Source organism: Janthinobacterium sp. KBS0711 (assembly GCF_000988085.1).
GTDB classification, from domain to species: Bacteria; Pseudomonadota; Gammaproteobacteria; order Burkholderiales; family Burkholderiaceae_D; genus Janthinobacterium; species Janthinobacterium lividum_E.
In genome coordinates this window covers 425,963-473,464 of sequence record NZ_LBCO01000024.1, presented here as the reverse complement: position 1 = coordinate 473,464, position 47,502 = coordinate 425,963, and the positions used below count along the sequence as shown (strand labels likewise).

General features: G+C 63.0%; 45 protein-coding genes, 2 tRNA genes and 2 pseudogenes. 15 read left to right on the top strand and 34 right to left on the bottom strand.

The window, feature by feature from the left end; translation table 11 throughout:
* From VM94_RS14760 to VM94_RS14740, 5 genes and pseudogenes are all read right to left on the bottom strand, one after another.
* Window positions 1–661 (bottom strand): annotated as a pseudogene (locus tag VM94_RS14760) (pirin family protein); the annotation flags it as partial.
* A gap of 62 nt (window positions 662–723) precedes the next feature.
* Window positions 724–1,122 carry an OsmC family protein gene (locus tag VM94_RS14755; protein WP_046684109.1) on the bottom strand — a complete coding sequence of 133 codons (399 nt, stop codon included), beginning with the start codon at window positions 1,120–1,122 and terminating at the stop codon, window positions 724–726.
* 78 nt (window positions 1,123–1,200) lie between these two features.
* Window positions 1,201–1,920, bottom strand: a complete 720-nt coding sequence (locus VM94_RS14750) for an SIMPL domain-containing protein (RefSeq protein ID WP_052755772.1) — start codon at window positions 1,918–1,920, stop codon at window positions 1,201–1,203.
* Between the two features lie 62 nt (window positions 1,921–1,982).
* Window positions 1,983–4,298: an SUMF1/EgtB/PvdO family nonheme iron enzyme gene (locus VM94_RS14745; RefSeq protein ID WP_046684107.1), complete on the bottom strand. Its 2,316-nt coding sequence runs from the start codon at window positions 4,296–4,298 to the stop codon at window positions 1,983–1,985.
* Window positions 4,299–4,317: 19 nt separating this feature from the next.
* The gene (locus VM94_RS14740; protein WP_046684106.1) at window positions 4,318–6,633 is read right to left on the bottom strand and encodes a hypothetical protein; all 2,316 of its coding nucleotides are present in this window, start codon (window positions 6,631–6,633) and stop codon (window positions 4,318–4,320) included.
* Between the two features lie 332 nt (window positions 6,634–6,965).
* On the opposite strand from VM94_RS14740, the gene VM94_RS14735 reads away from it, so the two are divergent.
* The 3 genes from VM94_RS14735 to VM94_RS14720 all read left to right on the top strand — a co-directional run bounded on the left by VM94_RS14735 (window position 6,966) and on the right by VM94_RS14720 (window position 9,225).
* On the top strand, window positions 6,966–7,202 hold the full coding sequence (locus VM94_RS14735) for a hypothetical protein (RefSeq protein WP_046684105.1): 237 nt from the start codon (window positions 6,966–6,968) through the stop codon (window positions 7,200–7,202).
* A gap of 188 nt (window positions 7,203–7,390) precedes the next feature.
* On the top strand, window positions 7,391–8,089 hold the full coding sequence (locus VM94_RS29400; protein ID WP_082127774.1) for a YXWGXW repeat-containing protein: 699 nt from the start codon (window positions 7,391–7,393) through the stop codon (window positions 8,087–8,089).
* A gap of 107 nt (window positions 8,090–8,196) precedes the next feature.
* On the top strand, window positions 8,197–9,225 hold the full coding sequence (locus tag VM94_RS14720) for a transporter (protein WP_185982122.1): 1,029 nt from the start codon (window positions 8,197–8,199) through the stop codon (window positions 9,223–9,225).
* 64 nt (window positions 9,226–9,289) lie between these two features.
* On the opposite strand, the gene rnk is transcribed toward VM94_RS14720, so the two are convergent.
* Window positions 9,290–9,697 (bottom strand): nucleoside diphosphate kinase regulator, encoded by a 408-nt coding sequence (rnk, locus tag VM94_RS14715; RefSeq protein WP_162835757.1) that lies wholly within the window; start codon window positions 9,695–9,697, stop codon window positions 9,290–9,292.
* Window positions 9,698–9,881: 184 nt separating this feature from the next.
* Here rnk and VM94_RS29330 point away from each other — a divergent pair, with 184 nt between their 5' ends.
* Both VM94_RS29330 and VM94_RS14710 read left to right on the top strand, forming a co-directional pair.
* Window positions 9,882–10,010 carry a hypothetical protein gene (locus VM94_RS29330; RefSeq protein WP_260687188.1) on the top strand — a complete coding sequence of 43 codons (129 nt, stop codon included), beginning with the start codon at window positions 9,882–9,884 and terminating at the stop codon, window positions 10,008–10,010.
* Window positions 10,011–10,276: 266 nt separating this feature from the next.
* Window positions 10,277–12,169, top strand: a complete 1,893-nt coding sequence (locus tag VM94_RS14710; RefSeq protein ID WP_046684104.1) for a putative bifunctional diguanylate cyclase/phosphodiesterase — start codon at window positions 10,277–10,279, stop codon at window positions 12,167–12,169.
* A 121-nt stretch (window positions 12,170–12,290) separates the two neighbouring features.
* On the opposite strand, the gene VM94_RS14705 is transcribed toward VM94_RS14710, so the two are convergent.
* The gene (locus VM94_RS14705) at window positions 12,291–13,967 is read right to left on the bottom strand and encodes a peptide chain release factor 3 (protein ID WP_046684614.1); all 1,677 of its coding nucleotides are present in this window, start codon (window positions 13,965–13,967) and stop codon (window positions 12,291–12,293) included.
* 174 nt (window positions 13,968–14,141) lie between these two features.
* On the opposite strand from VM94_RS14705, the gene VM94_RS14700 reads away from it, so the two are divergent.
* The gene (locus tag VM94_RS14700) at window positions 14,142–16,199 is read left to right on the top strand and encodes a methyl-accepting chemotaxis protein (protein ID WP_046684103.1); all 2,058 of its coding nucleotides are present in this window, start codon (window positions 14,142–14,144) and stop codon (window positions 16,197–16,199) included.
* Between the two features lie 226 nt (window positions 16,200–16,425).
* Window positions 16,426–17,235, top strand: a complete 810-nt coding sequence (locus tag VM94_RS14695; protein WP_046684102.1) for a Crp/Fnr family transcriptional regulator — start codon at window positions 16,426–16,428, stop codon at window positions 17,233–17,235.
* Window positions 17,236–17,310: 75 nt separating this feature from the next.
* On the opposite strand, the gene VM94_RS14690 is transcribed toward VM94_RS14695, so the two are convergent.
* The 12 genes from VM94_RS14690 to VM94_RS14635 form a co-directional block, all read right to left on the bottom strand.
* Window positions 17,311–18,726: a sensor histidine kinase gene (locus tag VM94_RS14690; RefSeq protein ID WP_046684101.1), complete on the bottom strand. Its 1,416-nt coding sequence runs from the start codon at window positions 18,724–18,726 to the stop codon at window positions 17,311–17,313.
* 144 nt (window positions 18,727–18,870) lie between these two features.
* On the bottom strand, window positions 18,871–19,503 hold the full coding sequence (locus tag VM94_RS14685; RefSeq protein WP_034783185.1) for a response regulator: 633 nt from the start codon (window positions 19,501–19,503) through the stop codon (window positions 18,871–18,873).
* A 208-nt stretch (window positions 19,504–19,711) separates the two neighbouring features.
* On the bottom strand, window positions 19,712–20,116 hold the full coding sequence (locus VM94_RS14680) for a MerR family transcriptional regulator (protein WP_046684100.1): 405 nt from the start codon (window positions 20,114–20,116) through the stop codon (window positions 19,712–19,714).
* 10 nt (window positions 20,117–20,126) lie between these two features.
* Window positions 20,127–20,474: an integration host factor subunit alpha gene (locus VM94_RS14675; protein WP_010399205.1), complete on the bottom strand. Its 348-nt coding sequence runs from the start codon at window positions 20,472–20,474 to the stop codon at window positions 20,127–20,129.
* A 170-nt stretch (window positions 20,475–20,644) separates the two neighbouring features.
* Entirely contained in the window at window positions 20,645–23,071 is a 2,427-nt protein-coding gene (pheT, locus tag VM94_RS14670; protein WP_046684099.1) for a phenylalanine--tRNA ligase subunit beta, read from the bottom strand.
* Window positions 23,072–23,149: 78 nt separating this feature from the next.
* A complete protein-coding gene (gene pheS / locus VM94_RS14665) occupies window positions 23,150–24,166 on the bottom strand; it encodes a phenylalanine--tRNA ligase subunit alpha (protein ID WP_046684098.1) in 1,017 nt (338 codons plus the stop codon).
* A 145-nt stretch (window positions 24,167–24,311) separates the two neighbouring features.
* Complete coding sequence (gene rplT, locus VM94_RS14660) at window positions 24,312–24,671, bottom strand: 50S ribosomal protein L20 (protein ID WP_010399214.1); 360 nt, start codon at window positions 24,669–24,671, stop codon at window positions 24,312–24,314.
* Window positions 24,672–24,697: 26 nt separating this feature from the next.
* The gene (gene rpmI / locus VM94_RS14655; protein ID WP_038493025.1) at window positions 24,698–24,895 is read right to left on the bottom strand and encodes a 50S ribosomal protein L35; all 198 of its coding nucleotides are present in this window, start codon (window positions 24,893–24,895) and stop codon (window positions 24,698–24,700) included.
* A 227-nt stretch (window positions 24,896–25,122) separates the two neighbouring features.
* Window positions 25,123–25,683: a translation initiation factor IF-3 gene (infC, locus tag VM94_RS14650; RefSeq protein WP_205711303.1), complete on the bottom strand. Its 561-nt coding sequence runs from the start codon at window positions 25,681–25,683 to the stop codon at window positions 25,123–25,125.
* A 12-nt stretch (window positions 25,684–25,695) separates the two neighbouring features.
* Window positions 25,696–27,603, bottom strand: a complete 1,908-nt coding sequence (thrS, locus tag VM94_RS14645) for a threonine--tRNA ligase (RefSeq protein WP_046684613.1) — start codon at window positions 27,601–27,603, stop codon at window positions 25,696–25,698.
* 211 nt (window positions 27,604–27,814) lie between these two features.
* Window positions 27,815–27,891, bottom strand: a tRNA-Val gene (locus VM94_RS14640).
* A 63-nt stretch (window positions 27,892–27,954) separates the two neighbouring features.
* Window positions 27,955–28,031 (bottom strand) — tRNA-Val (locus tag VM94_RS14635).
* Between the two features lie 137 nt (window positions 28,032–28,168).
* Between VM94_RS14635 and VM94_RS14630 the strand changes: the two genes are divergently transcribed.
* A complete protein-coding gene (locus VM94_RS14630) occupies window positions 28,169–28,633 on the top strand; it encodes a hypothetical protein (protein WP_046684097.1) in 465 nt (154 codons plus the stop codon).
* Window position 28,634: 1 nt separating this feature from the next.
* Here the strand turns inward: VM94_RS14630 and VM94_RS14625 are convergent, their stop codons facing one another.
* Window positions 28,635–29,747 carry an acyltransferase family protein gene (locus VM94_RS14625; RefSeq protein ID WP_046684612.1) on the bottom strand — a complete coding sequence of 371 codons (1,113 nt, stop codon included), beginning with the start codon at window positions 29,745–29,747 and terminating at the stop codon, window positions 28,635–28,637.
* Between the two features lie 138 nt (window positions 29,748–29,885).
* Between VM94_RS14625 and VM94_RS14620 the strand changes: the two genes are divergently transcribed.
* On the top strand, window positions 29,886–30,848 hold the full coding sequence (locus VM94_RS14620) for a succinylglutamate desuccinylase/aspartoacylase domain-containing protein (RefSeq protein WP_082127719.1): 963 nt from the start codon (window positions 29,886–29,888) through the stop codon (window positions 30,846–30,848).
* On the opposite strand, the gene VM94_RS14615 is transcribed toward VM94_RS14620, so the two are convergent.
* Entirely contained in the window at window positions 30,849–31,178 is a 330-nt protein-coding gene (locus tag VM94_RS14615; protein ID WP_092714736.1) for an SMR family transporter, read from the bottom strand. It abuts the gene before it with no gap.
* 23 nt (window positions 31,179–31,201) lie between these two features.
* Window positions 31,202–31,522 (bottom strand): quaternary ammonium compound efflux SMR transporter SugE, encoded by a 321-nt coding sequence (sugE, locus tag VM94_RS14610; RefSeq protein ID WP_046684095.1) that lies wholly within the window; start codon window positions 31,520–31,522, stop codon window positions 31,202–31,204.
* Between the two features lie 213 nt (window positions 31,523–31,735).
* Here sugE and VM94_RS14605 point away from each other — a divergent pair, with 213 nt between their 5' ends.
* From VM94_RS14605 to VM94_RS14585, 5 genes are all read left to right on the top strand, one after another.
* On the top strand, window positions 31,736–32,095 hold the full coding sequence (locus tag VM94_RS14605) for a DUF1304 domain-containing protein (RefSeq protein ID WP_034751924.1): 360 nt from the start codon (window positions 31,736–31,738) through the stop codon (window positions 32,093–32,095).
* A 164-nt stretch (window positions 32,096–32,259) separates the two neighbouring features.
* Complete coding sequence (locus tag VM94_RS14600) at window positions 32,260–32,841, top strand: hypothetical protein (protein WP_138829141.1); 582 nt, start codon at window positions 32,260–32,262, stop codon at window positions 32,839–32,841.
* Window positions 32,842–32,915: 74 nt separating this feature from the next.
* Window positions 32,916–34,088 (top strand): helix-turn-helix transcriptional regulator, encoded by a 1,173-nt coding sequence (locus tag VM94_RS14595; protein ID WP_046684093.1) that lies wholly within the window; start codon window positions 32,916–32,918, stop codon window positions 34,086–34,088.
* Between the two features lie 141 nt (window positions 34,089–34,229).
* Window positions 34,230–34,526 carry an ArsR/SmtB family transcription factor gene (locus tag VM94_RS14590; protein ID WP_046684092.1) on the top strand — a complete coding sequence of 99 codons (297 nt, stop codon included), beginning with the start codon at window positions 34,230–34,232 and terminating at the stop codon, window positions 34,524–34,526.
* Between the two features lie 56 nt (window positions 34,527–34,582).
* Complete coding sequence (locus VM94_RS14585) at window positions 34,583–35,647, top strand: alkene reductase (protein ID WP_046684091.1); 1,065 nt, start codon at window positions 34,583–34,585, stop codon at window positions 35,645–35,647.
* A 108-nt stretch (window positions 35,648–35,755) separates the two neighbouring features.
* Here the strand turns inward: VM94_RS14585 and VM94_RS14580 are convergent, their stop codons facing one another.
* Window positions 35,756–35,977 (bottom strand): hypothetical protein, encoded by a 222-nt coding sequence (locus VM94_RS14580; protein ID WP_046684090.1) that lies wholly within the window; start codon window positions 35,975–35,977, stop codon window positions 35,756–35,758.
* 250 nt (window positions 35,978–36,227) lie between these two features.
* Here VM94_RS14580 and VM94_RS14575 point away from each other — a divergent pair, with 250 nt between their 5' ends.
* Window positions 36,228–36,839 (top strand): 1-acyl-sn-glycerol-3-phosphate acyltransferase, encoded by a 612-nt coding sequence (locus VM94_RS14575; protein ID WP_034751930.1) that lies wholly within the window; start codon window positions 36,228–36,230, stop codon window positions 36,837–36,839.
* Here VM94_RS14575 and VM94_RS14570 read toward each other — a convergent pair.
* The 11 genes and pseudogenes from VM94_RS14570 to VM94_RS28535 all read right to left on the bottom strand — a co-directional run.
* Entirely contained in the window at window positions 36,836–37,381 is a 546-nt protein-coding gene (locus tag VM94_RS14570) for a HupE/UreJ family protein (protein ID WP_046684089.1), read from the bottom strand. The genes VM94_RS14575 and VM94_RS14570 overlap by 4 nt on opposite strands.
* 11 nt (window positions 37,382–37,392) lie before the next feature.
* Window positions 37,393–38,031 (bottom strand): urease accessory protein UreG, encoded by a 639-nt coding sequence (gene ureG, locus VM94_RS14565; RefSeq protein ID WP_034783159.1) that lies wholly within the window; start codon window positions 38,029–38,031, stop codon window positions 37,393–37,395.
* Window positions 38,032–38,053: 22 nt separating this feature from the next.
* A complete protein-coding gene (locus VM94_RS14560; RefSeq protein WP_046684088.1) occupies window positions 38,054–38,734 on the bottom strand; it encodes an urease accessory protein UreF in 681 nt (226 codons plus the stop codon).
* Window positions 38,734–39,258: an urease accessory protein UreE gene (gene ureE, locus VM94_RS14555; RefSeq protein ID WP_046684087.1), complete on the bottom strand. Its 525-nt coding sequence runs from the start codon at window positions 39,256–39,258 to the stop codon at window positions 38,734–38,736. The genes VM94_RS14560 and ureE overlap by 1 nt, the downstream gene beginning before the upstream one ends.
* 13 nt (window positions 39,259–39,271) lie before the next feature.
* Window positions 39,272–40,972 (bottom strand): urease subunit alpha, encoded by a 1,701-nt coding sequence (gene ureC, locus VM94_RS14550; RefSeq protein ID WP_046684086.1) that lies wholly within the window; start codon window positions 40,970–40,972, stop codon window positions 39,272–39,274.
* 1 nt (window position 40,973) lies between these two features.
* Window positions 40,974–41,303, bottom strand: a complete 330-nt coding sequence (locus VM94_RS14545) for an urease subunit beta (protein WP_034751935.1) — start codon at window positions 41,301–41,303, stop codon at window positions 40,974–40,976.
* A gap of 23 nt (window positions 41,304–41,326) precedes the next feature.
* A complete protein-coding gene (locus VM94_RS14540; protein ID WP_034751936.1) occupies window positions 41,327–41,629 on the bottom strand; it encodes an urease subunit gamma in 303 nt (100 codons plus the stop codon).
* A gap of 25 nt (window positions 41,630–41,654) precedes the next feature.
* Entirely contained in the window at window positions 41,655–42,521 is an 867-nt protein-coding gene (locus VM94_RS14535; RefSeq protein WP_046684085.1) for an urease accessory protein UreD, read from the bottom strand.
* Window positions 42,522–42,658: 137 nt separating this feature from the next.
* Entirely contained in the window at window positions 42,659–44,863 is a 2,205-nt protein-coding gene (locus tag VM94_RS14530) for a two-component system response regulator (protein WP_046684084.1), read from the bottom strand.
* Window positions 44,864–45,037: 174 nt separating this feature from the next.
* Complete coding sequence (locus VM94_RS14525; protein ID WP_046684083.1) at window positions 45,038–47,203, bottom strand: sensor histidine kinase; 2,166 nt, start codon at window positions 47,201–47,203, stop codon at window positions 45,038–45,040.
* Window positions 47,200–47,502 (bottom strand): annotated as a pseudogene (locus VM94_RS28535) (hypothetical protein); the annotation flags it as partial. The gene VM94_RS14525 and the pseudogene VM94_RS28535, both read right to left, overlap by 4 nt.

The following is a 47,502-nucleotide window of genomic DNA, read 5'->3' as shown; positions in this document are numbered from 1 at the left end:
GCTCGCCGCCGATGACGACAAACTGCACCGGGCCACTGCCTGCCGTTACGACAGGCACCGTGCCTGCTTCCAGCAAGGCCATGGTGTGCGGCACGAGCGCCACGCCATCGACCAGCACGTCCCCGCTGATCGGATAGATCGCCGCTTCCGGCGGCAAGCCTTCCAGGCGCAACTCGCGCCCCGCCTGCAGCGCCACGTCCAGGTACACCGTCTGCATATACGTGCGCACGGGCGAGGTCTGACCAAAGGCTGTGCCGATCAACACCTTCACCACCGCGCCATCGAGCGGCACGACGGGAATGTCGGCTTGCGGCGTGTGCGTGAAACTCGGTTCGTCTTCCTCGTGCGCCTTGGGCAGCGCGGCCCACAGCTGCAAGCCGTGCGTGCGGTGCGGCTGGCCGGCCAGGTCGTGCGGCGTGCGTTCCGAATGCACGATGCCGCGCCCGGCCGTCATCCAGTTGATGGCGCCCGGTTCGATGCGCTGGTACGAGCCGATGCTGTCGCGGTGGTCGATCGCTCCCTCGAACAGATAGGTGACGGTGGCCAAGCCGATGTGCGGATGGGGGCGCACGTCGTGGTTGGCGTCGGGCGCCACGTCGATGGGGCCGAAATGGTCGAAGAAGATGAAGGGGCCGACGGCCTGTTTTGCAGCGGAAGGCAGCAAGCGCCGCACGACGAAGCCGCCGCCCAGGTCCTTTTCGTGGCTTTTCAGGATGGCCGCGCTCATGCCAGCACCGTCGTGATTTCCGTGGTGACGGCCGTCATCAGCTTGTGGATCGGGCATTTGCCGGCCACTGCCAGCAATTCCTGGCGCTGCGCATCCGTCAGCTCGCCCGTCAGGTGCAGGGTGGCGGCCAGGCGGTACACGCCCTTGCGCTCTTCGCTGGCATCGCGCTCGGTCGACACTTCCACGTGTTCCAGCGGGATGCCCTTGTGCCGGGCGTACCAGACGACGGTGAGCGCCTTGCAGGCCGACAGGGCCGCGTCGTACAGGTCGTGCGGCGAAGGGCCGGCGTCGCCGCCGCCCTCCTCCACCGAGGCGTCGGCGGAAATGATGTGATCGCGCACGTGCACGATGTGGCGCATGGGTTGCGACTGGTCGCGGATGGCTTTGATGGTCATGGCGTTCCTTGGTGCGTTTGCAAAGCCACAATTTACACCGTTTGGCCGCTTGGCGCAGCCCGCTGCCCTGCTACCTGGTCATTTGATACGGAACACGGCATCGACCGTCTGCCCCATCTTGAGGACGGTGACCATCAGCATGTCGTCGGGATTTTGCCGCTGGCGGCTGTTGGCGCGCTGGTAGCGGTCGGACGGCACCAGGCCCACCGCATTGCCCAGGTTTTTCAGCTGGTCCGACGAGATGCCAGCCACTGCGCCCACGCGCTTGCCCAAGCCGCGCGCCATGGCGTCGGCCTTGCGCTGCGCATCCTTGACGGCCTCGCCCACCAGCTCCTCTTCCAGGCGGATGCGCTGCGTGGCGCCGAAGGTGACGGCAAACGCATCGAGGTTGGGCATGGCCAGCAGCGGGCCCATGACGGCGGGCCATTTCGACAAATCGGCCACGTTGATATGCACGCTGGCCTTGATCTGGTACTGCGGATTGGCCGTGTCCTGCTCCGCGCCCTTGCGGATTTCCTTGCGCACGTCGCGCACCTCGATGCCGGCCGCCGCTTCCGGCAAACCCTGCTCCACCAGCAGCGCCTTGATTTCCGTGATGCGCGTCTTCACCAGCGCGGTGGCCACGTCAGGCGCCGGGTCGAAGGCGCTGACATCGAAGTCGATCTCGCCCAGGTCCGGCGTGACGAAGCTGTAGGCCGTGCCCGTCGCGTGGATGAAGGGATAGGAAGGCAAATCGCCGGCCAGGGCGGAGATGGGCAGGCAGGCGAACACGAGGGACAGCAGGCGGCGTTTGAACACGGACACTCCAGCACGGTTAAGGTGCATGAAGTATCCGTCAAGATGGCCAATATGACAATGGATTAGTCGAGCGTGCGCGCCACGCGGAAGCCCACGATATCGTTCGACAGCACGGTGGAAAAGCCGTTGCGCAGGGCCGAGCGCAGGTAGCGCGGATGATACAGCCAGGAGCCGCCGCGCAGGATGCGCCGGCTGCTGTCGCTGCCCTCTTCCCAGGCGCTGCCATCGACGGGCGCGCCTTCGTAATTGTCGTGCACCACGTCCTGCACCCATTCCCACACATTGCCATGCATGTCGAACAGGCCCCAGGAATTCGGCGCGAAAGTGCCCAGCGGCGTGGTGCCGCCCCGGTACACGCCGCGCGGGCCGCCGTTGTAGACGTACAGGCCGTCGTAGTTGGCTTGCTCGGTGCTGATCGTGTCGCCCACGTTGAAGGCCGTGCGCGTGCCGGCGCGGCAGGCGTATTCCCACTCCGCTTCGCTGGGCAGGCGGTAGTGCCGGCCCGTGCGCTCGCTCATCCACGCCAGGTACAGCTGCGCGTCATTCCAGCTCACGCCCACCACCGGGTGCTGGTCGTTCTGCACGAAGCCGGGATTGTCCCAGTCCGTTTCCGAGCCGCCCGCCCAGCCGGTCGCCTTGACGAAGGCGCGCCATTCGCCCACGCTGACGGGGTGGCGCGCCAGCGCGAACGGGCGCTCGATGCCAACCCAGTGCTGCGGCGTTTCACGTTCCAGCCACGTCTGCTGCGAGCCGGCCTGGATGGCGGCCTTGTGTTCCGTCTCGTGCGCGCCCATCTGGAAGCGGCCGCTGGGAATGAGCACCAGTTCCGGCCCCTGGCCCGAACCATCGAGAAAATCGTCGCGCAAGACGCCTTCCGCATTGGGCACCGGTTCCACGTGCTCCGGTTCCGGCGCCGCCGCGGATGCCGGCGCAGGGACGGCTGCTGCTGCGGCGGCGCGGCTGGCCTGCTCCTTGCGCGCGCGTTCCTGCTCGGCGCGGTAGGCCGCTTCCGCCTTGGCGACGATGGCCTTGCGCTGCAATTCCTGGTGTTCCTGCAAGGCGGTGGCCGCATCGGCTTCGCGGCGCGCGCGCAGCTGGCCGCGCAGCGCTTCCTTGCGCAGCTTGCGCGCCTCTTCCGCTTCGAAATGCCGCTGCGCCTCCTGTTCCCGGCGCAGTTTGTCTTGCCGCTGCTTTTCCAGCGCGGCCGCCTGGATCTCGGCCTTGCGGCGCTGGTCCAGTTCTTCCTGGCGCGCCCGCGCCTCCTTGACCGCCGCCTCGCGGGCCTGTTCGGCCGCCAGCGCCGCTTCCTTTTGTTGCTGCGCCGCGCGCGCCTGCTGCTGGCGCGCCTGTTCCGCCAGTTCTTCAGGCGACGGCCCGGCCGCGCGCTCCAGGTTTTCCAGCAAGGCTTGCACGGATTGGGGCCGCAGTTCCGGCGTCAGCGAAAAACCGTTCTGCAGCACTTGCCACTGCTGCGCATTGAGCGCTTGCGGCGCGGACGGCAAATGGCTGGCGCTGCGCGCGTCGTCGAACGGCATGCGCCCTTCGAGCATCTGATAGATCATCACGGCCACAGCGTACACGTCCAGGCGCGGGCTGGGCTGGCGCTGGTTGACGCCGGCCTCGGGCGCCCGGTAGCCATGCGTGCCCGCATTCGGCATGTCCAGCGCCAGGCTGCTGTCCGCATTGCGCACGCGCGAAGCGATGCCGTAATCGAGCAGCTTGACGTCGCCCTTGGCCGTCAGGAAGACATTGCCCGGCTTGATGTCGCGGTGCACCAGCTTGTGCTTTTCCCACGCATACGACAGGGCTTCGGCCACCGGCTGCAGCAGTTCCTGCACCGTGGACAGGGGCAGCGCGCCCTCGCGCGCCAGATAGTGCTCGAGGTCTTCGCCATCGAGGCATTCCATGATGATGAAATAGCTGGCCGTGGCCGGGTCCTGCGCCCACTCGTAGACGCGCACGATGTTTTCATGCGCGAGCTTCCTCGCCTGCGTCGCCTCCTCGATCAGCAGCTTGGCGTGCGTGGCGCTTTGCGTCAGCTGCGGCGGCAAGATCTTCAGCGCCACCATTTCGCTGCTGCCCAGCTCCGCGTGCGTGGCCAGGTCGGTCGCTTGCCACACCTGCCCCATGCCGCCCGTGCCGATCAGCCGTTCAAGCCGGTAGCGGCGGTTTTGCGGGCCGATTTCCTGGCCCGTCATGAAGCCCAGCTCCGTGCCCTGGCGTACGGGCAGCGGCGCCGGCACAGGCGCAGCGCCGGGCGGCGCGTACTCGGCGTCGAGGATGGCGTTCTTGCGGCGTTCAAATTCCTGCTCGCTGAGCAGCCCGTCGTCGTGGAGGGCGCGCAGTTCCCGCAGTTTGTCTCGTGCTTTTTGCATCATCTGGGGTAAAACGCTTCCATCAAGGCTGCAAGGCGACGCCGCAGGCGGCGCAGAATTTATCTTCCGGATGGCCCGCGCGCTGCGCGTGACCGTTCTTGCAGCGGGCCGGCGCTGCGGTAGCGGCGCCCGGCTGCAGCGCCTGCGCCACGGCCACGCCCAGCTGCGCCTGCGCCGACAGGCCATGCGCGTGCGCCGCGTTCTGCAGGTTGATCAGGTCGAGCTGCTGGCGCCGTTCGCGTTCCGCCTGGCCTTCCAGGTAGTTGCGCTCCTGCGCCACGCTGTCCTGCGCCATGCGCATGGCGTCCAGCGGCGCGATGCTGTTCTCGGCCGCCGCCAGCGCCGCCAGCGCGTGGATTTGCTCGGCGCTCATGCCCGCCTGCAGCTGCGTTTTCAGCACTTGCGCCAGCACGGCCGCATTCTGCCCGGCGGCCATGGCCACCTTGCCCGTGTCGCTCAGCGAGCCGATTTTCTCGATGCGATCGATATCGATGCGCGCCAGTTCGGCCGCATGCGCCTGCTGCGCCAGCAAGGCCTCATACTCCCCCTTCCAGCGCGCGTAATCGCTTTCGCGCTGCTGCGCCATGGCCAGCAAGTCGCGCTGCCATTGCGCTTCCTGTTCCAGCTGGCGCAGCTGCTGGCGCTGTTCCTCGATGGCCAGCGCGTCGAGCTGCGCCAGCTGCGTTTGCTGCTGCAGCTGGCGCGCGTGCACGCCGTCGGCCTCGATGGTACGCAGCAGTTTTTCCTGCTGCGCGACGGCGTCTTCGCGCGCGCCGCCGCGCCGCAGCGCCGCCACCTTTTCCGCGATTTCCGCCGCCTGCACCTGGGCCGCTTCATCCTTGTGCGCCTCGGCGCGCAGCAATTCGCGCTGGCGCGCCAGCTGCATCTGGTCTTCCCACTCCTGCACGCGCTCGGCTTCGCGCTTGCGCGCCGCATTCGCCAGCATCAGCCCCTGCCAGGCGGCCTGGTGCTGCTCCGCCTCCAGTTGCGCCTCGCGCTGGGCCGCGTCCGCTTCCGCCTGGCGCAGGCGCGCCAGCTGGGTGCGGCGGCCCGTCTCGTCGTCGATCAGCAGCGCGCTTTCCACCTGCTGCGCGATCGATTGCAAATGGACCTGATGCGTAAAGCGCTGCTGCGCCAGCTGGATCTGTTCGCGACCGTGCAGCTGCGACAGTTCCAGCTCGCTGCGCATCTTGATGGCGGCCAGCGCCCGCACGTGTTCCCAGTTGGCCGCTTCATCGGCGCGCTGCGCGCCCTTTTGCGCCAGCTCCTGTTCCAGCTCGCCCAGCGCCAGCGCGGCGCCATGGTCGAGCGCCTGGCGCCGCGATTTCGCTTCCAGGATGCGGCCGTACAGGTCGATCTGGCGCCCGCGCAGCGCTTGCAGGCGCTCCGCTTCCTGGTGATTCAGCTCCGCCTTTTCCACCACCGCATCCTGCCGCAGTTCGGCGCGGCGGTGCGCGTGGCGCGCCGCCAGTTCCTCGCGGCGGATGCGCTGCCACTCTTCGTCGTCATACAGCTGGTCGAGCTGCTTCATGCGTTCCAGGCTGTGCTGCTCCAGTTCCTGCGCCGGCAAGCCGCCCAGCCACAGGGTGCCGATGGCCGCATCGCCGTCGCCCGCGCGCTTGTCGTGCCGCAGGCTGAGCGTTTCCACGCGGGCCACGGCCAGGCCGCTGGGCGCCAGGCGCTGCGTCAGGGCCGATTGCAGGCGTTCGTTCAATTCGGGCCGCAAGTCGGCATTCGCGTCCATCTCGCGCAGCGCGCGGCTGCCGATGAATTCCAGCGCAATCTGGCGCACGGATGGCAGCAGCAAGGCGTGCAGGTGGGCGCGCGTGACGGCGCCCGGCGCGCGCATGAACTGGCGCGCGAACGCATCGGGCTGGCCCAGCGCGATGTCTACGCGCAGCGATGCGGCCACGTTCAGCAGTTCCGTGCTGGCCAGGGCCGGCAGGTCGAATTCCAGGCTGACGGCGTCGGCGCGCGCGATCAGCACTTCGGCCGGACGCGCCGGCAGCAGCGCGGGCAGGCGCGCAAAGAAGGCGGCGCTGTCGTAGTCGCCAGCCGGTATCAAGGTGAAAGCGTCCGATTGCACGATCCAGGCGCGCGACTCGGCCGGCACCTGCAGGCGCCGCGCGGCGCTGCCGAACAGCGAGGACAGTTCGCGCACGCCAAAGAACAGGGCCAGTTGCCCGTCAGCAAGATGCCATTCATTGGCATGCAGCACCGCATCGCTGTCGGGAGTCCCCAGCGACAAGCCGCATTGCGCGCAATAGCCGGCGGCGGCGCCGTTCTTGTGCTCGCAGCGCGGGCAGCGGGCGCCGCCAAAACCAAACAATTGGAACATGTGTGACTCCTGATGAGAATAATGGTGTGCGCAACACGGCTGCCATGCCGATTCTAGCAGGATAGCCGGGCCTTACTCGCCGCGCACGGCATGGGCATGGCACTGCGCAGCATCAGATAATGCCATAGGGCAATTGCATTCATATCCGCGGATACAGGGCTAATTAGGCCTCAATTCAAGCCGTCGCCCGCCAACGCCGTGCGCAGGCATTTCAGCGCCGTTTTTTTGCAGGCCATCCCGCCAAAACCACGGCTGGTCGCATGCGCATGGCGCGCCGGCCCGCGCCTGGCTACAGTGCATGCATACCCACCCGCCACCCGAAAGGAACGATCATGAAAACCCTGAAAAACATGGAAGCCATTTTTACCGTCGCCGTCGCCATCGCCTGCGGCGCCAGCTATGCCAGCTTCAGCCAGCCATCGGCAGCCAGGACAGCCGATGTGGCACAGGCGAACGCCATCCCCGTCGTGGTGGTCAGCGCAAAGCGCCTGACGGAACAGGAAAAGAAAATCTCGCTGATCGAGGAGCGGCAAGCCTTGCTGGGCAACGCCACCGCCAGCACCCTGTGAGCCACCGATGCTGACACCACGCCGCCTGGCGCCCGATTGAATACCGCCGCGCCAGGCCGCCATTTGTATCCGCCACAGATACACGGACACACAGCATTGTGTCAATTGTAATAAGTTGAATCAAAGGCGAAAAACCGCCAGCAAGCGCCTATAGTCCATTTCACGCAATCACCGAAATGGAGCACATCATGAAACCCATCACACTCTACGCGGCAGCCATGCTTGCTATCAGCACCGCGGCCTTCCTGCCTGCGCAAGCGATGGCACAGAATCAGCTCGGCGTCAGCATTGTCATCGGCGACGCCCCGCCTCCGCCACGGTTTGAAAGCGCCCCGGCACCGCGTGCCGGCTATGTCTGGGCGCCCGGCTACTGGAACTGGGATGGCCAGCGCCATGTCTGGACCAACGGCGAATGGCTGCGCGAACGGGGCGGCAACCAGTACCGCCGCGCCGCCTGGATACAAGAGAACAACCGCTGGCGCCTGGACCGTGGCGGCTGGGTCGCCGCGCAAGTGCAGCCCGTGCGCTATGACGAGATCCGCATCGCCCCGCCGCCACCGCGCCGCGAAGCCATCCCGCGCGCCCGCCATGGCTACACCTGGGCGCCCGGCCACTGGGAATGGCGCGGCCAGCGCTACGCGTGGACGCCAGGCGTATGGATCGCCGAGCGCCCCGGCTATGTGTATGCGCCGCCCGCCTGGAACCAGCGCGATGGCCGCTGGCAGATGGAGCAAGGCCGCTGGTCGCCACGCGGCCCGAACGGCGACCGCGACCGCGACGGCATCCCCAACCGCTATGACCGCGACAATGGCAACCGCCACGACCGCGATGGCGACGGGGTTCCGAACCGCGACGACCGCCGCCCCGATAATCCGCATCGCAACTAAATAGCGAACACCAAGGCCACCCCTCGCGGTGGCCTTGTCATTTTCCCGACACATCCGTGTATTAACATCGCGCGACGATCAATCACACTGCGCGAGAAAGATTCACGATGGCGATGGAAACTGCCGGTTTTACCTACGGCTCGGACACCTCGGGCCTGGTCTGGGGCTTCCTGTTTGGCCGCGATGGGCAGCCGCTGGCGCTCGACTCGACGGCGGCGCTGGCCTGGCTGGCCGATGGCGCGGCGCGCCCGGCGCAGGAATTCGTCTGGCTGCATTTCAATTTGTCGCATGCGGCCAGCGAAAAATGGCTGATGACGCACACGCAGCTGGCCGACGAATTCTATGAAACCCTGCACCAGGGTTCCCGCTCGACGCGCATCGAACAGGCGGAAAACACCCTGATCGCCGTGGTCAACGATGTGGTGCACAACTTCTCGTTCGAAGCGTCCGACATTTCCACCATGTGGGCCAGCGTGGCGCAAAACCTCGTCATCACGGCGCGCCGCGCGCCGCTGCAGTCGATCGAGCGCCTGCGCCAGGCAGTCATCAAGAACCACGAGCCGATACGCTCGTCGGTGGAACTGCTGATCCATCTGCTGCGCGACCAGGCCGACGTGCTCGTCAACATCGTGCGCGACGCCGTGGCGCGGGTCGACGATATCGAGGATCACTTGCTGGCCGGGCGCCTGGTGCCGAAACGCGAAGACCTGGGCGCCATGCGGCGCGTGCTGGTGCGGCTGCAGCGCCTGCTGGCGCCGGAGCCGGCCGCCCTGTTCCGCCTGCTGCAACGCCCGCCTGCATGGGTGTCGGAGCTGGACAGCCTGGAACTGCGCCAGTCGACGGAGGAATTTTCCGTCGTGCTCAGCGATATGTCTTCGCTACAGGAACGCATCAAGCTGCTGCAGGAAGAAATCGCCGCCAGCGTCAACGAGGAAAACAGCCGCAGCCTGTTCGTACTGACCATCGTCACCGTGCTGGCCTTGCCGATCAATATCATCGCCGGCATGCTGGGCATGAACGTGGGGGGCATTCCGCTGGCCCAGCATCCGCAGGGCTTCTGGATCATCGTCGCCATCATCGTCACGTTTACGGTCGTGGCGGGATGGCTGGTGGTGCGCGTGCAACGCAATAGTTAACTATCGGAAAGCACGGCCTTGCAGGCGAACGGCAGGCGCCGCCCGCCGTCACTGCTTGCCGCGCTTAGCGGTGGTATTCGCCAGCCCGTTCAGGCTGGTAGACGATTTCCTCGATCTTCACCTTCACCACGCCGCCCGGCATGGGCCAGGCGATGCTGTCGCCCACGGACAGGCCCAGCAGCGCGCTGCCGACGGGTGCCAGCACGGAAATGCGGTCGGCCTGGCCTTCCACATCCTTCGGATACACGAGCGTCAGGCAGAATTCCTCCTTGTTTTCCACCGTGAAGCGCACGGTGGAATTCATCGTCACGACGGTCGGGGGAATCTCTTGCGGCTCGAGCACCTCGGCGCGGCCCAGCTCATCGAGCAAGGCGGCCTTGTCCGGCGACAGATTATTACCCAAGGCATACAACAACGCTTCCAGTCGTTCCAGGTCTTGTGACGACAAAATAATTTTTGGTTTTTTTTCCAAGATATCCTCACTATTGATCATTAGGGCGACGTCCGGTTTTACTGGCGGCAGCTGACTTGGCCGCGGCAGACAAAACAAACAGCATCAGAACGTCCATCATCAGCGGATTATGGACGAACTCGCGGAGCAAGGCCATAGCGTTCTCGCATTCTTCATTAAAATTTATTAAAATCAATGACTTGCAATGGCTGATGCAGTCAAAAAGTTAATCCGTGCCGGGATGACTGCAAGCATGGAAGTTATTCTTGGTAGTATTTTGTTTACCATCAGCATGTTTTTAGAGAAAAAAAACGGCGGGCAAAAAAAGGATTAAAATTCAGCATGAATTATTATTAGAAAGACACGTCCTCCTTTTCCGCCTGTCTTGTCGCCTTGCCTGCCGCCACCGGTGTACGGCATGGGCACTAAATTGCCGCGCACCCTGTACTTTCACGCTGCAAAATGACAATATGTCGGCCTTAGCAACACGTTGAGAGTTCCGGCTCACTTCGGTTTTCATCAGACTGGAACGTAAAGTATGGCAGGGCGAGGCGCGATCACACGGGGCGGCGGCAAGCGGGGCCGGCAGGAGGAAGCGTCATGATGGCGCCATTGATGCTGCCGTCGTCGCAATTGCGCGGCGACCGCATAGCCCGGCTGAACTTGCTGGCCGCGGCAGCCATGCTGGCCATGGCCAGCCTGTTGCTGATCCTCTTCCAATTGTTTTCACTTCAAGCATCCTTGCAGCGCAACCTGCACATCCAGGCCGACATGCTGGCCCCCGCCGCCGCGCAAGCCATGCGCCAGGACAATCGCCTTGCGGCCCAACAACTCCTCGCTCCCCTCGCCGCCGCGCCGCATGTCCGGCAAGCCCTGCTCTACAGTCCCTATGGCACGCCGTTTGCCCGCTACGCGCGCAGCAGCAACGATGCCGTGCCGGCGGCGCCGCGCAACGGCATGCACATCGATTACCTGGACGGCAGCGCCGCGATATTGAAGGCCTTGCCCGGCGGCGGCGCGCTGTACCTGCGCGCCAGCCTGGCGCCGCTGTACGCCAGCCTGGCGCAATTTGCCGCCTTCACCCTGCTCGTCTGCCTGTGCGCGTTCGGCCTGACGTTCCTGATGGTGCGCCGCACGCGCACCGCCGCCCAGCATGCGGAAAACCATTTGCACTACCTGGCCCACGTCGACTCCGTCACGCAGCTGCCGAACCGCCATGAATTCAACGATGCCCTGGCCTACGCGCTGGCGCGCGCCGACCGCCAGGACAGCAGCGTGGGCCTGCTGCTGCTGGACCTGGACAACTTCAAGGTGGTCAACGATACGCTGGGCCACCACTGCGGCGACCAGCTGCTCAAGCTCGTCGCCGAGCGACTGGTGGCCATCCTGCGCGGCACCGACATCATCTGCCGCATCGGCGGCGACGAATTCGTCGTCATCGTCGAACCGGCCGACGACGCCTCGGAAATGGCCAGCGTGGCGCGCAAGATCCTCGCCGTGCTGGCCCCGCCGTTCGACCTCGAAGGCCACCAGCTGTATGTCAGCGCCAGCATCGGCGTGAGCCTGTATCCGTTCGACGCGCAGGACGTGGCCACGCTGACGCGCAATGCCGATACGGCCATGTACCACGCCAAGCACCAGGGCAAGAACCGCTACGCCGTGTTCAAGGCTGAAATGGAACTGCGCGCCCAGCGCCGCCTGCGCATGGAAGCGAACCTGCGCCGCGCGCTGCAAAACGAGGAACTGTATCTGCACTACCAGCCGCAGATCGACTTGCGCAGCGGGCGCATCGTCGGCGTGGAAGCACTGGTCCGCTGGAATTGCCGCGAGATGGGCCAGCTGAGCCCCGCCGAATTTATCCCCGTGGCCGAGGAAAGCGGCATCATCGTCGACCTGGGACGCTGGGTGCTGCAAAGCGCCTGCCGCCAGGCGGCCCTCTGGTGCAAGGCGGGCCTGCTCGATTCGCTCGAGCACGTGGCCGTCAACCTGTCGGCCTGCCAGGCGCGCGATCCAGGCCTGATGGACGACATCCGCGCCATCCTGCACGAAACGCAGCTGCCGCATGGCTTGCTGGAGCTGGAAATCACGGAAGGGGTCCTGATGGACAATATCCACGCCAACGTGGAATTGATGCGGCGCCTGCAGGAGACGGGCATCCACCTGTCGATCGACGATTTCGGCACCGGTTATTCCTCGATGTCCTACCTGAAGCGCCTGCCGATCGACCAGCTGAAAATCGACCGCAGCTTCGTGCACGACCTGCCCGGCGAAGGCGAAGCCATCGTCACGGCCATCATCGCCATGGCGCACAGCCTGCATCTGAAAGTGGTGGCCGAAGGGGTGGAAACCTTGCGGCAGGTGGAGTTTTTGCGAACAGCCGGCTGCGACAACGTGCAGGGCTTCTTCTTCGCGCGCCCGATGACGGCGGCGCAGCTGACGGCATTGCTGCTGGAACGGCGCGACTGGAGTACGCGCACGATCTTGCCGGCTTGAGTGACCGCCAACGATGGTTGTCGGATGAGGCCGTTGGCCTAATCCGACCTGCGCCATGAACAGGTAGGTCGGCGTAGGTCGGGTTAGCGCAAAGCGCGTAACCCGACACCACTACGCTACATCAAGCCAATTTGGCCGAATGCTCGCGGGTCGCATGGAACGTCAGCTTCGGCCAGCGCTCTTCCGTCAAACGCAGGTTGACGCCCGACGTGGCCAGGTAGGCCATGTTGCCGGCCGCATCGTAGGCCACGTTGTGGCCGAGCGCGTTTTCAAAGTCCTGCAGGATGCGCTTGTCGTCGCAGCTGACCCAGCGCGCGCTGCTGATGCTCGTGCCTTCGAACACGGCATCGACGCCATACTCGTTGAGCAGACGGCTGGCCACCACTTCGAACTGCAGCACGCCGACGGCGCCCAGTACCAGTTCGCCGCCCTGCACCGGTTTGAAGACCTGTACCGCACCCTCTTCGCCCAGCTGCTGCAAGCCCTTGTGCAGCTGCTTGATCTTCAGCGGATTACGGATGCGCACGGAGCGGAAAAAGTCCGGCGCAAAATACGGGATACCCGTAAAGGTCAGCATCTCGCCTTCGGAAAAACTGTCGCCGATCTGCATGTTGCCGTGGTTCGGCAAGCCGATGATGTCGCCCGCGTACGCCTCTTCCACCTGTTCGCGCGAGGATGCCATGAAGGTCACCACGTTCGACACCTTGATCTCGCGCCCCAGGCGCAAGTGCTTGACCTTCATGCCGCGCTCGAAACGTCCCGAGCACACGCGCAAGAAGGCGATCCGGTCGCGGTGGGCCGGGTCCATGTTGGCCTGGATCTTGAAAACAAAACCGGTAAACGGCTGCTCGGACGGGGCCACCGAACGCACGGTCGCATCGCGCTCGCGCGGCGCCGGCGCCCAGTCGACCAGCGCGGACAGAATCTCGCGCACGCCGAAGTTGTTGATGGCAGAACCGAAGAACACGGGCGTCTGCACGCCGGAGAGGAATTCCTCCAGGTTGAACGGGTTCGACGCGCCGTGCACCAGTTCCACTTCCATGCGCAATTGATCCATCTCGAGCGGGAACATCTCCTGCAGGCGCGGGTTGTCGATACCCTTGATGATTTCAAAGGCGCCGTCGGCCTTCTCCTCACCGGCCTTGAACAGCATGATCTCGTCGTTCAGCAAGTGGTACACGCCGCGGAAGTTCTTGCCCATGCCGATAGGCCAGGTGACGGGCGCGCACTGGATCTTCAGCACGGATTCGAGTTCGTCGAGCAGGTCCAGCGGATCGCGCGTCTCGCGGTCCATCTTGTTCATGAAGGTGACGATCGGCGTATTGCGCATGCGGCACACGGCCAGCAGCTTGATCGTCTGTGCTTCCACGCCCTTGGCCGCATCGATCACCATCAGCGCCGAGTCGACCGCCGTCAGCACGCGGTAGGTATCTTCCGAGAAGTCCTGGTGGCCCGGGGTGTCGAGCAGGTTGACGACGTGGTCGCGGAATTCGAACTGCATCACCGAGGACGCGACGGAAATGCCGCGCTGCTTCTCGATCTCCATCCAGTCCGACGTCGCGTGGCGGCCCGATTTACGGGCCTTGACGGTACCGGCCATCTGGATCGCGCCCGAGAACAGCAGCAGTTTTTCCGTCAGGGTGGTCTTGCCCGCATCCGGGTGGGAAATGATGCCGAAGGTGCGGCGGCGCTGCACTTCGCGCGCGATCACGGCCGGCGCCTTGCTGCTCGCTGGCGCTGCTGCGCTGTCCGCGTTGTCGCTGGAATCGGGGGTGTTGATGTCGTTCTCGTTGGCCATATTGGTGACCATAATATGGCCCTCGCAAAAAACCCTCGATTTTACAGAAGGATCGCCCTTCCGTGTGAACTGCTTCACTCTGGCGAACGGCAAAATTGGCCACTTCATCAAGGGGTCACAATCGGCAGGCAACATTGCACTGCAGAAATGTTGTCACCCTACCCTGGAAACCCGATGAAAATCCTCCTCACGCCCGCCATCCGACTCATGCAGCGCTTGCGCCTGCTGCCCAAATTCATGCTTGTCTGCCTGGTCTTCCTGCTGCCTTTGGCGCTGGCGACCACCCTGCTGATTTCGGAGCTGGGCAAATCGCTGGCCCAGGCGCAGGATGCGCAGCGGGGTGTGGCCTATGTGCGCCAGCTGCAGGAAGGCATGCGCCTGCTGCAGCAACGGCGCGGCCTCGAGCACTTGCGCCTGAGCGGGAAGGCGGGCATGGACAACACGGCATTGAACGCACGCATCACGCCCGCGCTGGCGGCCCTGACGCGCTTGCCGGCCGGCGCCGGGCTGCCGCAGGCGGCCGAGCTGATGAAACAGTGGCAAGCCCTGCTGGGCCGCCAGACGGGCCTCGCGGCGCGCGACAGCTATGCGGCGCATACGGCGCTGCTGCGTCAGGCGGCCAAACTGGGCCAGCTGGTGGCCGACCGCTCGCACCTGAGCCTGGACCCGGACGCGGGCGCCAACCACCTGAGCGCCGTCTTCACCGCCACCCTGCCCGACTTGGCCGAGAGCCTGTCCGACATCGCCGGGCGCGGCGCCGCCTACATCGACACGGGCTTGTTCGAAGCGAATGAAGATCAACTCGTCAACGCCAACACCCTGATCGCGCGCCATGAACTGGAACGCCTGCCGGCCCGTTTCGACGAAATCCTCGCCGCCAGGCCGGAACTGCGCGCCAGCCTGCAAGCGTCCCTGAAAGCCGTGCCGGCCGCGCTGGCCTTCCTCGAACGCACGAAAAACGAAGTGACGAATTCCTACGACCAGACGTCTGGCGCGCAATTCCACGCGGCCGGCATGCAGGCGATCGACACCCTGCAGGCGCTGTCCGGCGCTTCCGCCGGCGCCCTGGACGATTTGCTGGCGCAACGCATCGCCCGCGACGAGGCGCGCCGCGCCCTGATCCTGGCCGCCATGCTGCTGGTGCTGCTGGCCGCCGCTTACCTGTGCGCAGGCTTCTATGCCGCATTCGCGCGCGACGTGAAGCAATTGCGCGTGGCCGTCGGCGCGGCGGCGGCGGGCGACCTGTCGCAGCGCATCACCTCGCAAGCGCACGACGAGATCGGCGACCTGGTGCGCGACTTCGGCGCCATGACGCACGGCCTGGCCACCCTGGTGCAGGAAATCCGCGGCGGCGCGGCCGTCATCGCGGCGGCCGGCGCCGATATCGCCCAGGGCAACGCCGCCCTGTCCGGCCACACGGCCACGCAAGCGGACGCGCTGGGCGCCACCGTGGACTCGATGCGCGAACTGACGGCCACCGTGGGCCGCAACGAAGCGCACGTAGGACAGGGGCGCACCCTGGTGGCGACGGCGGCCGATGTGGCCCTGCGCGGCGGCCAGACCGTGGGCGCCGTGGTCGACACCATGGCGTCGATCAAGGCCAGCTCGCACAAGATCGTCGACATCATCGGCGTCATCAACGGCATCGCCTTCCAGACGAATATCCTGGCCTTGAATGCAGCCGTCGAGGCGGCTAGAGCCGGCGAGCAAGGGCGCGGCTTTGCCGTCGTTGCCTCGGAAGTGCGCAGCCTGGCGCAGCGCTCGAACGACGCGGCGCTGGAAATCAAGCGCCTGATCGGCGATTCCGTCGCCACCGTGGACGCGGGCGGCGACCTCGTCAACGCCGCCGGCAACACCATGCGGCAAGTGGTCGACGCGGTACAGCAGGTGGCCGTGGTGATCGGACGCATCAGCAGCGCCGGCGCCGAGCAGAATGGCGAGATCGCCCGCATCAACGAGGCGCTGGCGCAAATCGACGACATGACGCGCCAGAACGCGGGCCTGGTCGACGAGGCGCGCGCCGGTTCGCAGCGTCTGCACCAGGAAGGCGAGGCGCTGACGCAGGCCGTCAGCCGCTTCCGCCTGGGGGAGCACGACACGCCAAACCCGCGCCAGGCGCCCGCCGCAGCCGTGCGCGACGGCTTGCCCAGCGTGCGTCCGGCCGGCCTGTGGAGCGCCAACAAGCCGCGCGTCATATCACAAAATCGCGCAGAACGGCGCAAGGCTAGCTAGTCAAAAGTGTGCACGTAGGACAAGGACTACAATTCCGCCTCAAAAGAGACTACAAAGTGGCGACTGCTAATCTTATGTTCGCCACTTACATAAGCTTTTAAAGTAACTACATCGCGATCTGCACCGCGCGGTCGAACAAAACGCCGTTACCAAATGGATATGGCAACTTTTTTTGACCAGCAACGCGGCAGTCGCACTCCGATGTAAAAAGCCTGTGAGGAATACTATGAACCAAACTCAACTTAGCACCCCGGTCCAGAAGAACCAGTTGCTGCCGCGCGCCATGCCGGCGGCCGGACGGGAAATCAAGCTTGCGTCGCGGGTTAGCCTCAGCAGTGCCCAACAGAATGAATTGCTGGCCGCCCTGCCGCGCGCCGCGCTTGAATCGCTGTTCGAAGACCTGGAACTGGTGGAACTGCCTTTCGGCAAGGAATTGTATGCTTACGGTAACAACATGGAATACAGCTACTTCCCCACCACCGCCATCATTTCGCTGCTGTACGTGATGGAAGATGGCGCCACGACGGAAATCGCCGTCGTCGGCCATGAAGGCGTGGCCGGTGCCTCGCTGCTGGCAGGCGAGCGCGCCATGTGCACGGCTGTCGTGCAAAGCGCCGGCTATGGCTACCGCCTGAAGACGCAAAGCTTGCGTGATGCCTTCAATCAAGGCGGTGCCCTGCCCCAGCTGCTGATGCGCTACACCAACGCCCTGTTTGCGCAAATGGCGCAGAACGCCGTCGGCGGCCGCCACAGTTCGATCGAGCAAAAGCTGTGCCGCTGGCTGCTGGACCGCCTGGACCGTTCGCCATCGAATGAATTGAAAGTGACGCAAGAGTTGATCTCGATCATGCTGGGCGTGCGCCGCGAAAGCATCACGGCCGCTGCCGGCAAGCTGCAGGAAGAAGGCTTGATCCACTATCGCCGCGGCAATATCACGGTGCTGGACCGCGCCGGCCTGGAATGCTATGCGGGCGAGTGCTACAAGGTCGCCAAGACGGAATACGACCGTTTGCTGCGCGACGTGTCACGCTGCTGATCCGCTGCTGATCATGCAAGATAGCTAAAAAAATGGCCGGGCTGCATGCCCGGCCATTTTTTATCTCAAAGAAAATTACGCTTCGATATCCGCATCGATGTCTTCCAGCTCCGGCGTCAGCGGCAGGGGAATCACGGCTTCCACGCACGTTCCCTTGCCTTCCGGCCCCTGGCGCACGGTGAGCGTGCCGCCCAGCAACAAAGCCCGTTCGCGCATGCCCAGCAAGCCGTGCGACATGGGTTTTTGCAGCGCAGCTTCCGTAATGCCGATACCGTCGTCGATCACGCGCAGCACCAGGCCGTGCTCGTTGCGTTTCAAGGTCACGCTGACCATGCCGGCGCGCGCATATTTCATGATATTCGTCAGCGATTCCTGCACGATACGGAACAGGGCAATCGTCAGGGTCGCTTCGCGGTTGTCGATATTGATGGCCACGTCCGTTTCGCAGCGTACCGAGCTCATGCGTGCAAAATCCTCGCAATAGCTTTCGATGGCCGCGCACAGGCCCAAGTTGTCCAGCAGGCTGGGGCGTAAATCCTCGACGATGCGGCGCTTGAGCTCCACCGTTTCCAGCAAAGTGGCCTTGGCGCGGCGCAATTGCGCGGCCAGTTCCGGCTGCGTGTGCGCCAGTTGCTGCGTGACGGCGCCCAGGTCCATGCTGATCGACGTCAAGTTGGCGCCCAGCTCATCGTGCAGCTCGCGCGCCAAGCGTGCTTTTTCCACTTCGTTGACGCTGATCAAATGGCGCGACAGCACGGATAGCTGCTCGGTACGCTTGCTGACCGTCGATTCCAGAGTATCGTTAGCATTTTGCAATGCATACTCGACGGCCGCGCGGTTCTGGAAGCTGCGCCGCACCAGCTGGTAAAACATGATCAGCACGAGGATGGCCAGGGCATTGATGCCGATGCCGAGCAACACGGCTTTCTGGTACTCATGATAAAAGGCTGCGCTGCCGGTCGACAGCGCTTCATTCTGCTCGCGCGTCATGATCACCACCTGCAGGCGGATTTCGTCCATGGTGGCGCGGTCATCGGTCACGCGGGAAATGTTGACGATCTCGGCCAGCCCGCCCTGCTTGTAGACGTCGATCGATTGTTGCAACATCGACATCTTGCGACGGATCAGGCTTTTCAGCTGGCCCAGGTTCTTCAGCTGGGTGGGACTACCCGCGAGCAAGGTTTGCAGCTCGTTGAATTCGTTTTCGATTTCCGTGGTGGCCGTCTTCGACGGTCCCAGATACGTCTCCGAGCCGGAAATGAAATAGCCGCGCAAGCTGCTTTCCGCATCGAGCACGAGCACGTTCAAATACTGCAGGCGGTCGGCCACGCGGGCGCTCTGGCTGAGCAAGGCATTCGTGCCCTTCAGCGACTGCAGGTTGTGATAGAGACTGAAACCATTGAGGACAAGCAGCAGGGCGCACGTCACGCACAGGATCGTCTTGTACAGGGGCAGGCGGTGATTCGGGGCCGGTTCAGCGGTGAAATACATCCTGATGTGCATCCTTAGCAAGGTTCGGCGCGGGAAAGAGCGCCGGCGCCGGCCAATTATAGTCCTCGCCACAAACTGCTGCACTGCACAAGTCGTGCTGGCTAGCGGGCTGAGCGATCATGTTTCCATGATCGCACCGCAACGCTAGTCAAGCAAATTGTTTTTCATTGCGTAATAGGTCAAGTCGCTGTTCGATTGCAAGCCCATTTTTTCCATGATGCGCGTACGGTAGGTACTCACCGTCTTGATGCTCAACGACAAGGCCACGCCGATGTCGGACACGGTGGCGCCACGCGCCAGACGCAGGAAGACCTGGAACTCGCGGTCCGACAATTCCGTATGCAGGGCGGCATTCGTGTCGCGGTCGAACGACTGCGCCAGCAATTCGCCCACGGTGGAGCTGACATAACGGCGCCCCTGGAACACGGTGCGCACGGCCGTCATCAGTTCGTCGGCTTCGCATTCCTTGTTCAGATAGCCATTCGCGCCCATCTTGAACAGGTTCAGCGCGTATTGCTGCGCGGGATAGCCGCTGAGGATCAGCACGGGCAATTCCGGCTGGCCCTGGCGGATCGTGCGCAAGGTATCGATGCCGCTTTGATCGGGCATGGCGATATCGAGCAGCAATACATCGCAAATTTCGCGGCGGGCGATATCGAGCGCTTCGCGCCCGGTACCGGCTTCCGCCACCACACTGAAATCGCTTGACGACGAAAAAATCTGTTTGAATCCAGCTCGTACTATTTGGTGATCATCACAAATGGCAACGCGTATCATTGTTTCCCCTTAAATTTTCCTGGCCTGGGAAAGACTACCGGAACCTGAACGCTGCTCCGGTTCAGCGTCACTAACAAAAACGCAACATTAACATTATATTCAAAATATGGCGCGCCGTACGGTAGCGTCAACGCCAAGGCGGAGCATCCATGCAGTATAGTCAACTTGGTCAACTGCTACCGGACAACCACCTATATTGGTACAAATCTTATTTTAGCAAGTTTAAAATCGCAATTAATTCATTGCGTATCCACACGCGGTCCAGCGGCGCTTCCTGCGGCACGGCAGGCATGGCCGGCAGCACTGGCAGCTCGTCGGCGATGCCATGCGATGCGCCACGGCTGTCGAGCTTGTTGCGCGCACCGCTGATGGTAAAACCCTGCTCGTACAGCAATTCGCGGATGCGGCGTATCAGCAGCACCTCATGGTGCTGATAATAACGGCGGTTGCCACGTCGTTTGACCGGCTTGAGCTGGGAAAACTCCTGCTCCCAGTAGCGCAGCACGTGCGGTTTGACGCCGCACAACTCGCTCACTTCACCGATCGTGAAATAGCGTTTCGCCGGAATGGGCGGCAAGGCGATCAACTCGGTTTTACTGATGCGCTCGTTCATCGCCACTCACTCAGGCAGCACGTGCCAGCGGACTGGTCTCTTCGACCATGCTTTTCAGCTTCTGGCTCGCATGAAAGGTCACGACACGGCGCGCCGTGATGGGAATCTCTTCGCCCGTCTTCGGATTGCGGCCCGGCCGCTGCGGCTTGTCGCGCAACTGGAAATTGCCGAAACCGGACAACTTGACGGCCTCGCCACGCTCGAGCGCATTGCGGATTTCATCGAAAAAGGTCTCGACCATATCCTTCGCTTCGCGCTTGTTCAGGCCCACTTGCTCGAACAACAGTTCGGCCAGTTCCGCCTTGGTCAAGGTGGGTAAATCTTTTTCCGCTTCCTGGCGCACTTTGGCAACCAGCATGGCCCGATGCAAATCGGCGGCCAGTGCGGATTGCAGTACGGCGGAATCAACGTCGCTGTTATTAATTTTCCTGCCCTGCCTTTTCTGTGCGCCCGAGCTCGCCACATGGCAAGCTCGTCTACGGTTGACGACGGAAAGGCCGTCACGCAAGGCGACGGCCGGTCCGGTAATTACGAACGCAGTTTCGCGTCGTGGCCCTGCTTGGCCGCATCGATCAGGACAGCCATCAGGCCATCGACGACATCGTCTTGCAGGGTGTTTTGAGTATCTTGCAAGCTAATCCGGAAAGCAAGGCTTTTTTCATCCGCTTCCAGCCCTTTTCCACGATATTCATCAAATAAAACAATGGCTTGCACGATACGCGCTGCCGGGCTTGCCTTGGCGGCGGCATGGAAACTGTCGAGCAGATCCTGCACGGCAACCGATTGCTTGACGACCACGGCCAAGTCGCGGCTGGCGCCAGGGAATTTCGAGATTTCCTGGTACACGGGCACGACTCGTTGCGTCAAGGCAGCGGCATCGACTTCGAACAGCACGGGCGCCAGCGGCAAGTCGTACTTTTGCATCCAGCGCGGGTGCAATTCGCCGATGAAACCGATGACCTTGCCATCAAGCTCCACGTTGGCCGAACGGCCAGGATGCAGGGCCGGATGTTCCGCCTTGGTGAAACGCAAGACCAGCGGCGCGAACAGCGCTTCCAGGTCCGCCTTCACGTCGAAGAAGTCGACCGTGCGCGAGGCCTGGCCCCACTGCTCGTCGGCAACCGCGCCGTAAGCCATGGCGGCCACGCGCTTCGGCTGGGCATAGCCAGCCACCGACAAGGGGCCGTTCTCCACGCTGTCGTCGCGTTGATAGATGGCGCCCACTTCGAAGATGCGCACGCGGTTCGTCTTGCGGTTCAGGTTATAGCGCACGTTCGCGATCAGGCTGCCGATCAGCGAGGAACGCATCACGCTCATCTGGCTGGCGATCGGATTCTGCAATTTGATCGGGTTCGTGTTGCCCGAGAAATCGCGCTCCCATGCCGTATCGACAAAGCTCATGTTAACCACTTCCTGGAAGCCCAGGTCAGCCAGCTCATGACGTACCGCAAACAGCGAGCGGGTATTTTCCGGCGCGATCTGCATCACGTTCGCGGCCACGGGCGGCAAGGTCGGGATGTTTTCAAAGCCGTACACGCGCGCCACTTCCTCGATCAGGTCTTCCTCGATCTCGATGTCGAAGCGGTAGCTGGGCGACGTCACGGAAAACACGCCGTCCGCCAGGGTGTATGGCAGGGCCAGGCGCGTGAAGATATCGGCGATCAGCTCATCGTTGAGCGGCACGCCGATGACTTTTTGCGCGCGCGCCGTGCGCATCGATACGGGCTGGCGCTGTGGCAAGTTCACCACTTGGTCGTCGACGGGGCCGACGGTCGTCGCTGGCGTGCCGCAGATTTCCACGATCAGCGCCGTGATGCGCTCGATGTGTTCGACGGTGGTGGCGAAATCGACGCCGCGCTCGAAGCGGTGCGCCGCATCGGTCGAGAAATTCAGGCGGCGCGCGCGGCCTTGAATGGCGTTCGGCCACCAGAATGCCGCTTCCAGGTAGATGCTGTCCGTATCGTCCGACACGGAGCTGGCGTCGCCACCCATGATGCCGGCCAGCGATTCGATTTCTTTATCATCAGCAATGACGCCGATCCACTCGTCGACGGCGATGGTGTTGCCGTTCAACAGCTTGACGGATTCGCCCGCCTTGCCCCAACGCACGTCGAGGCTGCCGTGGATCTTCGCCAGGTCAAACACGTGGCTAGGACGGCCCAGTTCGAGCATGACATAGTTCGAGATATCGACCAGGGCCGACAGCGGACGCTGGCCGCTGCGCTCGAGGCGCTGCTTCATCCAGTCCGGCGTGGCCGCCTTGGCGTTCAAGCCGCGGATGACACGGCCAGTGAAACGGCCGCACAGGTCCGGCGCAGTGACTTTCACGGGCAGGATTTCATCGCTGGAAACAGGCACGGTGCGGAACTGCGGCGCATTCAGGGGCACGCCCGTCAAGGCCGACACTTCGCGCGCCACGCCTAGCACGGACAGGCAGTCCGCCTTATTCGGCGTCAACTTGATGGTGAATTTCAAGTCGTTGAGCGCAAAGTAATCGCGGAAATTCTGGCCGATCGGCGCGTCATCCGGCAATTCCATCAAGCCGGCGTTTTCTTCCGACAATTTCAATTCGCGCGCGGAGCACAGCATGCCTTGCGACTCGACGCCGCGCAGCTGGCCCACCTTGATTTCAAACGGCTTGCCATCGGCGCCAGGCGGCAGCACGGCGCCGGCCATCGCGCAGACGACTTTCAAGCCCGGGCGCACGTTCGGCGCGCCGCAAACGATGTTGAGCATGGTGCCCGTGCCGACGTCGACCTGGCACACATTCAGGCGGTCCGCGTTCGGATGTTTTTCCATCTCCAGGACCAGGCCCACCACCACGTTCGAGAACGGGGGCGCGACAGGATCGACGTCCTCGACTTCGAGACCGGACATGGTCAGCAGATGGGCCAGTTCGTCCGAAGTCATCTTCGGATCGACCATGGTACGGAGCCAGTTTTCGGAAAATTGCATAATCAAGCCTTCAAAGGGTCAAAGCTCACAGCGCGAGCGCACAGGCGCTCAAGCGCCATGAATCAAACGGAACAATGCTTAGTTGAATTGCTTCAAGAAACGCAAGTCGCCTTCATAGAACAGGCGCAGGTCGTTGATGCCGTAACGCAGCATCGTCAAGCGTTCCAGGCCGGAGCCGAAAGCGAAACCGATGAATTTCTCGGGATCGAGGCCGAAGTTCTTCACGACGGTCGGATGCACCTGGCCGGCGCCCGACACTTCCAGCCAGCGGCCCTTCAACGGGCCCGAGCCAAAGGCGATGTCGATCTCGGCCGACGGTTCCGTGAACGGGAAGTACGACGGACGGAAACGCACCTGCAGGTCGTCCGTTTCAAAGAAGGCCTTGACGAAATTCAGGTACACGCCCTTCAGGTCGGCAAAGCTGATGTCTTCGGCGATCCACAGGCCTTCGACCTGGTGGAACATCGGCGAATGGGTGGCGTCGCTGTCGACGCGGTAGGTGCGGCCTGGCGCGATGACCTTGATCGGCGGCGTATGCGTGCGCGCATAACGCACCTGCATCGGGCTCGTGTGGGTGCGCAGCAGCAAAGGCTTGCCATCGGTGTCGTTGCCATCGATGTAGAACGTGTCTTGCATGGAACGGGCTGGATGGTTTTCCGGGCTGTTGAGCGCCGTGAAGTTGGTCCAGTCGTTTTCGATTTCGGGGCCGTCGGCCACGTCGAAACCGATGGAGCGGAAGATTTCCTCGACCCGCTCCCACGTGCGCATCACGGGATGGATGCCGCCAGGCATGCGGCCACGGCCTGGCAAGGTCACGTCGATCGCTTCGGCGTTCAAACGGCCTTGCATCTGGGCATCGGCCAGCGCATCACGGCGCGCCGTCAGCGCGTCTTCGATCTGCACTTTGACGGCGTTGATCAGGGCGCCCTGCGCCTTGCGCGCGTCCGGGTCCAGCTTGCCCAGGCCCTTCATCATTTCGGTAATCTGGCCAGTCTTGCCCAGGTAGCGGGCTTTGGCGTTTTCAAGTGCGGCAGCGTCTGCGGCGGCGATAAAGTCAGCCTGGGCCGAGACGACGAGTTCTTCTAGGGGGTTCATGCGGCATTTCCTGTTTTGGACATCAATTCTGGACTTGCTTATCAAAAGTCCAACAATCAAAAACGGAAACGGGGCATAAGGTTCACACCCCTGCCCCGCTCTTTATGACGTCACCCTACGGATGACGTTGTGCAATAACCGATGCTTACGCAGCGATTTTTGCTTTAACTGCGTTGACAATCGCAGCGAATGCTGGCTTGTCCATCACAGCCATATCGGCCAGGACTTTACGGTCCAGTTCGATATTTGCTTTTTTCAAGCCGTTCATGAATACGCTGTACGTTACGCCATGCTCACGGGAAGCGGCGTTGATACGGGCGATCCACAGGCGGCGGAAAACACGCTTCTTGTTGCGGCGATCGCGGTAAGCGTATTGGCCAGCGCGCATAACTGCTTGCTTGGCAACACGGTATACACGGCTGCGGCGACCACGGTAGCCTTTAGCTTGAACAAGAATCTTCTTATGACGGGCACGAGCTGTAACCCCACGTTTTACTCTAGGCATAGTAACTCCTTAAATTGAGTGTGAGATTAAGCAGTCGGCATCATGCGCATGACGGATGTGACATCCGATGCGTTGATGTTACGGGTACCGCGCAACTGACGTTTGTTTTTGGTGGTTTTCTTGGTCAGGATGTGGCGTTTGAACGCGTGACCCGACTTGACTGTTCCACCTGGACGCACGCGAAAACGTTTTTTCGCGGAGCTTTTGGTCTTCATTTTAGGCATAGCAATCTGTCCTCTTACGGACAGCTCCATTTATAACAGGATTGCAGGTGGCAACACGACGCTGCGCTTAGATGCCTGCTTTCACATGTTGTGCAGCGGATGCGAGTCCGCTACAGTTCACGCGGCCCGCACATTGCTGAGCGGGCCGCGCAAATTCTGCCTGGAATCTGGTGTCGCGCCCATGCAGGCACAAACCACGTCGATCCACAGTAAAACGCTATTGTAGCTTACTTCTTCTTCTTAGGCGAAAGAACCATGATCATTTGGCGGCCTTCCATCTTCGGGAACTGCTCGACCTGGCCGTACGGCTCCAGATCGGCTTTCAGACGTTCCAGCATGCGGAAGCCAATATCCTGATGCGCCATCTCACGACCGCGGAAACGCAAGGTGATCTTGGTTTTATCGCCATCTTCAAGGAACTTGATGAGATTACGCAACTTGATATTGTAGTCACCATCATCAGTCCCCGGACGGAATTTGACTTCCTTCACGAGGATGATCTTTTGCTTCAATTTGGCTTCGTGAGCTTTCTTTTGCTCCGAATACTTAAATTTGCCGTAGTCCATCAAACGGCACACCGGTGGCTGCGCGGTAGGCGCAATTTCCACCAGATCGACGTTTGCCTCTTCCGCCAGGCGGAAGGCTTCAGCCAAACTTACGATACCGAGTGGCTCGTTATCGACCCCGCTTAAACGCATTTCAGGGGCAGTGATTTCGCCATTGATGCGATGTGACTTGTCAGTAGCTATTGTAATTTCCTTTAAAAATCTTGTAAGACGGTCGTGCAGCGAGTTTCCTCGTCAGGCCTTGGTGTCGACTTCATGTTTGAGTCGCTCAATCAGGGCATCGACGGACATGACGCCCAGATCGACATTGCCCCGCGCCCGCACGGCCACTGTATTCGCATCCCGCTCTTTGTCGCCAATCACTAAGATGTAAGGCAATTTTTGTACGGAATGTTCACGTATTTTATAGGTAATCTTCTCGTTACGCAAATCAGCCTGTACGCGCAGCCCCGCTTTGCGCAGTTTTGTTGTTACTTCTTGTACATAATCAGCTTGAGCGTCGGAAATATTCAACACCGACACTTGCACCGGCGACAACCACAGCGGCATGGCGCCCGCATAGTGTTCGATCAGGATGCCGATGAAACGTTCCAGCGAACCGACGATCGCGCGGTGCAGCATGATCGGTACCTGGCGCGTGTTGTCCACGGCCACATATTCGGCGCCCAGGCGGCCCGGCATCGACGGGTCGATCTGCACGGTGCCCACTTGCCATGCGCGGCCCAGGCTATCCTTCAGGTGATATTCGATCTTCGGACCATAGAACGCGCCCTCGCCCGGCAATTCCGTCCATTCCACGCCGCAGGCGCGCAGGGCCGAACGCAGGGATTCCTCGGCGAAATCCCACGACTCTTCCGTGCCGATGCGGTTATCAGGACGCAAAGCCAGTTTCACATCGATATTCGTGAAGCCGAAAGCCGTGTACACATCCATCGCCTGCTGGTGGAAGGCCGTCACTTCGCCGGCGATCTGCTCTTCCAGGCAGAAGATGTGACCATCATCCTGCGTAAAGCCGCGTACGCGCATCATGCCGTGCAAGGCGCCCGACGGCTCGTTGCGGTGGCATTGGCCGAATTCGCCGTAGCGCAATGGCAAGTCGCGGTAGCTGCGCATGCCATTGTTGAAAATCTGGATATGGCCAGGGCAATTCATCGGCTTCAGCGCATAGGCGCGGTTTTCCGATTCCGTGATGAACATGTTTTCACGGTAATTGTCCCAGTGACCGGTTTTTTCCCACAGGCCGCGGTCGAGAATTTGCGGCGCCTTGACTTCCTGATAGCCATTGACCTGGTACACATTGCGCATGTATTGCTCGACTTGCTGCCAGATCGACCAGCCTTTCGGGTGCCAGAAGATCAGGCCTGGCGCTTCTTCCTGGAAATGGAAGAAATCGAGCTGCTTGCCCAGCTTGCGGTGGTCGCGCTTTTCCGCCTCTTCCAGATTGTGCAGGTACAGCTCCTGGTCTTCCTTCTTGGCCCAAGCCGTGCCATAGATACGCTGCAGCATCTCGTTTTTCGAGTCGCCGCGCCAGTAGGCGCCGGCCAGCTTCATCAGCTTGAACACTTTCAGCTTGCCCGTCGACGGCACGTGGGGGCCGCGGCACAAGTCCGTGAACTTGCCTTCGGAATACAGCGACACTTCCTGGTCGGCCGGAATCGAACCGATCAGTTCAGCCTTGTACGCTTCGCCGATGCCCTTGAAGTACTCGATGGCGTCGTCGCGCGCGACAACCTTGCGCGTGACTTGCTCATCCTTTTTGGCCAGTTCCGCCATTTTCTTTTCGATCGCGATCAGATCTTCCGGCGTGAACGGACGCTTGTAGGCGAAGTCATAGTAAAAGCCGTTGTCGATCACGGGACCGATGGTCACTTGTGCATCGGGGAACAATTCCTTGACGGCATACGCCAGCAAGTGGGCCGTCGAGTGGCGGATCACTTCCAGGCCATCGGCGTCCTTGTCCGTCACAATCGCCAGTTCCGCGTCTTGCTCGATCAGATAGGAGGTATCGACCAGCTTGCCGTCGACCTTGCCGGCCAAGGCAGCCTTGGCCAGGCCAGTACCAATATTGGCCGCAACCTGGGCCACGGTGACCGGGCCGTCGAATTGACGGGCGGAACCATCGGGAAGTCGGATTGTAAGCATATTGATCTCCATATCGGCGCTGGCGCCAGGTAAAACTGCAATGTGATGGGTAAAATAACTGAAAGGAAAACGCAGACGCAAAAAAACGCGGACTAGCCGCGTTTTTCACTTTCTTGAGACAAAGGAAACCCGTTCGACTAGCGTCACTCCCAAAGCTTGGTAGTAGTTCGCGGTGTCATAACCGGTTTACCCTTTCTCTCTAACTGCATTCTGGTGGGCGGTGAGGAATTCGAATCCCCGACCCCTTGGATGTCGACCAAGTATTCTAACCAGCTGAACTAACCGCCCGTAAAACTTTTTTATCGATCACTGCATCAGCAATCGTCTTTAAAACCATCTACTGCTAAATTCTGGTGGGCGGTGAGGAATTCGAATCCCCGACCCCTTGGATGTCGACCAAGTATTCTAACCAGCTGAACTAACCGCCCCGAAGACCAGCATTATAGAGAGGCTTTCCCAGAATGACAAGGGCTGTTTTACAGGAAACTTTAATCATTTCTCCGGGCGTCAGCCTCCTTTATATGGAGAGGACCCGAGGCGCCTTGAATGCCGCTAGAATCGGGGCATGAACTCCACCCTATTAGCCTGGCTGAAAACCCTGAGCCGCATCTGCGGTTTTGAAACGGCCGACTCCTTCCCGCCCAATCACCCCTACGCGCGCACGCGCTGGGAAGCCGCGTATTTCGATATCGCTTCCGACGTGAAACCTGACGAGATCGAACGGCGCATCTGCGCGGCCATCGCCAACACGCCGAGCGTCTTCGCCTACATCACCAATCCCACGCCGCGCATGCAGCGCGCGCTGCTGAACGTGATCCACGACCGGCTGCGGCGCCAGCCCGGCGCGGGCGCCACGGACCTGGTCCTGTTATTGATCAATGCCTACGCCAGCGACCACATCACGGAAGCAGTACCCGGCCTGCGCAACCTGATCGTCAACACGGAACATGAAGACACGAACCTGCGCGTGCATGCCATCCTGGAACTGCTGGTCGGTACGCCGCGCGGACTCGACGTCATCGATATGTAAATCAGGCGTGGTTGGCGGGAACGTAGCGCGCCCGCAAGCGCATGAACGGCGTTTCCACCAATGCATATAAAAGCCAGCCCGTGGCGATGCTCAGAATAATCATCACCAGGATCGCCGGCACACTGTCCGGCCCGTAACCGATATCCTGCAAGATCGGGCGCAGCAAGATGCACAGCTGCTTGTGCAGCAGGTAAATCGCATACGACCACAGGGCCAGGCTGGCCGCGCCCGGCACGCGCAGTCGATACAAGGCGCTGGCGGGACTGAGCGCCGCGATCAGCAGCAAGGTAAAACTGGCGGCCAGGGCCGGATAGCCGAACACCGTCACCGAATAACCATAGTGATCAGTGAGAAACACATAAAACATCAGCGCCGTGCCCGTGATTCCCGCCAGCAAGGTGCGGTTGCCATACGAGGTCAGGCGTGCCCAGGCGGCCGGATGGTAATTCTTCAGCAGCGCCAGCGCCACACCCGCCACCAGCTCGTCGAAGCGGCACCACGACGCGTAATAAATATACCTGTAATAGCCGAGCCCGCCGCGCGGCACTTGCACGTACTCATCCCACAAGTAGGCGCGCACCAGCATGCCCACGATAAAGCTGGCGGCCACGGCCAGCCACGCCCACAGCAGGGACTTGCGGCAGGCGGCGATCAACAGCGCCACGGCCGGCAGCAGTACGTAGAACTGCTCTTCCACACAAAGCGACCACGCATGGGAAAACGCCGTGCCCGGCGTCAAATTGATGTTCTGCGTAAAGGTCAGGAATTTCCACAACGGTAATAACGCACTATCGCCGCGAAACGCGGGCCATAAATAATACAAGGCCAGCACGGCGTAGAAACTGGGCAAGGTGCGCAGGAAGCGCCGCGCATAGAAATGGGGCAAGGAAAAACCGTGCTCGCTGCGCAAGGCCGCAAAGATCTGATTGCCGATCAAGTAGCCACTGAGGGCAAAGAACAGGTCCACGCCCGTCCAGCCGATTTCGCCCCAGAAACCGAACGCCCCGCCCTCGCTGACGAACAGCAAATAATGATTCATGAAAACGAGCACGATGGCCAGCGCGCGCAAGGTATCGAGGCCGTACAGGCGAGAAGGATGGGAGGTGCTAAACATGGAATCGGCAAGGAAAAACAACGGTGGCGCCGATCATGCCATGCCGGGCCCGGCCATGCGCACATTTTTACGGGAGCCCATGGCAAATCCCGCTAAAATATGCCGACCCCGCTTTCCCTTTCCGCAACAGCATAGGATATGTCCAGCATGAGCAGCGCACTCCACTTCAAGTCCATCAACTACACGGGCCAGGGCAGTGGCCCGCGCCTGATCGTCACCGGCGCCGTACACGGCAATGAAACCTGCGGCACCAAGGGCATCCACCGCGTGATGGCTGAACTCGACAGCGGCGCCCTCTCCATCGTGGCCGGCAGCGTCACGTTCGTGCCCATCACCAACCCGCTCGCCTATGCCAAGGGCGTGCGCAGCGGCGACCGCAACCTGAACCGCAACCTGTTCCCGAACGACAATCCGCAGGATTTCGAAGACCGCATCGCCAACTGGCTGTGCCCTCTGCTGGGCCAGCACGACGTGCTGCTCGACTTGCACTCGTTCAATGCCGACAGCCAGCCCTTCGTCATGGTGGGTCCGCGCAACAACGATGGCCCGCTGCAGCCGTTCAAGCACGAAGACAAGGAACGCGCGCTCGCGCGCCGCCTGGGCGTGCGCCGCTTCGTCGACGGCTGGCTGCAAACGTATGGCGCCGGCGTACAACGCCGCCTGGGCAGCAGCGACCAGGTGGGCATGGTCTTGCGCTACGGCGTGGGCACCACGGAATACATGCGCTCGACGGGCGGCTATGCGCTGACCCTGGAATGCGGCCAGCACGCGGACCCGGCCGCGCCGGACGTTGCCTACCGCGCCATCATGAACACCTTGGCTTTTTTGGGCTTCATCGACGCGCCGCAGCCGGAAGCCATCGCCGACGCCGACATGGAAGCGCTGAATATGGTCGTCGTGCACGACAAGCTCGATGCAGGCGACCGTTTCATCAAGACCTGGTCCAGCTTTGACAAGGTGAAACAGGGCGAGCAGATCGGCGTGCGCGCGGACGGCACGCCCGTGACGGCCGAATTCGACGCCTACATCCTGTTCCCGGACGTCAATGCGCAAGCCAATGCGGAGTGGTATTACCTGGCAAGAGTCGCTGCCAGCTTCTGATCAGTGACCGACGGATTTTGAAAACAGGTTAATCACGAGCACGCCGGCAATGATCAGCCCCAGGCCGATCAAGGCCGGCGTATCGAGGCTTTGCTTGAACCAGAACCAGCCGACGGCGGAAATGAGCACGATGCCCACGCCCGACCAGATCGCATACACGATTCCGGTAGGAATGACCTTCAAGGTCAGGGACAGGCACCAGAAGGCGATACTGTAGCCAACCACGGTGATGACGCTGGGCCACAAGCGGCTGAAGCCCTCGGACGCCTTCAAGGCGCTGGTGGCGATCACTTCGGCGACGATGGCGATGGCCAGGTAGAAATACGTCATGGCGAGGCTCATGCTGGCATCCTTTATTGTGGGCTGAGCAGTTTCAAGCCCAGGATGCCCGACACGATCAGGGCGATGCAGGCGATACGCGCGGCGCTGGCCGGTTCGCCCAGCACCATGATGCCGAAGATGGCCGTGCCGACGGTGCCGATGCCTGTCCAGATGGCGTACGCCGTGCCCAGCGGCAAGGTGCGCAAGGCCAGGCCCAGCATCACCACGCTGCCGACCATGGAAACAGCCGTCAGCACGGAGGGCACGAGGCGCGTAAAGCCGGCGCTGTATTTGAGGCCGATGGCCCAGCCGATTTCCAGCAAACCCGCCAATACCAGAATGATCCACGCCATACTTTTCTCCCGAGGCGGCAGGGTCGTCCCCGCCATACAGCCCCCACATCGAGCGGGGTCGTCCCCACAGGAGCAAAGGGAAAAGTATACCATCGGGTGAAAACTCTTGCCGCAAGCACACTATTCGCTAGTATCACGGCTCTAATCGAAAGTTGCCAAAAAACATGCACTTGGCAGCATAATTGCCGCATCCACTCACTTTCAGGAACAACAATGCTGCTACTGGCCCAAATCCTTACCGCCCTCATCCTGCTGCTGCACGTGTATATCGTGCTGCTGGAAACCGTGCTGTTCGATGCGCGCGGACGCAAGGTGTTTGGCCTGTCCAAGGAAAAGGCGGAGATCGTGCGTCCCGCCATGTCGAACCAGGGCTGCTACAACGGCTTTCTCGTCGCCGCGCTGGCACTGGGCTTTTTTCACCCGGACGCGGCCATCGCTTATGCCTTCACCGTGTTCGGCCTGGCGTGCATCGCCGTGGCCGGCGTGTGGGGCGCAGCCACCGTCATGACGCGCATTCTCTACCTGCAAACAGTGCCTGCCGTCATCGCCTTGCTGCTGTTCCACTTCGCCTGATGCCTGCCGGGGCGGCCAGCCGGCCGCCCTTCCCCGCTCCGTGCTGCCTGCGCATACCCCATATGGGTGATGTTTCCAAAAAACATGCCCGATATAATTCCTTGTAGCAATAAAAAAGATACCACCAGATACATGGTGGCACGTCACAGTCCACAGGGGAAATCATGCAAGCACATCCAACCACCTTTGCCGTCACTTTACTCGGCTGCCTCATGCTGTCGGCCTGCGGTGGCGGCGGCAGCGACGACACCAGCTCGGGCAGCGGTTCCACCAGCGCCGGCGGCACCAGCGGCACCTCGGCAAACTGCCAGTACAGCAATCTGATCAGCGACGCGGAACGCAAGCAGGCCAGCGCCTGCGGCATCCAGGTATCGGGCAACTATGCACAGGCCGATTCTGGCTACGACAGCGTGATCGCCGCCTGCAAGCTGGGAGAAAAAGCCAAGGCCGATGCCTACTACAGCGGCACGTACCAGAAAATGGTCGACTACGCGCGCAGCGTGAGCAAGGAACTTGGCTGCGGGCAAAACAATGGCACCACCTTGCCCAACAACAGCACGGCAAGCAACTACAATTTCTGTGTCAAAAGCACCACCGTCAATGGTAAGCTCAGCTATGAAGGCGCTTGCTACGGCCCCGTCAAATCGGGCGAAGGCGGCTGCGGCAGCGGCTATAACTACGTGAGCCAGTACAGCAGCCTCAGCACGTGCACGTCCGGCGGCAAAAGCTGGCTGGAATCGCGCTAAGGAGGGGGCGGCCTTTTGTTCCGACCGCCCCTTCCGTTTGTCTTGCCCATTGCTTGCCGCCATGAGGATCGCCAATGACGCCGTCGCTCGCCGTCGCCAGCCAGGCACTGATTACCCTGATCTACGAAGCGGCCACGCAACATGGTGCCTGGTCGCAATTCCTGGCCGCCCTGGCGCAACAGCTGAAGTCGCACGCGGGCCTGATCTGGGCCAATGATTTCAGCAACCGCTCGGTCGACGTCCTGCTGCCGGGCAGTGGCCTGGCCGCCACGTATGGCTTCGAATCGGACGCCATGGCCAGCTTTGCCTGCTATTACGGGGCGCGCAATGTGTGGCTGGAAGACGCTTCCCTGCACCGCGAAGGCGCGGTCGTCACGGGCTCCATGCTGTTTCCCGACCATTGCCTGAAGAAAACCGAATACTGGACGGACTGGCTGCGCCCGCAAGACATCTTTTATACGGCGGCGGCCATCGTCGAACTGCGCGCCGAACGCTCCACCAACGTCACCGTGGTGCGCCGCGAACAGGCGGGCGCCTACGACGCGGGCGAGCTGGCGCTGATCCGCAACCTGATGCCGCATCTGCAAACGGCGTTTGCCCTGCAACGCAAGCTGCGCCGACTGGAAGTGCTGTCCCAGAGTTCCACCCAGGTGCTGGAATTGCTGCCGTTTGGCGTGCTGTTGCTCGACGCCACGTCGCAATTGCTGTACGCCAATGAGCGGGCGCTGGCCATGACGGCTTCGGCACGGCTGCTGCAACTGCGCGAAGGCGCACCCCTGTATTGCCCGCGCGAAGCGGACAACGGCGCGCTGCGGCGCATGCTGCATGAGGCCGCGCAAACGGGCACGACGGCGGCAGGCGGCCCCGGCGGCGTGCTCAATCTGAACGGACTGACGGGCGAACAGCTGCGTCTGCGCGTCACGCCCCTGCCCTCCTGGCACAGCCCGTTCGGTTCGGCCAGTGCCATCGCCGTTTTCCTCAGCGATAGCAGCGACTTGATCACCTCCCTGGCGGCCACCCTGCGCAATTTCTATGGCATGACAGTGGCCGAGGCGCGCCTGACGGAAGCGCTCGTCAATGGCTATTCCTTGCAGGAATACGCCGAGCGCCAGCGCATCTCCATTCACACGGCGCGCACGCAGATCAAGAGCGCCACCGCCAAGGCCGGCGCCCAGCGCCAGGTCGACCTGGTGCGCATCGTGCTGACAGGTCCTGCCGTGCTGCAGCGCAATCCCCTTCCCGCCTGAACCCTGCCAGAACGAAGAGGGCGCCAGCACGCTTTTCATTTATATCGTAAGATAGCCATATCGTAAAACAGCGATATTAGAATTGAACAATCACGATATATACATCGCTGGAAAGCGAATTGTATATTCAGGAGAAACAATATGGATATCGACGCCATCCACAAGGCGCTGGCCAATCCAGTGCGCCGGCAGATTTTGCAATGGCTCAAGGAACCGGAGCAGCATTTCTGTGAACAGGATCACCCGCTGCACCTGGGCGTGTGCGCCGGACTGATCGACCGCCGCCTGAACCTGTCGCAATCGACGGTGTCGGCGCACCTGGCCAGCTTGCAGAAGGCGGGCCTGATTTCCACCAAAAAAGTGGGCCAATGGAGTTTCTTCAGCCGCAATGAAGCCACCATCCAGGCCTTTCTCGATCACATGCAGCAAGGTTTGTAACAGCAACCCCATCCACATCGCCGCACGCGGCACTCTCGACAGGAAAGACAACCACCATGGCAACCTTATTCGACCCCATCACCATTGGCAGCCTGCAACTGAAAAACCGCATCATCATGGCGCCGCTGACGCGTTCGCGCGCCGGCAATCCGGGCCGCGTGCCCAACGCCCTGATGGCCGAGTACTACACGCAGCGCGCTTCGGCCGGCATGATCATCTCGGAAGCGACGGCCGTCACGCCGCAGGGCGTAGGCTACGCCGACACGCCAGGCATCTGGTCCGAGGAACAGGTGGAAGGCTGGAAACACATCACCAAGGCCGTGCATGACGCGGGCGGCTTGATCGTGCTGCAGCTGTGGCACGTGGGCCGCATTTCCGCACCGCTCTTCCTCGACGGCGACCTGCCCGTGGCGCCCAGCGCCGTCAAGCCGGCCGGCCACGTGAGCCTGGTGCGCCCGCAACAGGAATTCGTCACGCCGCGCGCGCTCGATACGGAAGAGATTCCCGGCATCGTGGCAGCCTACCGCCTGGGCGCGGAAAATGCGAAAAAAGCGGGCTTCGACGGCGTGGAAATCCACGGCGCCAATGGCTATCTGCTCGACCAGTTCCTGCAAGACAGCACCAACTTACGCACCGACAACTACGGCGGCTCGATTGAAAACCGCGCCCGATTGATGCTGGAAGTGACGGACGCATGTATCGAAGTATGGGGCGCGGACAAGGTCGGCATGCACCTGGCGCCGCGCCGCGATGCGCACGACATGGGCGATTCCGACCCGCGCGCCACCTTCGGTTATGTGGCGCGCGAACTGGGCAAGCGCGGCATCGCCTTTATCTGCGCGCGCGAAGCGCTGGGCGACGACCGTCTGGGCCCGTACCTGAAGCTGGAATTCGGCGGCGTGTACATCGCCAACGAGAAAATGGACAAGGCGGCGGCCGAAGCCCTGCTGGCCAAGGGTGAAGCCGATGCCGTGGCCTTTGGCCTGTGGTTCATCGCCAACCCCGACCTGCCCATCCGCCTGCACAGCGACGCGCCACTGAACCCGCTGAACCCGGCCACCCTGTACGCACCGGACGCGGCCGGCTACACGGACTATCCGGCGCTGGCGGCCCACGGCTGAACGGCACCCTGAGCAGCAATGAGCTGCTCCTCCCCCTGGCGGCGGGCGCAACGATACCAACGCAACGGATTGCGTGACGGTCGCGGCGCCCGCCGTTTTTTCTGCCCTTCAGCGCCATCGGCGCCGTGCCGGCCGGGCCGGACGGCGCGCCTGCACGCTGCTGAAGACGCGGCGTATCACCTCGGCCGGCACCGCGTGCTCGCGCAGGTAGGCCGTCGCCACCGTTCGCCCCAGCGCATGATGAAACGCCACGCCCCGCTCGACGAGCTCGGCCATCACTTTGTCCGTTCGGATTTGCTGCCCATGTCCATCATCGATATTGTTTTTCATGCCATGGCTCCCTATCGGGTGGATCAACCTTGCATCAAGTTTTGACCACATTGTGCGCATTTAGTGCCCGACACCGTGGCAAAGCATCGTTAAAATAGGGGCAGCAACGGCCGCGGCACCGCATGAATAGCGGCCTCGGCTGCTTGTCGCCACCGCCAGCCCCGTATAGAATGCCTGCGCAGAATTTTTGCTTCAAGGAAAATGGCCACCAGCGCCATCCCATTAAGAACAGTGTCACTGAAGGGTATCAATGGACGATTTATTTGTACAAGCGGGCGACTTGCCGACCTGGCACCAGCGCTGCGCGCTGCGCGTGCTGCACCTGTTTGGCTGGCGCATGCGCTTTCGCCCCTTGCCGGGGCCGCGCGGCATCGCCGTCGTCTACCCGCACACGTCCAACTGGGATTTCATCGTCGGCCTGTTCGGCAAATGGGCATTGTCGCTGCCCTTCCGCTGGCTGGCCAAGGATTCGCTGTTCCGCGGTCCGATGGGCAAGGTGCTGCGCTACCTGGGCGGCGAACCCGTCGACCGCAGCACCACCAGCGGCACGATACAGCGCCAGGCCGAACGCATGCTGGCCGCCGACTGGTACTGGCTGGCCATCACGCCGGAAGCGACGCGCAGCTACCGCCCGAACTGGAAAAGCGGCTTTTATCACCTGGCCGTCGCAGCCAAGGTGCCCTTGCTGCTGGTCTACATCGACTACCCGAACAAGGTGCTGGGTGTCGTCGACCATTTGTATTTGACGGGCGACAAGGACGCCGACATGGCGGCGATTGCCGCCGTGTATGCGGGCCACCAGGGCTTGCATCCTGAAAAAGCGGCGCCCATCGTGCTGTCGGAACGCCGTCCCGGCGCCTAAGCAACTCCCATCAACACCACGCCGGCGGCCGTCAAGGCCACGCCGGCCACACGCAGCATGCGCTCGGCCAGCACCTGGCCGGTGAAACGCCCCGCACCCAGCAGGACAGCCGAGGCCAGCATGAAGCCGCAGGCGGCCGAGGCTGCCGGCAATTCCTGGCCGTGGGCATTGCCATGCGCCAAGGCGAACAGACCCACCAATCCCATGCCGAGCCAGTTCGGCAAGGCCAGCGCCAGTGCGATGGCCAGCCCTACGAGCGCCACCGTGGCGGCGATGCCCGTTTCCAGCCCGGGCATCGTCAAGCCCGCCATGCCGGCCAGGGCGCCGAGCAGCATCATGCCGAGAAACGTGGTGGGCTGCGCCAGGCCGCGGCGCTGCTGGCCGCCCCAGATGCCCACGCCCAGCATGGCCAGCAAATGGTCGATGCCCGTGAACGGATGGGCGAAACCGGCCAGGAAGCCCACGCTTTCGCCGTGGCCGGGGTGGGCCATGGCGGGCATGGCCAGCAGGCACAGGGCCGCCACGGCGGCTGTTTTTCTCATCAGTCTTGCAGTCATTGCAGCTCCTTGCCTGGTTGATCGAGCAAACCTTGCTCGCGGATAAAATCGATGACCACCTGCACGCCATCGCCGCTGCGCAAGTTGGTAAATACGAAGGGGCGCTCGCCGCGCATGCGCTTGGCATCCTGCGCCATGATGTCCAGGTTGGCGCCCACGTACGGCGCCAGGTCCGTCTTGTTGATGATCAGCAAATCGGAACGGGTGATGCCGGGCCCGCCCTTGCGCGGGATTTTTTCGCCGCCGGCCACGTCGATCACGTAAATCGTCAGGTCCGACAATTCCGGACTGAAAGTGGCGGCCAGATTGTCTCCGCCCGATTCGACGAGGATCAAATCAAGGTTGGGAAAATCTGCCTGCATGCGCGCGATCGCTTCCAGATTGATCGATGCGTCTTCGCGGATGGCCGTGTGCGGGCAGCCGCCCGTTTCCACGCCCATCAGGCGCTCGGCCGGCAAGGCGTCCGCGCGCAGCAGGATTTCCATGTCTTCCTTCGTATAGATGTCATTCGTGATGACGGCCATGTCGTAGCGCTCGCGCATGCCCTTGCACAGCATTTCGCACAGGGCCGTCTTGCCCGAGCCGACGGGCCCGCCGATGCCCACGCGCAGCGGATTGGAGGTGATCGAAGTCATGTTTACTCTCTCATAAAATGGTTCAGGAACGGTACAGGCGGCTGTACTGCACTTCGTGGCGCATCGACAGCAGCGACAGGCCGGGCGCCCAGTTGCCCATCTCGTCGTCTTGTAAATTTTGCGCCGTCAGCGCCGCCGCTTCCAGATCGGGCCGCAACGACAGCAGCAAACGCTGGCCCGCCACCTGTCCCAGCGGCACGGATTTCACACACACCAGCACCTGGTTTTCCGCCCAGGCGAACAGCATGGCCAGCAGCGCCTCTTCGCGGGGAATGGCCAGCGCCGCCACGGCGCAGGCATAGGCCGTCGGCAGGGCCACTTCCGCCTGTCCCTGCAGCATGTCGATCAGCACGCCGTCGGCCACGCCCAACTCGGCCAGCAATTTGGTCAAGGAATAGCCCATCTGGATGGTCTCGGCACGAAATTCCGCCGTGTCGCGCGACGCGATGAAACGCTCGCTCCAGCGCTGCACGGCGCGCAAATCCTGCGCTTCAAACGCCTGCATCAGCCGCCAGCACAGGGGCGCTTCCCAGCGCGCCACCACCTGCGCCAGATGCTCGGCGATCCACGCGCGCGCCGTGGCCGCGTCGTGCACCAGGCCAGATTCGAGCGCCGCTTCCAGCCCCTGCGAATAGCTGTAGGCGCCGATCGGCAAGGCCGGGCTGGCGAACTGCAGCAAATGCAGCAGGGCCGCGGCCTGCATCACGCAACGCCTGGCACATCGCCGGGACGGTGAATCTTCTGCCGCAGCGGCACGGGCGCCAGCAAGTGCTGGCCGTGGCCGTCGTGATGACCATGGCCGCCGCCATACGCGCCCGCCTCCGGCTCGAACGGCGCGCTTTCTTCCGTCACCGTCGCCTGCAATCCTTCGAGCATCTCCTTCAGCACGACGTCCTTGCGGATGCGCAGAAAACCATCGCCCACCTGCGCCTGCGTGTGGCGGTTGCCCAGGTGAAAAGCGCAGCGCAGCAAGGTATGGGCATCGGCGCACCGCACCAGATAGGTCGGTTCGCGCGCGGCGACGATCTGCACCACCTGCCCTTCCGGTCCCGTCATGCGCTCGCCGTCGCGCAGCACCGTGCCGCGCACGGTGAACACGGCCACGTCGTCGCCATTCGACAGCACGGCGCGCAGCCGGCATTTTTCGCGCTGGTCGTAGGGCAGAACCAGTTGCGCGGTGGGTGCCCGCTCATCGTCGGGACCTAATTTGGTATGCAAAGTCAGCATGCTTGTCTCCTGCTTAAAATAGAAAATAGCGCTGCGCCATCGGCAGCACGGCGGCCGCCTCGCACACGAGCAGCTGGCCGTCGGCGCGCACGGCGTAGGTTTCCGGGTCCACCTCCATGTGCGGCGTGGCGCTGTTGTGGATCATGTCGTGCTTGCGCAAGCCGCGCATATTCTTCACGGCGATGACGGATTTGCTCAGTTTCAGCTGGTGCCCGATATCGAGGTCGTAGGCCGCCTGCGAGACAAACGTAAACGACTTTTTCAGGCCGCCGCCAAAGGCGCCGAACATCATGCGGTAGTGCACGGGCTGCGGCGTGGGGATCGACGCGTTCGGGTCGCCCATCTGCGCGGCCGCGATCATGCCGCCTTTTAAAATCATCGACGGCTTGACGCCGAAAAAGGCCGGTTTCCACAACACGATATCGGCGATCTTGCCCGCCTCGATGGAGCCCACCACGTGCGAAATCCCGTGCGTGATGGCCGGGTTGATCGTGTACTTGGCGATGTAGCGCTTGGCGCGGAAGTTGTCGCTGCGGGCAGTGTCGGGCGCCAGCGCGCCCCGCTGCACCTTCATCTTGTGCGCCGTCTGCCAGGTGCGCATGATCACTTCGCCCACGCGGCCCATCGCTTGTGAGTCGGACGACATCATCGAGATGGCGCCGATATCGTGCAGGATGTCTTCAGCGGCGATGGTTTCGCGGCGGATGCGCGACTCGGCAAAGGCCACGTCTTCGGCAATGGCCGGGTCCAGGTGGTGGCACACCATCAGCATGTCCAGGTGCTCGTCGAGCGTGTTGACGGTAAATGGGCGCGTCGGGTTGGTCGACGAGGGCAGCACGTTGGATTGCCCCACGGCGGCGATGATGTCGGGCGCATGGCCGCCGCCCGCCCCTTCCGTGTGGAACGTGTGGATGGTGCGGTCCTTGAAGGCGGCCAGCGTGTGCTCGAGGAAGCCGCCCTCGTTGAGGGTATCGCTGTGCAGCGCCACCTGGATATCCATACGGTCCGCAACGGACAGGCAATTGTCGATGGCGGCCGGCGTGCTGCCCCAGTCTTCGTGCAGTTTCAGGCCGATGGCGCCCGCGCGCACCTGTTCTTCCAGCGGCAGCGGCAAACTCACATTGCCTTTGCCCATGAAGCCCAGGTTCATGGGGAAGGCATCGGCCGCCGCCAGCATCGCGTGCAAATGCCACGGCCCCGGCGTGCAGGTGGTGGCGGCCGTACCGACGGCAGGTCCCGTGCCGCCGCCCAGCATGGTGGTCACGCCGCTCATCAAGGCTTCCTCGATCTGCTGCGGGCAAATGAAGTGGATATGCGTGTCGACGCCGCCGGCCGTGACGATCATGCCTTCGCCGGCGATGATCTCGGTGGCGCCGCCGATGGGCAAGGTCACGCCGGGCTGGATGTCGGGGTTGCCCGCCTTGCCGATGCCGAAGATCAGGCCATTTTTCAAGCCGATATCGGCCTTCACGATGCCCCAGTGGTCGAGGATGACGGCATTCGTGATGACGGTATCCATCACCTCGGCCGCGCAGCGCTGCGACTGGCCCATGCCGTCGCGGATCACCTTGCCGCCGCCGAATTTCACCTCTTCGCCGTAGATCGCATAGTCATGCTCGATCTCGATGAACAATTCCGTGTCGGCCAGGCGGATACGGTCGCCCTTGGTGGGGCCGAACATTTCGGCATACGCGCTGCGGGGAATACTGGCCATCTCAATCCTTTCCCGGTGGAGTGTCTTGCAGTTCGCCCATCACTTCGCCATTGAAGCCGTACACCTTGCGCTCGCCCGCCAGCGCCACCAGTTCCACGGTGCGCTGCTGGCCCGGTTCGAAGCGCACGGCGGTGCCGGCCGTGATGTTCAGGCGCATGCCGTAGGCGCGCCAGCGCTCGAACGCCAATGCCGGGTTGACTTCAAAAAAGTGGAAGTGCGAGCCGACCTGGATCGGCCGGTCGCCCCGGTTGGCCACCACCACGGTGGCCGTGGCGCGCCCGGCATTCAAGCTGATTTCGCCTTCTTCCAATTGGTATTCGCCTGGGGTCATGACGGACTCCTTCTCAAAAAAAACTACGGTATCGGGTGGTGCACGGTCACCAGCTTGCTGCCATCGGGGAAGGTCGCTTCCACCTGGATGTCGGGGATCATCTCGGCGATGCCGTCCATGACGTCGGCGCGCGAGAGGATCTTGGTACCGTCCGACATCAGCTGCGCCACCGACTTTCCATCACGCGCGCCTTCCATGATGGCGGCGCTGATCAGGGCCACCGCTTCCGGATAATTCAATTTCAAACCGCGCGCCAGGCGCCGTTCGGCCAGCAGCGCGGCCGTAAAAATGAGCAGCTTGTCTTTTTCTCGGGGAGTCAGGTCCATGGTTTTCCTTGCGCTTCTTTCCTGATTAAGTGTTCCAGATGCGGGGCACGACGGCGTCGCGCCCCAGCATGGCGGGGCGCAGCAGCTGCCAGGCGGTCAGCATGATGCGGCGCGCCGCCTCGCTGTCGCCGCACAGCAGGCGCACCACCACCAGCGATTTCATGTGCGTGGCGCCAAACGCGGCGCCGGCCGGCACGCCGATCTCGCGCACGGCAGCCAGCACGGCAGGCGTAACTTGTGTGCCGACGGCGATCAGGGTGGCGCACACGGTGTGGCCCCCCAATCCCAGCGGGCTGGCCATCAGTGCGCCGCCGGCCGCTAGCACGCCCTGCTCCCACCACAGCAGCTTGCCGCCGCGGCGGATCTGCACCTGCTGGCTGATGCTGCCCGTGTTGAAAACTTCGCCCGAGGCGCTGCGGCCCAGGCAGACGATGTCGCAGCCGATGTAGCTGGCGTCCGGCGCCAGTTCCACTTCGTGGCGCAGGCGCACGCACGCCTGGTCGAAGAAAATGCTTTCCTGCGGCAGCCACTCGATGGCCGCGCCGCTACCGGCGCGCAGCACGATGTGCTGGCCCGAGACGTGGCCGTTGGCGCGGTACCACTTGGCGGCGCCCGGCGACGTGAGCAAGGCGTGCGCGCCCTCGCCCACCGTGGCGTCGACGGCCAGCTGGTCGCCGCCCACGACGCCGCCGGGCGGATGGATGATGATGGCGTGGCAGACGGCGTCGCCTTCCGGGTACAGGGGCTTTTGCACGCGCAGGGGGCCGCTGTGCGTGCGCTCGACGAGGCGGCTGACGCCATCGTGCAGCGCAAAGCCCAGGCGCAGGTGCGCCTGCCAGGCGCCGTGGGCGCTGGCTGGTAAAGGCGTGGCTGGATGGGGACTGTCTGGCATGCGGGGCAATCGCGTAAATAAGCGATTACCTAAGCAGGATATGTGCCAGCGTCAGGGGAAGGAAAAGTGAGAATCGCGCACCGCGCTGCAGCGGACGCACCGGCATGGTGCATCGGCCGCACCGCAGTGCTTACCTCTTACGCTACGGCCAGGGTGCGCCGTTCACGCAGCAAGGCCGTGAAGGCGTCCGCGGCCAGGGGGCGGCTGAAAAAATAGCCCTGCATTTCATCGCAGCCGTGTTCCGTCAGGAAGTCGACCTGTGCGCGCGTTTCCACGCCTTCGGCGATGACGCGCATGTCGAGGTTGTGCGCCAGCGAGATGACGGAACGGGCGATGGCCGCGTCGCTGCTGCTGGTGGTGACGTCGTCGACGAAGGATTTGTCGATCTTCAGCACGTCGATGGGAAAACGTTTCAGGTAGCCGAGGCTGGAATAGCCGGTGCCGAAGTCGTCGAGCGAAATGCCCACGCCGATATCCTTCAGGCGCGTCAGGGCCGCCACGGCCTTATCCGGGTCCCCCATCACCGTGCTTTCCGTGATCTCGATGCCCAGGCAGGCGGGCGCGATGCCGTATTTGCGCAAGGCCGCCTCGACGAACGGCACCGTGCGATCCTGCGCGAACTGTTTTCCGGACAGGTTGACGGCCACCTTGATGCTGCCCAGGCCCGCATCGTGCCAGGCGCGGATTTGCGCGCACACGCTTTCGAGCACCCATTCGCCGATGGCCGTGATCAAGCCGTATTCCTCGGCCAGCGCGATGAACAGGCCGGGAGGCACCTTGCCCAGCACCGGATTATCCCAGCGCAGCAGGGCTTCCGCGCCCAGCAAGGCGCCCGTGCGCAAGCACATCTGCGGCTGGTAGTGCACTTCGAATTCATCGCGGCAGATGGCGCCGCGCAGCTGCTGCTGCATCGCCAGGCGGGCGCGGATATCGCTGCCCATGCGCTCCGTGAAGAAGGCGTAATGGTCGCGCCCCATTTCCTTGGCGCGCACCAGGGCCGTGTCGGCATGGCGCAGCACGTCGTCGAGGCTGTCGCCATCGGCCGGGCACATGGCGATGCCGATGCTGGTCGTCAGCGCCAGGCGTTCGCCGTCGACGCTGAGTTCCTCGCGCAAGCCGGCCAGGATGGTTTGCGCCAGCCCCAGGGTACGCCCCAGCAGGGCATCGTCCTGCAGCAGAATCTGGAATTCGTCGCCGCCCTGGCGCACCACCGTGTCGCCCTCCTGCACGCAGCCGGACAGGAAACGCGCCACCACCTGCAGCGCCTTGTCGCCCACGGCCTGGCCGTGCGAATCGTTAATGTTCTTGAAGCGGTCCAGGTCGAGGCACATCAGCACCACCTGCTGGCCGTCGCGCAGAGCGTTCGCGCGCGTCTGTTCGAAGCGCTCGCGCAGCAGCACGCGGTTCGGCAAGCCCGTCAGCGCGTCGTGGTAGGAGAGGAAATCGATCAGGTGCTGCTCGGCCTTGCGTTCGCTGATGTCGAGGAAGACACCGATATAGTTGACGACGGCGCCATCGGGCCCGTGCACGGTGGAGGCGCTGAGCAGGCAGGGATAGGTGTCGCCGCTCTTGCGCCGCGTCTGCACCTCGCCCGACCAGCAGCCGCTGCTGCGCAAGCCCTGACGCATGGCCTGCAGCACCGCTTCGCCCGTGTGTTCCGCATGCAGGCGCAGGATGTCCGTGCCCACCACTTCCGGCGCCGCGTAGCCGGTGATGCGTGTAAAAGCGGGATTGGCCGTGACGATGACGCCGGCCGCATCCGTGATCAGGATGGCGTCCTGGGTCGCTTCGAAGACCTGGCCCGACAGGCGCAGCAATTCTTCATTGGCGCGGCGGATCTGCACTTCGCGCGCCAGGGTGCTGGCCACCTGCTCCAGTTCGGCCGTGCGTTCGGCCACCCTCCGTTCCAGGTTGGCGCGTTCCTGCGCCAGCTGCAGCTGCGCCCGCGCCAGGCGCACGTGGGCGTCGGTACGGGCCAGAATTTCCTCGGCCTGGAAGGGCTTGGCGATGAAATCGACGGCACCCAGCGCAAAGCCGCGCACCTTGTCGTCCGTATCGTATTGGGCCGACAGGAAGATCACCGGCACCTGGCGCAGGGACGGTATCTCCTTCAGGCGGCGGCACACTTCAAAGCCGTCGAGGCCGGGCATGCGCACGTCGAGCAGGATCAGCTCGGGCGGGCGCGCCTGGGCCGTCCACAGGGCCAGTTCACCGTTCGGCGCCTGGCGCACGGCATAGCCGGCGCCGCCCAGCAAATCGCTCAACAGCTTCAGCGAAGCCGGCGTATCTTCAACGATCAGTACTTCGCCCTTCGAGTTCACTTCCGAAAAATCGCGGTGCATGTAGCAGTTCTCTCAGCTTTGGATGAGGCGCGGCGATCGGTTGCCGCGCTGGACAAGACATTTCTTTGCGATGAACTACGTACTATCATCATAATCTTTATTGCAATTTAGCACCATCCATCGGCGCTACTTAGTCCTTCTTTTCAGCGAATCCGATGTTGTCAGCCCACACTTTCAAACGTGCGCCAGCGCCCCCTCATTCTCCAGCAAGTCGCATAACTGGCGGTACTGATGCTGGTCGAGCATGGCCTGCAGCGGCGCCAGCAAGGGCGCAGCCGCCGCGGGCAAGGCCGCCAGCAGCTGTGCCACCCTCGCCAGGTTCAATTCGCGCAGCGCCACCAGCAAGGCGGCGCGTTCTTCCCCGGCCAGCAGCAGCAAGTCTTGCGCGCGCAGTGCCGGCAACACCTCGGGCGCCGGCGCCACGGGCTGCGGCACGGGTACCGGCACGGGCGCTTCGGCCGCCTGCGCGGGTATGCTGAAACGGAAGGTGGCGCCCTGCCCCGGCGTCGATTCCACCGTCAGCTCGCCTTTCATCAGCTGCACGAATTCGCGCGAGATGGCCAGGCCCAGGCCCGTGCCATCCTTCGGTCCCGCGCTGTCGGCCTGCACAAAGGGCTCGAAGATGCGCTGCTGGTCTTCCTGGGCGATGCCGATGCCCGTATCGCTGACGGCGAACGACAAACGCCAGGTGGCGTCATCGCGCAGCTCGCCGCGCACGCGCAAGGTGACTTCGCCGCCGCCAGCGAACTTGACGGCGTTCGACATCAGGTTCAGCAGCACCTGGCGCAAGCGCATCGCGTCGAGCAGCACGGCCGCCGGCAGGCCCGCGCAATCGAGGCGCAGGGCCAGCCCCTGCTGCTCGGCGCGCATGCCCAGCATGTCCATCACTTCCTGCAGCAGGGGCGCCAGCGCCACTACGGCCGTCTGCGCCTGCAGGCGCCCCGCCTCGCCCTTCGACAGTTCGAGGATTTCATTGATCAGGGTGAGCAAATGATTGCCGGAACGGTGGATGATGGCCAGGTTGCGCTTTTCATCGTCGTGCATATTGGGCGAGGCGGCCATCAGGCGCGAAAAGCCGATCACGGAATTCAAGGGCGTGCGCAGTTCATGGCTCATGTTCGCCAGGAAGGTGCTCTTGGCGCGGTTCGCCGCCTGCGCCTGGCTGACGGCCACCGACAGGGCGCTCGTGCGCTCGGCCACCAGTTCTTCCAAATGATGGCGGTGGCGCAGCAGTTCCAGTTCGGCCTCGCGGTGCGCCGTGATGTCATAGTTCGAGCCCACCAGGCGCATGGGCAGGCCTTGCCCGTCGCGGAAGATCACGGCATCGACCTTGATGTAGCGGATGGCGCCATCGGGCCACAGGATGCGGTACTCGTGCGTAAACGCCTGGCCGGCGCCCAGCGCGGCGCGCAAGGCTTCCTTGGCGGCCGGCACGTCGTCGGGCATCAGCGCCGCGCGCCAGATCGCCGCCGGCGCCGTGCCGTTGTCGGCATCGGCCTTGAACTGCGCGTACATCTGCTCGTCCCATTGCAAGGCGCCGCTGCGCACGTTCCAGTCCCAGATGCCGATGCTGGCCGCGCCGGTGGCCATCTGCACGCGTTCCTCGCTGCGCTGCAAGGCGCGATAGCGACTGTCGAGCAGCGCCACCATGTCGCGGATGGAGCGGTACAAGGTGCGCAGCTCGCCCAGGAACCACGCTTTCGGCGGCGTGCCGAACGCTTCGCCCTGCCCCGCCTGAATGCCGGCCGCATACTGGCCGATCGCCTTCAGGGGCTTGAGCATCAGGCACCACATGAGCAGCCAGATGCTGGCCACGAGGATCACGTCGAGCGCCACGATCATGGCGCCGATGCCCAGCGCACGCTGCCGCAACTGCGCGTGCAGCAGGGCCGGCGTCGCATACACGGCAACGCTGCCGATGACCTGCCCGCCCATCGTCACGGGGCGCCGCTGCACCAGCCAGTCTGGTTCCGCGGACAGCGAGGAAAAGCTGCCGATGGCACCGTCCGCGGTGCGGCGCAGGACCAGCGCCTCCTTGCCGATGCCCGGCGTCAGCGAGCTGGCCACGAGGTCGCGCTTGCCCAGCATGCTGCGCATGATGGCCTGCATCTGCTTCTCATCGAGATTCCACAAGGGCAGTTCGATGGCCACGGCCAGCTGGTCCGCGCTCACGGACAGGCTGCGCTGCAGCTGCTGCCAGCGCTGCTCGCGTTCGGACTGGTAAAACAGCACGGCAAACACCAGCAGCAGCGCCGTGACGACAAACGTCAGCGCCACGCTGACGGCCAGCACGATGGACACGCCGCCCAGGCGCGCGCCCTTGGATGCGTGAAGCGTCATGCGTCTTCGCCCTGCGGCTCGCTGGCCAGCTGCGCCAGCAAGGCGCACAGCGGCTGATATTGATGCTGTTCCAGCATGGCGGCGATGTGCGCGGCCAGCTGCGGCAGGCTGGTCGCCACGCCTGACAACACGATGGCGCTGCGGCGCAAATCGAGGGCTTGCACGGATTCGAGCAGCGCCTGACGCTCGGCCGCGCCCAGCTGGCCCAGCGACTGCTGCAAGTCGAAGGCGGCCGCCGGCACGCGCGGCGGCATGGCGCCGGTGCGCTGGAAGCGCACGCCCAGTTGCTGCTCCAGCAT

What these genes read in the sequence shown, in the direction of transcription:
- VM94_RS14755 (WP_046684109.1), bottom strand. Translation starts at nt 1,122, where the DNA reads ATGACCATCAAAGCCATCCGCGACCAGTCGCAACCCATGCGCCACATC.
- VM94_RS14745 (WP_046684107.1), bottom strand. Translation starts at nt 4,298, where the DNA reads ATGATGCAAAAAGCACGAGACAAACTGCGGGAACTGCGCGCCCTCCAC.
- VM94_RS14740 (WP_046684106.1), bottom strand. Translation starts at nt 6,633, where the DNA reads ATGTTCCAATTGTTTGGTTTTGGCGGCGCCCGCTGCCCGCGCTGCGAG.
- VM94_RS14735 (WP_046684105.1), top strand. Translation starts at nt 6,966, where the DNA reads ATGAAAACCCTGAAAAACATGGAAGCCATTTTTACCGTCGCCGTCGCC.
- VM94_RS29400 (WP_082127774.1), top strand. Translation starts at nt 7,391, where the DNA reads ATGAAACCCATCACACTCTACGCGGCAGCCATGCTTGCTATCAGCACC.
- VM94_RS14720 (WP_185982122.1), top strand. Translation starts at nt 8,197, where the DNA reads ATGGCGATGGAAACTGCCGGTTTTACCTACGGCTCGGACACCTCGGGC.
- VM94_RS29330 (WP_260687188.1), top strand. Translation starts at nt 9,882, where the DNA reads ATGGCTGATGCAGTCAAAAAGTTAATCCGTGCCGGGATGACTGCAAGC.
- VM94_RS14710 (WP_046684104.1), top strand. Translation starts at nt 10,277, where the DNA reads ATGATGGCGCCATTGATGCTGCCGTCGTCGCAATTGCGCGGCGACCGC.
- VM94_RS14705 (WP_046684614.1), bottom strand. Translation starts at nt 13,967, where the DNA reads ATGGCCAACGAGAACGACATCAACACCCCCGATTCCAGCGACAACGCG.
- VM94_RS14700 (WP_046684103.1), top strand. Translation starts at nt 14,142, where the DNA reads ATGAAAATCCTCCTCACGCCCGCCATCCGACTCATGCAGCGCTTGCGC.
- VM94_RS14695 (WP_046684102.1), top strand. Translation starts at nt 16,426, where the DNA reads ATGAACCAAACTCAACTTAGCACCCCGGTCCAGAAGAACCAGTTGCTG.
- VM94_RS14690 (WP_046684101.1), bottom strand. Translation starts at nt 18,726, where the DNA reads ATGTATTTCACCGCTGAACCGGCCCCGAATCACCGCCTGCCCCTGTAC.
- VM94_RS14685 (WP_034783185.1), bottom strand. Translation starts at nt 19,503, where the DNA reads ATGATACGCGTTGCCATTTGTGATGATCACCAAATAGTACGAGCTGGA.
- VM94_RS14680 (WP_046684100.1), bottom strand. Translation starts at nt 20,116, where the DNA reads ATGAACGAGCGCATCAGTAAAACCGAGTTGATCGCCTTGCCGCCCATT.
- VM94_RS14675 (WP_010399205.1), bottom strand. Translation starts at nt 20,474, where the DNA reads ATGCTGGTTGCCAAAGTGCGCCAGGAAGCGGAAAAAGATTTACCCACC.
- pheT (WP_046684099.1), bottom strand. Translation starts at nt 23,071, where the DNA reads ATGCAATTTTCCGAAAACTGGCTCCGTACCATGGTCGATCCGAAGATG.
- pheS (WP_046684098.1), bottom strand. Translation starts at nt 24,166, where the DNA reads ATGAACCCCCTAGAAGAACTCGTCGTCTCGGCCCAGGCTGACTTTATC.
- rplT (WP_010399214.1), bottom strand. Translation starts at nt 24,671, where the DNA reads ATGCCTAGAGTAAAACGTGGGGTTACAGCTCGTGCCCGTCATAAGAAG.
- rpmI (WP_038493025.1), bottom strand. Translation starts at nt 24,895, where the DNA reads ATGCCTAAAATGAAGACCAAAAGCTCCGCGAAAAAACGTTTTCGCGTG.
- thrS (WP_046684613.1), bottom strand. Translation starts at nt 27,603, where the DNA reads ATGCTTACAATCCGACTTCCCGATGGTTCCGCCCGTCAATTCGACGGC.
- VM94_RS14630 (WP_046684097.1), top strand. Translation starts at nt 28,169, where the DNA reads ATGAACTCCACCCTATTAGCCTGGCTGAAAACCCTGAGCCGCATCTGC.
- VM94_RS14625 (WP_046684612.1), bottom strand. Translation starts at nt 29,747, where the DNA reads ATGTTTAGCACCTCCCATCCTTCTCGCCTGTACGGCCTCGATACCTTG.
- VM94_RS14620 (WP_082127719.1), top strand. Translation starts at nt 29,886, where the DNA reads ATGTCCAGCATGAGCAGCGCACTCCACTTCAAGTCCATCAACTACACG.
- VM94_RS14615 (WP_092714736.1), bottom strand. Translation starts at nt 31,178, where the DNA reads ATGACGTATTTCTACCTGGCCATCGCCATCGTCGCCGAAGTGATCGCC.
- sugE (WP_046684095.1), bottom strand. Translation starts at nt 31,522, where the DNA reads ATGGCGTGGATCATTCTGGTATTGGCGGGTTTGCTGGAAATCGGCTGG.
- VM94_RS14605 (WP_034751924.1), top strand. Translation starts at nt 31,736, where the DNA reads ATGCTGCTACTGGCCCAAATCCTTACCGCCCTCATCCTGCTGCTGCAC.
- VM94_RS14600 (WP_138829141.1), top strand. Translation starts at nt 32,260, where the DNA reads ATGCAAGCACATCCAACCACCTTTGCCGTCACTTTACTCGGCTGCCTC.
- VM94_RS14595 (WP_046684093.1), top strand. Translation starts at nt 32,916, where the DNA reads ATGACGCCGTCGCTCGCCGTCGCCAGCCAGGCACTGATTACCCTGATC.
- VM94_RS14590 (WP_046684092.1), top strand. Translation starts at nt 34,230, where the DNA reads ATGGATATCGACGCCATCCACAAGGCGCTGGCCAATCCAGTGCGCCGG.
- VM94_RS14585 (WP_046684091.1), top strand. Translation starts at nt 34,583, where the DNA reads ATGGCAACCTTATTCGACCCCATCACCATTGGCAGCCTGCAACTGAAA.
- VM94_RS14580 (WP_046684090.1), bottom strand. Translation starts at nt 35,977, where the DNA reads ATGAAAAACAATATCGATGATGGACATGGGCAGCAAATCCGAACGGAC.
- VM94_RS14575 (WP_034751930.1), top strand. Translation starts at nt 36,228, where the DNA reads ATGGACGATTTATTTGTACAAGCGGGCGACTTGCCGACCTGGCACCAG.
- VM94_RS14570 (WP_046684089.1), bottom strand. Translation starts at nt 37,381, where the DNA reads ATGAGAAAAACAGCCGCCGTGGCGGCCCTGTGCCTGCTGGCCATGCCC.
- ureG (WP_034783159.1), bottom strand. Translation starts at nt 38,031, where the DNA reads ATGACTTCGATCACCTCCAATCCGCTGCGCGTGGGCATCGGCGGGCCC.
- VM94_RS14560 (WP_046684088.1), bottom strand. Translation starts at nt 38,734, where the DNA reads ATGCAGGCCGCGGCCCTGCTGCATTTGCTGCAGTTCGCCAGCCCGGCC.
- ureE (WP_046684087.1), bottom strand. Translation starts at nt 39,258, where the DNA reads ATGCTGACTTTGCATACCAAATTAGGTCCCGACGATGAGCGGGCACCC.
- ureC (WP_046684086.1), bottom strand. Translation starts at nt 40,972, where the DNA reads ATGGCCAGTATTCCCCGCAGCGCGTATGCCGAAATGTTCGGCCCCACC.
- VM94_RS14545 (WP_034751935.1), bottom strand. Translation starts at nt 41,303, where the DNA reads ATGACCCCAGGCGAATACCAATTGGAAGAAGGCGAAATCAGCTTGAAT.
- VM94_RS14540 (WP_034751936.1), bottom strand. Translation starts at nt 41,629, where the DNA reads ATGGACCTGACTCCCCGAGAAAAAGACAAGCTGCTCATTTTTACGGCC.
- VM94_RS14535 (WP_046684085.1), bottom strand. Translation starts at nt 42,521, where the DNA reads ATGCCAGACAGTCCCCATCCAGCCACGCCTTTACCAGCCAGCGCCCAC.
- VM94_RS14530 (WP_046684084.1), bottom strand. Translation starts at nt 44,863, where the DNA reads ATGCACCGCGATTTTTCGGAAGTGAACTCGAAGGGCGAAGTACTGATC.
- VM94_RS14525 (WP_046684083.1), bottom strand. Translation starts at nt 47,203, where the DNA reads ATGACGCTTCACGCATCCAAGGGCGCGCGCCTGGGCGGCGTGTCCATC.